This window comes from Micromonospora sp. CV4 (assembly GCF_003667455.1).
Taxonomy (GTDB): domain Bacteria; phylum Actinomycetota; class Actinomycetes; order Mycobacteriales; family Micromonosporaceae; genus Micromonospora.
In genome coordinates this window covers 1-55,715 of record NZ_RCVI01000199.1, presented here as the reverse complement: position 1 = coordinate 55,715, position 55,715 = coordinate 1, and the positions used below count along the sequence as shown (strand labels likewise).

Annotated in this window: 55 protein-coding genes and 2 tRNA genes (1 of these 57 running past the window's edge); 32 read left to right on the top strand and 25 right to left on the bottom strand. The window is 72.9% G+C overall.

All coding sequences use genetic code 11. The features are described 5' to 3' along the window. The 6 genes from EAD98_RS06965 to EAD98_RS06940 form a co-directional block, all read left to right on the top strand. A protein-coding gene (locus EAD98_RS06965) for a UPF0182 family protein (RefSeq protein ID WP_121653233.1) crosses the window boundary here: on the top strand, positions 1-2,729 show its 3' portion. It extends 274 nt beyond the left edge of the window; only the last 2,729 of its 3,003 coding nucleotides appear in the window; its start codon lies off the left edge, out of view; its stop codon occupies positions 2,727-2,729. A gap of 182 nt (positions 2,730-2,911) precedes the next feature. After that, a complete protein-coding gene (locus EAD98_RS06960) occupies positions 2,912-3,421 on the top strand; it encodes a SigE family RNA polymerase sigma factor (protein WP_121653225.1) in 510 nt (169 codons plus the stop codon). Further along, positions 3,411-4,334 carry a hypothetical protein gene (locus EAD98_RS06955; RefSeq protein WP_121653224.1) on the top strand — a complete coding sequence of 308 codons (924 nt, stop codon included), beginning with the start codon at positions 3,411-3,413 and terminating at the stop codon, positions 4,332-4,334. The genes EAD98_RS06960 and EAD98_RS06955 overlap by 11 nt, the downstream gene beginning before the upstream one ends. An 89-nt stretch (positions 4,335-4,423) precedes the next feature. Continuing rightward, positions 4,424-4,497: transfer RNA gene (locus EAD98_RS06950), tRNA-Met, on the top strand. 146 nt (positions 4,498-4,643) lie between these two features. Next, positions 4,644-4,720, top strand: a tRNA-Met gene (locus tag EAD98_RS06945). 162 nt (positions 4,721-4,882) lie between these two features. After that, positions 4,883-5,134, top strand: a complete 252-nt coding sequence (locus tag EAD98_RS06940) for a hypothetical protein (RefSeq protein WP_121653232.1) — start codon at positions 4,883-4,885, stop codon at positions 5,132-5,134. A 75-nt stretch (positions 5,135-5,209) separates the two neighbouring features. Here the strand turns inward: EAD98_RS06940 and EAD98_RS06935 are convergent, their stop codons facing one another. Further along, positions 5,210-6,541 carry an ABC transporter substrate-binding protein gene (locus tag EAD98_RS06935; protein ID WP_121653223.1) on the bottom strand — a complete coding sequence of 444 codons (1,332 nt, stop codon included), beginning with the start codon at positions 6,539-6,541 and terminating at the stop codon, positions 5,210-5,212. A 151-nt stretch (positions 6,542-6,692) separates the two neighbouring features. Here EAD98_RS06935 and EAD98_RS06930 point away from each other — a divergent pair, with 151 nt between their 5' ends. Then, the gene (locus EAD98_RS06930; RefSeq protein ID WP_121653222.1) at positions 6,693-7,526 is read left to right on the top strand and encodes a phosphoribosylaminoimidazolesuccinocarboxamide synthase; all 834 of its coding nucleotides are present in this window, start codon (positions 6,693-6,695) and stop codon (positions 7,524-7,526) included. 61 nt (positions 7,527-7,587) lie between these two features. Here the strand turns inward: EAD98_RS06930 and glpK are convergent, their stop codons facing one another. Further along, a complete protein-coding gene (gene glpK, locus EAD98_RS06925; protein ID WP_121653231.1) occupies positions 7,588-9,072 on the bottom strand; it encodes a glycerol kinase GlpK in 1,485 nt (494 codons plus the stop codon). 102 nt (positions 9,073-9,174) lie between these two features. Here glpK and EAD98_RS06920 point away from each other — a divergent pair, with 102 nt between their 5' ends. Then, complete coding sequence (locus EAD98_RS06920; RefSeq protein WP_121653221.1) at positions 9,175-10,113, top strand: ribose-phosphate pyrophosphokinase; 939 nt, start codon at positions 9,175-9,177, stop codon at positions 10,111-10,113. Between the two features lie 19 nt (positions 10,114-10,132). Here EAD98_RS06920 and EAD98_RS06915 read toward each other — a convergent pair whose 3' ends face one another. Next, positions 10,133-10,588: an ATP-binding protein gene (locus EAD98_RS06915; protein WP_121653220.1), complete on the bottom strand. Its 456-nt coding sequence runs from the start codon at positions 10,586-10,588 to the stop codon at positions 10,133-10,135. 119 nt (positions 10,589-10,707) lie between these two features. Here EAD98_RS06915 and macS point away from each other — a divergent pair, with 119 nt between their 5' ends. Both macS and EAD98_RS06905 read left to right on the top strand, forming a co-directional pair. Then, the gene (gene macS, locus EAD98_RS06910; RefSeq protein ID WP_121653219.1) at positions 10,708-11,841 is read left to right on the top strand and encodes a MacS family sensor histidine kinase; all 1,134 of its coding nucleotides are present in this window, start codon (positions 10,708-10,710) and stop codon (positions 11,839-11,841) included. A gap of 14 nt (positions 11,842-11,855) precedes the next feature. After that, positions 11,856-12,509, top strand: a complete 654-nt coding sequence (locus EAD98_RS06905) for a response regulator transcription factor (protein WP_121653230.1) — start codon at positions 11,856-11,858, stop codon at positions 12,507-12,509. A gap of 6 nt (positions 12,510-12,515) precedes the next feature. Here EAD98_RS06905 and EAD98_RS06900 read toward each other — a convergent pair whose 3' ends face one another. The 3 genes from EAD98_RS06900 to EAD98_RS06890 all read right to left on the bottom strand — a co-directional run bounded on the left by EAD98_RS06900 (position 12,516) and on the right by EAD98_RS06890 (position 14,972). Further along, positions 12,516-13,088 carry a DUF5709 domain-containing protein gene (locus tag EAD98_RS06900; protein WP_121653218.1) on the bottom strand — a complete coding sequence of 191 codons (573 nt, stop codon included), beginning with the start codon at positions 13,086-13,088 and terminating at the stop codon, positions 12,516-12,518. Between the two features lie 88 nt (positions 13,089-13,176). Then, positions 13,177-13,914: an ATP-binding protein gene (locus tag EAD98_RS06895; RefSeq protein ID WP_233583738.1), complete on the bottom strand. Its 738-nt coding sequence runs from the start codon at positions 13,912-13,914 to the stop codon at positions 13,177-13,179. A gap of 59 nt (positions 13,915-13,973) precedes the next feature. Further along, positions 13,974-14,972, bottom strand: a complete 999-nt coding sequence (locus tag EAD98_RS06890) for an SDR family oxidoreductase (RefSeq protein WP_121653216.1) — start codon at positions 14,970-14,972, stop codon at positions 13,974-13,976. Between the two features lie 235 nt (positions 14,973-15,207). Between EAD98_RS06890 and EAD98_RS06885 the strand changes: the two genes are divergently transcribed. Beyond that, on the top strand, positions 15,208-16,407 hold the full coding sequence (locus tag EAD98_RS06885) for a glycosyltransferase (protein ID WP_121653215.1): 1,200 nt from the start codon (positions 15,208-15,210) through the stop codon (positions 16,405-16,407). Positions 16,408-16,434: 27 nt separating this feature from the next. Here EAD98_RS06885 and EAD98_RS06880 read toward each other — a convergent pair whose 3' ends face one another. From EAD98_RS06880 to aroA, 4 genes are all read right to left on the bottom strand, one after another. After that, positions 16,435-17,322 carry a hypothetical protein gene (locus tag EAD98_RS06880; protein ID WP_121653214.1) on the bottom strand — a complete coding sequence of 296 codons (888 nt, stop codon included), beginning with the start codon at positions 17,320-17,322 and terminating at the stop codon, positions 16,435-16,437. 26 nt (positions 17,323-17,348) lie between these two features. Further along, a complete protein-coding gene (gene hisN, locus EAD98_RS06875) occupies positions 17,349-18,167 on the bottom strand; it encodes a histidinol-phosphatase (RefSeq protein WP_121653213.1) in 819 nt (272 codons plus the stop codon). A gap of 28 nt (positions 18,168-18,195) precedes the next feature. Beyond that, the gene (gene rsgA, locus EAD98_RS06870; RefSeq protein ID WP_199723317.1) at positions 18,196-19,206 is read right to left on the bottom strand and encodes a ribosome small subunit-dependent GTPase A; all 1,011 of its coding nucleotides are present in this window, start codon (positions 19,204-19,206) and stop codon (positions 18,196-18,198) included. A 121-nt stretch (positions 19,207-19,327) separates the two neighbouring features. Next, entirely contained in the window at positions 19,328-20,629 is a 1,302-nt protein-coding gene (gene aroA / locus EAD98_RS06865; RefSeq protein ID WP_121653211.1) for a 3-phosphoshikimate 1-carboxyvinyltransferase, read from the bottom strand. A gap of 101 nt (positions 20,630-20,730) precedes the next feature. On the opposite strand from aroA, the gene EAD98_RS06860 reads away from it, so the two are divergent. From EAD98_RS06860 to EAD98_RS06825, 8 genes are all read left to right on the top strand, one after another. Further along, positions 20,731-21,441, top strand: coding sequence for an SOS response-associated peptidase (locus EAD98_RS06860; RefSeq protein ID WP_121653210.1), 711 nt, complete (start codon positions 20,731-20,733; stop codon positions 21,439-21,441). A 197-nt stretch (positions 21,442-21,638) separates the two neighbouring features. Continuing rightward, positions 21,639-22,031, top strand: coding sequence for a WhiB family transcriptional regulator (locus EAD98_RS06855; protein WP_121653209.1), 393 nt, complete (start codon positions 21,639-21,641; stop codon positions 22,029-22,031). Positions 22,032-22,084: 53 nt separating this feature from the next. Then, positions 22,085-22,702 (top strand): alpha/beta family hydrolase, encoded by a 618-nt coding sequence (locus EAD98_RS06850; RefSeq protein WP_121653208.1) that lies wholly within the window; start codon positions 22,085-22,087, stop codon positions 22,700-22,702. A gap of 225 nt (positions 22,703-22,927) precedes the next feature. After that, positions 22,928-23,755, top strand: coding sequence for a sigma-70 family RNA polymerase sigma factor (locus EAD98_RS06845; protein ID WP_121653207.1), 828 nt, complete (start codon positions 22,928-22,930; stop codon positions 23,753-23,755). Position 23,756: 1 nt separating this feature from the next. After that, positions 23,757-24,044 carry a mycothiol system anti-sigma-R factor gene (rsrA, locus tag EAD98_RS06840; protein WP_121653206.1) on the top strand — a complete coding sequence of 96 codons (288 nt, stop codon included), beginning with the start codon at positions 23,757-23,759 and terminating at the stop codon, positions 24,042-24,044. A gap of 75 nt (positions 24,045-24,119) precedes the next feature. Next, entirely contained in the window at positions 24,120-24,251 is a 132-nt protein-coding gene (locus EAD98_RS31750; RefSeq protein ID WP_255421217.1) for a hypothetical protein, read from the top strand. 207 nt (positions 24,252-24,458) lie between these two features. Next, positions 24,459-24,680 (top strand): biotin/lipoyl-binding carrier protein, encoded by a 222-nt coding sequence (locus tag EAD98_RS06830; protein WP_199723320.1) that lies wholly within the window; start codon positions 24,459-24,461, stop codon positions 24,678-24,680. Then, positions 24,677-25,186 (top strand): GNAT family N-acetyltransferase, encoded by a 510-nt coding sequence (locus tag EAD98_RS06825; RefSeq protein ID WP_121653203.1) that lies wholly within the window; start codon positions 24,677-24,679, stop codon positions 25,184-25,186. Before EAD98_RS06830 ends, EAD98_RS06825 begins: the two co-directional genes overlap by 4 nt. 46 nt (positions 25,187-25,232) lie before the next feature. On the opposite strand, the gene EAD98_RS06820 is transcribed toward EAD98_RS06825, so the two are convergent. Then, a complete protein-coding gene (locus EAD98_RS06820) occupies positions 25,233-25,844 on the bottom strand; it encodes a TetR/AcrR family transcriptional regulator (RefSeq protein ID WP_121653202.1) in 612 nt (203 codons plus the stop codon). A 112-nt stretch (positions 25,845-25,956) separates the two neighbouring features. On the opposite strand from EAD98_RS06820, the gene EAD98_RS06815 reads away from it, so the two are divergent. After that, positions 25,957-27,534: an MDR family MFS transporter gene (locus tag EAD98_RS06815; protein WP_121653201.1), complete on the top strand. Its 1,578-nt coding sequence runs from the start codon at positions 25,957-25,959 to the stop codon at positions 27,532-27,534. A gap of 63 nt (positions 27,535-27,597) precedes the next feature. Here EAD98_RS06815 and EAD98_RS06810 read toward each other — a convergent pair whose 3' ends face one another. After that, complete coding sequence (locus EAD98_RS06810; RefSeq protein ID WP_121653200.1) at positions 27,598-29,460, bottom strand: tetratricopeptide repeat protein; 1,863 nt, start codon at positions 29,458-29,460, stop codon at positions 27,598-27,600. Between the two features lie 164 nt (positions 29,461-29,624). On the opposite strand from EAD98_RS06810, the gene EAD98_RS06805 reads away from it, so the two are divergent. Both EAD98_RS06805 and EAD98_RS06800 read left to right on the top strand, forming a co-directional pair. Further along, positions 29,625-30,656: an SIS domain-containing protein gene (locus EAD98_RS06805; protein ID WP_121653199.1), complete on the top strand. Its 1,032-nt coding sequence runs from the start codon at positions 29,625-29,627 to the stop codon at positions 30,654-30,656. 25 nt (positions 30,657-30,681) lie between these two features. Then, positions 30,682-32,259: a PAS domain-containing sensor histidine kinase gene (locus EAD98_RS06800; protein ID WP_121653198.1), complete on the top strand. Its 1,578-nt coding sequence runs from the start codon at positions 30,682-30,684 to the stop codon at positions 32,257-32,259. A gap of 260 nt (positions 32,260-32,519) precedes the next feature. On the opposite strand, the gene EAD98_RS06795 is transcribed toward EAD98_RS06800, so the two are convergent. Both EAD98_RS06795 and EAD98_RS06790 read right to left on the bottom strand, forming a co-directional pair. Next, positions 32,520-34,022 carry a glycosyltransferase family 39 protein gene (locus EAD98_RS06795; protein ID WP_121653197.1) on the bottom strand — a complete coding sequence of 501 codons (1,503 nt, stop codon included), beginning with the start codon at positions 34,020-34,022 and terminating at the stop codon, positions 32,520-32,522. Positions 34,023-34,076: 54 nt separating this feature from the next. Beyond that, on the bottom strand, positions 34,077-35,084 hold the full coding sequence (locus tag EAD98_RS06790; RefSeq protein WP_121653229.1) for an aldo/keto reductase family protein: 1,008 nt from the start codon (positions 35,082-35,084) through the stop codon (positions 34,077-34,079). A gap of 62 nt (positions 35,085-35,146) precedes the next feature. Between EAD98_RS06790 and EAD98_RS06785 the strand changes: the two genes are divergently transcribed. The 5 genes from EAD98_RS06785 (at position 35,147) to EAD98_RS06770 (ending at position 39,781) form a co-directional block, all read left to right on the top strand. Further along, a complete protein-coding gene (locus EAD98_RS06785; RefSeq protein ID WP_121653196.1) occupies positions 35,147-36,058 on the top strand; it encodes an ArsR family transcriptional regulator in 912 nt (303 codons plus the stop codon). 297 nt (positions 36,059-36,355) lie between these two features. Next, positions 36,356-38,071 (top strand): nitrite/sulfite reductase, encoded by a 1,716-nt coding sequence (locus EAD98_RS06780; RefSeq protein ID WP_121653195.1) that lies wholly within the window; start codon positions 36,356-36,358, stop codon positions 38,069-38,071. Continuing rightward, positions 38,068-38,229: a hypothetical protein gene (locus EAD98_RS31210; protein WP_199723315.1), complete on the top strand. Its 162-nt coding sequence runs from the start codon at positions 38,068-38,070 to the stop codon at positions 38,227-38,229. The genes EAD98_RS06780 and EAD98_RS31210 overlap by 4 nt, the downstream gene beginning before the upstream one ends. Further along, positions 38,226-38,987: a phosphoadenylyl-sulfate reductase gene (locus EAD98_RS06775; RefSeq protein ID WP_121653194.1), complete on the top strand. Its 762-nt coding sequence runs from the start codon at positions 38,226-38,228 to the stop codon at positions 38,985-38,987. The genes EAD98_RS31210 and EAD98_RS06775 overlap by 4 nt, the downstream gene beginning before the upstream one ends. Next, entirely contained in the window at positions 38,984-39,781 is a 798-nt protein-coding gene (locus tag EAD98_RS06770; RefSeq protein WP_121653228.1) for a sirohydrochlorin chelatase, read from the top strand. The genes EAD98_RS06775 and EAD98_RS06770 overlap by 4 nt, the downstream gene beginning before the upstream one ends. A 100-nt stretch (positions 39,782-39,881) precedes the next feature. Here EAD98_RS06770 and EAD98_RS06765 read toward each other — a convergent pair whose 3' ends face one another. Together EAD98_RS06765 and EAD98_RS06760 are read right to left on the bottom strand one after the other, a co-directional pair. Continuing rightward, entirely contained in the window at positions 39,882-40,139 is a 258-nt protein-coding gene (locus tag EAD98_RS06765) for a WhiB family transcriptional regulator (RefSeq protein WP_007072794.1), read from the bottom strand. Positions 40,140-40,588: 449 nt separating this feature from the next. Next, positions 40,589-41,539 (bottom strand): diacylglycerol kinase family protein, encoded by a 951-nt coding sequence (locus tag EAD98_RS06760; protein WP_121653193.1) that lies wholly within the window; start codon positions 41,537-41,539, stop codon positions 40,589-40,591. A 43-nt stretch (positions 41,540-41,582) separates the two neighbouring features. Between EAD98_RS06760 and EAD98_RS06755 the strand changes: the two genes are divergently transcribed. Further along, complete coding sequence (locus EAD98_RS06755; RefSeq protein WP_121653192.1) at positions 41,583-41,972, top strand: hypothetical protein; 390 nt, start codon at positions 41,583-41,585, stop codon at positions 41,970-41,972. 33 nt (positions 41,973-42,005) lie between these two features. On the opposite strand, the gene EAD98_RS06750 is transcribed toward EAD98_RS06755, so the two are convergent. From EAD98_RS06750 to sodN, 3 genes are read right to left on the bottom strand one after another with little or no spacing between them, the layout of a single operon-like run. Further along, complete coding sequence (locus EAD98_RS06750; RefSeq protein WP_121653191.1) at positions 42,006-42,413, bottom strand: ATP-binding protein; 408 nt, start codon at positions 42,411-42,413, stop codon at positions 42,006-42,008. 32 nt (positions 42,414-42,445) lie between these two features. Continuing rightward, a complete protein-coding gene (locus tag EAD98_RS06745) occupies positions 42,446-43,021 on the bottom strand; it encodes a GNAT family N-acetyltransferase (RefSeq protein ID WP_121653190.1) in 576 nt (191 codons plus the stop codon). After that, entirely contained in the window at positions 43,018-43,422 is a 405-nt protein-coding gene (gene sodN / locus EAD98_RS06740) for a superoxide dismutase, Ni (RefSeq protein WP_121653189.1), read from the bottom strand. Before sodN ends, EAD98_RS06745 begins: the two co-directional genes overlap by 4 nt. A gap of 83 nt (positions 43,423-43,505) precedes the next feature. Between sodN and EAD98_RS06735 the strand changes: the two genes are divergently transcribed. The 3 genes from EAD98_RS06735 (at position 43,506) to EAD98_RS06725 (ending at position 46,239) form a co-directional block, all read left to right on the top strand. Beyond that, on the top strand, positions 43,506-43,856 hold the full coding sequence (locus EAD98_RS06735) for a S24/S26 family peptidase (protein WP_121653188.1): 351 nt from the start codon (positions 43,506-43,508) through the stop codon (positions 43,854-43,856). A 143-nt stretch (positions 43,857-43,999) separates the two neighbouring features. Continuing rightward, positions 44,000-45,178, top strand: a complete 1,179-nt coding sequence (locus EAD98_RS06730; RefSeq protein ID WP_121653187.1) for an NADP-dependent malic enzyme — start codon at positions 44,000-44,002, stop codon at positions 45,176-45,178. 98 nt (positions 45,179-45,276) lie between these two features. After that, positions 45,277-46,239, top strand: a complete 963-nt coding sequence (locus tag EAD98_RS06725; RefSeq protein WP_121653186.1) for a zinc-binding dehydrogenase — start codon at positions 45,277-45,279, stop codon at positions 46,237-46,239. Positions 46,240-46,314: 75 nt separating this feature from the next. Here the strand turns inward: EAD98_RS06725 and EAD98_RS06720 are convergent, their stop codons facing one another. Beyond that, complete coding sequence (locus EAD98_RS06720; RefSeq protein WP_121653185.1) at positions 46,315-47,280, bottom strand: dienelactone hydrolase family protein; 966 nt, start codon at positions 47,278-47,280, stop codon at positions 46,315-46,317. A gap of 105 nt (positions 47,281-47,385) precedes the next feature. Then, on the bottom strand, positions 47,386-48,294 hold the full coding sequence (locus EAD98_RS06715) for an alpha/beta hydrolase (protein WP_121653184.1): 909 nt from the start codon (positions 48,292-48,294) through the stop codon (positions 47,386-47,388). Positions 48,295-48,452: 158 nt separating this feature from the next. Here EAD98_RS06715 and EAD98_RS31205 point away from each other — a divergent pair, with 158 nt between their 5' ends. Then, complete coding sequence (locus tag EAD98_RS31205) at positions 48,453-48,620, top strand: hypothetical protein (protein ID WP_199723314.1); 168 nt, start codon at positions 48,453-48,455, stop codon at positions 48,618-48,620. 69 nt (positions 48,621-48,689) lie between these two features. On the opposite strand, the gene EAD98_RS06710 is transcribed toward EAD98_RS31205, so the two are convergent. The 4 genes from EAD98_RS06710 to EAD98_RS06695 all read right to left on the bottom strand — a co-directional run. Continuing rightward, complete coding sequence (locus EAD98_RS06710) at positions 48,690-49,805, bottom strand: acetate/propionate family kinase (RefSeq protein WP_121653183.1); 1,116 nt, start codon at positions 49,803-49,805, stop codon at positions 48,690-48,692. Beyond that, positions 49,802-51,871 (bottom strand): phosphate acetyltransferase, encoded by a 2,070-nt coding sequence (gene pta / locus EAD98_RS06705; RefSeq protein ID WP_121653182.1) that lies wholly within the window; start codon positions 51,869-51,871, stop codon positions 49,802-49,804. The genes EAD98_RS06710 and pta overlap by 4 nt, the downstream gene beginning before the upstream one ends. A 134-nt stretch (positions 51,872-52,005) precedes the next feature. Then, positions 52,006-52,191 (bottom strand): DUF6104 family protein, encoded by a 186-nt coding sequence (locus EAD98_RS06700; protein ID WP_121653181.1) that lies wholly within the window; start codon positions 52,189-52,191, stop codon positions 52,006-52,008. 106 nt (positions 52,192-52,297) lie between these two features. Beyond that, on the bottom strand, positions 52,298-55,715 hold a 3,418-nt coding region (locus tag EAD98_RS06695), incomplete at its 5' end, for a multifunctional oxoglutarate decarboxylase/oxoglutarate dehydrogenase thiamine pyrophosphate-binding subunit/dihydrolipoyllysine-residue succinyltransferase subunit (protein WP_121653180.1).

Here is a 55,715-nt window from a genome sequence, read left to right as displayed (position 1 = left end):
ACTCGGTCGAGCAGGCGACCCTGGAGCGCTACCGGATGGCGCTCAGCCCGCGCCTCGGCACCTGGATCGCGCTGACCGCCGCCGTGGTCGGGCTCTTCGCCGGCCTCTCCGCGCAGAGTCGCTGGAACCAGTGGCTGCTCTTCCGCAACGGCGGCGACTTCGGCATCAAGGACCCGGAGTTCGGGGTCGACGTCGGCTTCTACGTCTTCCAGCTGCCGTTCTGGCGCTACCTGCTCGGGGTCGCGTTCACCGCGGTGGTGTTGGCCGTGATCGGCGCGCTGGCGGTGCACTACCTCTTCGGCGGGGTCCGCCTCCAGGGCGTCGGGGACCGGATGAGCAACGCGGCCCGGGCCCACCTGAGCAGCCTCGTCGCGGTCTTCGTGCTGCTCAAGTCTGTCGCGTACGTGCTGGACCGGCGGGCGATGCTGCTGGAGTACAACGAGGGCGCCAAGCTGTACGGTGCCGGCTACGCCGACGTCAACGCGCTGCTGCCGGCGAAGGAGATCCTGGCCTACATCTCGATCGTGGTGGCGATCGCGATCATCGTGTTCTCCAACGCCTGGATGCGGAACCTGGTCTGGCCGGGGATCTCACTCGCCCTGCTGGGTGTGTCCGCGGTGGCCATCGGCGGCATCTACCCCTGGGCGGTGCAGACCTTCGAGGTCAAGCCGAGCGCCAAGGACAAGGAGGCGCCGTACATCCAGCGCAGCATCGACGCGACCCGGGCGGCGTTCGGGCTGGCGGCCACCGAGACGACGCCGTACGCGGCGAACAACCTCACCCCGCCGGCCAACCTGGCCACCGACACCTCGGTGGTGTCGAACGTGCGGCTGCTCGACCCGCAGCTGGTCAGCGAGACGTACACCCAGCTCCAGCAGGTGCGCGGCTTCTACGACTTCGGCCCCAAGCTGGACATCGACCGGTACGGGGTGAACGGCAAGATCTCCGACTACGTGGTCGGCGTCCGGGAGATCAACTACGGCGAGCTGACCGACCAGCAGAACACCTGGATCAACCGGCACACCGTCTACACCCACGGGTACGGGCTGGTGGCCGCCCCGGCGAACCAGGTGGTGTGCGGCGGGCAGCCGTTCTTCGTCTCCGGCTTCCTCGGCGAGCGGACCCAGGAGGCCTGCTCCTCGCAGACCGAGCAGATCCCGGCGAAGCAGCCGCGGATCTACTACGGCGAGCGGATGGCGGCCGACGACTACGCGATCGTCGGCCAGTCCGACCCGAACAAGAAGGCCGAGTTCGACCGGCCGGTCGGTGAGGGTGGCGGCGAGTCCTACACCTACACCGGTGAGGGCGGCGTGGAGATCGGCTCCTTCGCCCGGCGGCTGCTGTACGCCATCAAGGAGCAGGAGTCGAACTTCCTGCTCTCCGAGGCGGTCAACAAGGACTCCAAGCTGCTCTACGTGCGCAACCCGCGGGACCGGGTGGAGAAGGTCGCGCCGTTCCTGACCCTGGACGGCGACCCGTACCCGGCGGTGGTCGACGGTCGGGTGCAGTGGATCGTCGACGGCTACACGACGGCGGCGACCTACCCGTACGCGGAGCGGGTCAACCTCCAGACCGAGACCACCGACGAGCTGACGAACCGGGGCACCTTCCAGCTGGCCCGGGAGAACGTCAACTACATGCGCAACTCGGTGAAGGCCACCGTCGACGCGTACGACGGCACCGTGAAGCTCTACGAGTACGACGACACGGACCCGGTGCTCAAGGCGTGGAACAAGGCGTTCGGCGGTGACCTGGTGCTCCCGAAGGAGGAGATCCCGGTCGAGCTGACCGAGCACCTGCGCTACCCGGCGGACATGTTCAAGGTGCAGCGCAACCTGCTGACGAAGTTCCACGTGACCAACCCGGGTGACTTCTACTCGGCACAGGACTTCTGGCAGGTGCCCAACGTGCCGGACGCTCCGGACAGCGGCCAGAAGCAGCCCCCGTACTACCTGTTCACCCAGTTCCCCGGTCAGGAGAGCCCGCGGTTCCAGCTCACCTCCGCGGTCACCCCGAACGGCCGGCAGAACCTCGCCGCGCTGATCTCCGGGTCGTACGTCGAGGGGCAGCCCCGGCTGGAGGTGCTGGAGCTGCCGGACCAGACACGGGTCTCCGGCCCGGTGCAGGTGCACCAGCAAATGACCAACAACGCCAACATCCGCCAGCAGCTCAACCTGCTCTCCAGCAACCAGGCGCAGGTGCAGTACGGCAACCTGCTCTCGCTGCCGTTCGCCGACGGCATGCTCTACGTCGAGCCGGTCTACGTGAAGAGCAACCAGCAGGACGCGTACCCGCTGCTGCAGAAGGTGCTGCTCTCGTACGGCGACGGCGGCTCCTTCGTGGCGCTCGCCGACAACATCAACGACGGCATCAAGCAGCTGGTCGAGCAGGGCAAGAGGGCCGGGCAGGGCGCGCCGCCGCCTCCGACCACCGGGGGCAACCCACCGCCGCCGCCGCCGACCACCGGCGACGGCACTCCGCCGCTGACCGGTGAGCTGGCCGCCGCGGCGAACCGGGTGCAGACCGCCATCACCGAGGTCCGGGCCGCCCAGACCTCCGGCGACTTCGAGCGGTACGGCCGCGCGCTCAAGGCGCTGGACGAGGCGCTCACCGCTTTCCAGCAGGCGCAGCAGGTGGCCAACCCGCCCACGGCGCCCAGCGGCAGCCCGTCGCCGAGCGGCAGCGCTCCGCCGCCGACCGTCGGCCCGACCGCCAGCGCGGGCGGCTGACCGGCCCCTTCGGGGAGTACGTCTCGGAGCCCTCGTCGTCGGATCGCATCTGGTCCTGACGCCGGGGGCTCCGCCGTGTCCGTCTGTCGCCTCCCCGACACATTGCGGCCGGCTGGTCCGCAACCTGCGGCACCGGTCCGTCGTCCTCTCTGCAACGGGGTGCGGACGAGGGGAATCCACCGATGAGGGACGCACAGAGTTTCGACGAGTTGTACCGCGGCACCGCCCGGCGGTTGTTGCGGTACGGCTACGCGGTCACCGGCGACCACACCGAGGCGCAGGATCTGGTGCAGGAGGCGTTCGCCCGGGCCTGGCGGCAGTGGGGGCGGCTGTCGGCGCACCCGGCGCCCGAGGCGTGGCTGCGGCTGGTGGTGGCCCGGCTCGCGACGGACCGCTGGCGGCGTCTGCACCGGTGGCGGGCGGCGCTGAGCCGAACCGGACCCCCGCCGGACACCCCGGCGCCGAGCGAGGACGGGGTTCTGCTGGTTCGCGCCCTCCGCCAGTTGCCGACCGCCCAGCGGCAGGCGCTGGCCCTGCACTATCTCTTCGACATGTCGGTGGAGGACATCGCCCGGGAGACCGACGTGCCGGTCGGCACCGTGAAGTCCTGGCTGTCTCGCGGCCGGTCCCGGCTGGCCGCGCTGCTGCCCGACCTCTCCACCGTGAAGCTGGGGGTGAACGATGTCAGCTGAACTTCCCGACCTGTACCGGTCGCTCGGCGCCGCTGTCGACGACCAGGAGCTTGCTCCCCCCGCACTGGTTCGCCGGCGCGCCGACCGGCAGGCCCGCGTTCGGGTCGTCGGCACCGCGCTCGCGGTGGCGGTGCTGCTCGGCGGGGTGGCCGTCGGTGGCCGGCTGGTGCTGGCGGCGGACGGCACCACACCGCTGCCGCCTCCCGCCGACACCCCCGGCCCGGTGCCGACCACGTCGACTCCGACTCCCTCAACGTCCCCGTCCGCGTCGCCACCGTCTTCGCCGCGTGGCACGCCGAGCGGCACACCGCCGGCTGCCACGACGGGTGCGGCGACCCCACGCCCGCCAACCTCGATCCCGGACCGTGCCTTCTTCGTCCTGGCGTCCGCGAACCGGACGGGCCTGGAATCGCGGATCGAAGGGCCTCCGCTGCCGGCGCTCTGCGCGGCCCGCTACCCGAGCGAGTCCGCCGTGGTGCAGCGCCGCGGCCGATACCTGGCCTACAAGCAGTCGGGAACCCCGCAGGGGTACGTGCCGGCCGGCAGCTACCGGCACACCATCACCATCTACCGGACCGGTCGTGCCGACGACGCGCTGCGAGAGCTGCGGAAGGCTGTCCGCGCCTGCCCCGAGCAGGAGTTGCCCGACGACGGCGCGAGGACGTGGCGGCAGCGGCTGCTGGACCCGGGCCGGTACGGGGACGAGTCGGTGCTGTTCGAGATGCGGGCGGCGTACCCGGAGGGCAGAGGTGAGCCGGGTACGGACGAGGTCCGGTTGGTCCGGGTGGTGCGGATCGGCGACGTCGTGACGGTGCTCTGGGAGCAGGGCTGGGAGAACACCTCCGCCGAGCGCGCCCAGGTCGATGCCGACAGCCGGCGGGCGGTCGCGGCCATCGAGGACTGGCTCGACTGACCGTGGCCCAGGTCGGCGCTGGCCGACGGCAGCGGTATCAGGGTCGCTTTGCGGTGCCCCGGGTCGGTGCGCTACGGTTATCGAGCCGACGCGGGGTGGAGCAGCTCGGTAGCTCGCTGGGCTCATAACCCAGAGGTCGCAGGTTCAAATCCTGTCCCCGCTACGAGAGAAACACCAGCTCGACAGCCCGTTTCCGGTTCGCCGGAGGCGGGCTGTCGACGTTGTGGGGCTCGTGTCGGCAGCGGGCTGACGGTCGTGGCGACCCCGCTGATCATCGTCGGGGCGCATGGGTTAGGGTTAACCAGTCGACGCGGGGTGGAGCAGCTCGGTAGCTCGCTGGGCTCATAACCCAGAGGTCGCAGGTTCAAATCCTGTCCCCGCTACCACCGCAGGTGCACGTCGAAGCCCGGCCCCGGATCGTGGGGGCCGGGCTTTTCGATTCCCTGCCGGTGCGATCCGCGCGGCCGGCGGAAATCCGCCGGATCTTCGTTCGATGGTTCGGCGTGGACCGACGTGCCGAGGTTGCGCCCTTCGGCGAGGATGGGGACATGTCTTCATTCGGCAAGTGGTGGGGCCGGCTCAGCGCGGTCCTCGGTGTGGTCGTGCTGTCGGTGTTCGTGCCCGTCGCGGCCTGGGCGTCCACCGGCACCGGCGAGCTGGTGGTGGAAGCCGCCCGGCGGCGGGGCCGCGGCGGCGGCTTCGGCTTCCTCGGCCTGCTCTGCTGCCTCGTGGTGGTGGCGATCATCGTGTTCCTGGTGCTGCGGCTGACGCGCAACCGCCGGGGCGGCCCGCCGCGCTGACCCGCTCGCTGCCGTCCTGCCCGGCCGTCGGCGGCTGTCAGCCACCGGCGGCGGGCACTCGGCCGCCGCCGGTGGTCACGCCGCGAGGGCCGCGTTCGCCTGGGCGATAAAACGGGAGGTGGCCGCGCGGGTGCCGGCGCGCCCGGAGCGGATGCTCTCGGCGGCGGCGACGAGCAGGGTACGTACCTTGGCGTGACCCTTCGGCGGCGGCGCCGGCGCCGGCCCGAGCTGTTCGGCGATGCTGGCGTTGAACGCGGCGGCCCGTTGCTGCGCCGGGTCGGTGATGCTGCCCTCGGTGTAGCGGCGGACGGGGACGCTGGCGTTGAGGCCGCGTTCGTGACCGAGGACCGCGCCGGCCTCGCCGTTCGTGGTCAAAAAGTTGATCACGTCGACGACGGTGTCCGGGTGGCGGGTGCCGCGGAAACCCGCCCAGTACATCGACGCCCGCGCCCACTGCGAGCCCGGCGGGCCGGGGAAGCCGATGACGCCCAGCTCGGACTCCGTGAGCCGTTGCAGCTCCGGTAGCTGGTGGGACCAGGCGAAGGACGCGGCGGTCAACCCACTGACCACCAGTTGCCGGGCCGGTTCCCCGCTGTCGGCCTGCTCGACCAGTGCCGCGCCCGGCGTGGCCCGTCGGCTCCGGGCGCGCTGCCACAGCTCGAACCAGCCGATCAGCTCATCCGCGCCGAAGCCGAGCTGGCGCCCCCGGTAGAGCTCGCCGCCCTGCGCCCGCAACCAGAGCCAGAGTGCGCGGTAGTCGCCGGACGGGTCCATGGTGCCGGCCACCCGGCCGTCGCTGGCCTCGGTGACCTGCTCCGCCCAGGCGATGTAGTCCACCCAGGACATCCCGCCGCGTGGCTCCGGCACCCGCAGCTCCCGCAGCAGGTCCCGGTTGAAGACCACCGCCGCGAGGGTCTGCCCACCGGCCACCGCCATCGTCCGCCCGTCGACCGTGCCGTAGCGGATCAGGCTCTCCGGCAGGCCGCGCAGGTCCAACCGGTGATCGGCGACCCGCTCGCTGAGGTCGAGGACGATCTGGCGGTGGGCGTACTCGGTCAGCACGGCGTCGTCGAGCTGGATCAGGTCCGGCACGTTGCCGCCGGCCGCCTGGGTGGCCAGCCGGTCGTAGTAGCCGTCGGCGCCCTGCCAGGTCACCCGGAAGGTGACCCGGGGGTTGCGTTCCGAGTAGAGCCGTAGCGCCTTCTCGGTCAGCTCGGCCCGCTTCGTCCCGCCCCACCAGAAGACCGACAGCTCGACCGGTCCCTCGTCGGTCGATGCGGCGGGGCCGTCGGTGCACCCGGCGAGCCCGCCGACGGCCAGCAGGGGAGCACCGAGCAGCGCGCCCAGGACTCTGCGCCGGCCGGGGTCGGCACCGAGGCGGTCGATCGGGGGTCGAACAGCGGGCACGGGGTCTCCTGGCACCTGCGGGTGGCGGCGGTCGGACCATTCACGCAGGCGGCGCGGGAAGGTGTCAACGTCCGTCCGGGCACCCCTGCCCGCAACGGCGGCGTGGGTGGTCGAAGCGGGCGCCCCGGTGCCGCGTGGTGTACTAGGGCGCGTGGAACTTCTGCACTCGGGCAAGGTCCGGGACCTCTACGCCGACGGCGACGACCTGATCCTGGTCGCCTCGGACCGGATCTCGATCTACGACGTCGCGTTGCCGACGCCGATTCCGGACAAGGGTCGCCTGCTCACCGCGCTCTCGCTGTGGTGGTTCGAGCAACTCGGCGACCTCGTGCCGAATCACGTCATCTCGGCCACCGACGTGCCGGCGGAGTTCGCCGGGCGGGCGATCCGCTGCCAGCGGCTGGACATGGTCCCGGTCGAGTGCGTCGCCCGGGGTTACCTCACCGGCGGCGGCCTGCGGGAGTACGAGCGCACCGGCGCCGTCTCCGGCGTGCCGCTGCCCCGGGGCCTCGGCGAGGCGTCGATCCTGCCTGAGCCGATCTTCACGCCGTCGAGCAAGGCGCCGGTGGGCGAGCACGACGAGCCGATCACGTTCGCCGACGTGGTGGACAAGGTGGGCCAGGCCACGGCCGAGCGGCTGCGGCAGATCACCATCGACATCTACCGGCACGGGGCGGAGCTGGCCGCCGACCGGGGCATCCTGGTCGCCGACACCAAGATCGAGCTGGGTTGGGCGCCGGACGGCACCCTGGTCCTCGCCGACGAGCTGCTCACCTCCGACTCGTCCCGGTTCTGGCCGGCCGAGTCGTACCAGCCCGGGCGGGTGCAGTTCTCCTACGACAAGCAGTACGTGCGGGACTGGGCCACCGGCAGCGGCTGGGACAAGCAGGGCCCGGCGCCGGACATGCCGGCCGAGGTGGTCGAGGCGACCCGGGCCCGCTACGTCGAGGTCTACGAGAAGATCACCGGCAACCGCTGGAGCTGAGCGGGTCACCGTGCGGACGGCGGAACCGGTGTGCTCCGCCCGCCGTCCTCGCTGCCCCGGCTCACTCCACCCAGTCGAGGGTGCGCCGCACGGCCTTGCGCCAGTTGTGCAGCTCCCGGTCCCGCAGCTCGGAGGCCATGGCCGGCTCCCACTGCGCGTCCGAGCGCCACTGCTCGCGCAGGGTGGCCAGGTCCGGCCAGAAACCGACCGCGAGACCGGCCGCGTACGCGGCGCCAAGGCAGGTGGTCTCGGTGATCCGCGAGCGGACCACCGGAACGTCGAGCACGTCGGCGAGGAACTGCATGAGCAGCCGGTTCGCCGTCATGCCGCCATCCACCCGGAGCCGGCGCAGCGCCACGTCGGAGTCGGCGTTCATCGCGTCCACCACCTCGCGGGTCTGCCACGCCGACGCCTCCAGCACCGCCCGCGCCAGGTGCCCCTTGGTGATGTAGCCGGTCAGGCCGGCGATCACGCCGCGTGCGTCGCTGCGCCAGTGCGGGGCGAAGAGCCCGGAGAACGCCGGCACCACGTAGCAGCCGCCGTTGTCGTCGACGGTGCGAGCAAGCTCCTCCACCTCCGGAGCGGTCGAGATCAACCCGAGGTTGTCCCGGAGCCACTGCACCAGCGACCCGGTGACCGCGATGGCGCCCTCCAGCGCGTACGCCGCCGGCTGCCCGTCGATCCGGTAGGCGACCGTGGTGAGCAGGCCGTGCGTCGACGGGACCGGGCTGGCCCCGGTGTTGAGCAGCAGGAAGCTGCCGGTGCCGTAGGTGCACTTCGCCTCACCCGGCTGGAAGCAGGTCTGGCCGAACAGGGCGGCCTGCTGGTCGCCGAGCGCACTGGCCACCGGCACTCCGGCCAGCACTCCGGTGGCGGTGCCGTACACCTCGGCGGAGCTGCGAATCTCCGGCAGCATGGCCGCCGGCACGCCCATCGCGTCCAGCAGCTCCGGGGCCCAGGCCAGGGTGGCGAGGTCCATCAGCATCGTCCGGCTGGCGTTGGTCACGTCGGTGACGTGCTTGCCGGTCAATTTCCAGATCAGCCAGCTGTCCATGGTGCCGAAGAGCACCTCGCCGCGCTCGGCGCGCTCACGCAGGCCGTCCACCTCGTCCAGCAGCCAGCGCAGCTTCGGGCCGGCGAAGTAGGTGGCCAGCGGCAGGCCGGTGCGGGTCCGGAACCACTCCTCGCCGTACAACGAAGCCAGCTCGCGCAGCAGCGGCCCGGTCCGGGTGTCCTGCCAGACCACCGCGTTGGCCACCGGGCGGCCGGTGACCCGGTCCCAGACCAGGGTCGTCTCCCGCTGGTTGGTGATGCCGACCGCGGACAGCCCGGCCGTGTCGGTGCCGGCCGCGCGCAACGCCTCGGAGACCACCTGCTGGACGTTGTCCCAGATCTCCTCGGCGTCATGTTCCACCCAGCCGGGCCGGGGAAAGATCTGCCGGTGCTCGCGCTGGGCCACGGCGACGATCTCCCCGGCCCGGTCGAAGACGATGCACCGCGAGGAGGTGGTGCCCTGATCGATGGCGGCGACGTACTGGGGGGTCACGGCAGCACGGTACCCGGACCCGCCGCGCGGTGCGACCGGCGTCACGGTCGGTTGCGGGCTGCCGCCGTCCAAGCCCGACCGGTTCGCCTACGATGTGCGAACGTGCGTGACATCGCCGTTTTCAGTGGAACCGCCCATCCCGACCTCGCCGCCGAGATCTGCGCTCACCTGGGGGTGCCGCTGCACCCGGTGCGGGTCTCCCGGTTCGCCAACGACTGCCTGGAAGTGCAACTGCAGGCCAACTGCCGGGAGCGGGACGTCTTTCTGATCCAGCCGCTGGTGCCGCCGGTGCAGGAGCACCTCGTCGAGCTGCTGCTGATGATCGACGCCGCCCGGGGCGCGTCCGCCGGCCGGATCACGGTGGTGCTGCCGCACTACGCGTACGCCCGCTCGGACAAGAAGGACGCGCCGCGGATCTCGATCGGCGCCCGGCTCGTCGCCGACCTGCTCACCTCGGCCGGCGCCGACCGGGTGCTCGCGATGACCCTGCACTCGCCCCAGGTGCACGGCTTCTTCAGCGTCCCGGTGGATCACCTGCACGCTCTGCGCGAGCTGGCCACCCACTTCCGGCGCTACGACCTCAGCAACACCGTGGTCGTCTCGCCCGACCTGGGTAACGCCAAGGAGGCGGCGGCCTTCGCCCGGCTGCTCGACACGCCGGTCGCGGCGGGGGCGAAGCAGCGGTTCAGCGACGACCTGGTCAAGATCAGCGCGGTGATCGGTGAGGTGGCCGACCGGGACGTCATCGTCCTGGACGACGAGATCGCCAAGGGCAGCACGGTCGTCGAGCTGATGGAGCACCTGCGTGGCCTGAAGGTCCGCTCCATCCGGCTGGCCTGCACGCACGGCCTCTTCTCAGGCGACGCGCTGCGGCGACTGAGCGACCAGGACGGCGTACTGGAGATCGTCTGCACCAACACGGTGCCCATCCCGACGGCCAAGCGGGTCCCGAAACTTCAGGTCCTCTCGGTGGCCCCGGCTCTGGCCGAGGCGATGCGCCGGATCCACAACGGCGAATCGGTCTCCGCGCTCTTCGCCTGACCCGGCGAGTGGGCGGGGGTCAGTTCGGGGTGTGGTCGCGGACGGTGAGGACCGCGGTGATGCGGACGGTGGTGCCGGCGGTGCCGGTGGCGACCTCCATGGCGTCGGTCAGCTCACGGGCCAGCCAGAGGCCCCAGCCGCCGGCGGTGTCCGGGGCCGGCCGGCGGCGGTCGCCCAGCCGCTGCGCGCTGATCCCGTGCCCGTGGTCGGCGACCTCGCAGACCAGGACCCCCGGCTCCTGCCAGAGCCGCAGCCATCCTCGCCCGCCGCCGTGTCGTACGGCGTTGGTGATCAGCTCGTTGACCGCCAGAACGAAGTCGTCCAGCCGTTGGCCGATCAGCCCGCAGGCGTTCGCGCAGGAGGTGACCGAGTGTCGGATCTCGGTCACCTCGGCCTTGTCGAAGGCCTCGGCGATCAGGAGCGCAGGTTCGATGGGCACAACCGTACGCGGTGCGTGCGGATCTGCGTTCGTCATGGCCCCGTCCCGCGGCGGATCTCGGAGAATTTCGCGGCTTTTCCACCGTACGTCAGGGTTTCCCGAACCGCACTCGCTGCCGGCGGTCCGGCTGGTCCGGCTGTGGCATCCTGACCGCCATGCCGTCGCCGTCGGGTGGATTCGAGGTGCCGCTCTGGCGGGCGCTCGCGGTGTTCCGGTTCGCCTCCCTGGCGTACGTCCTCGGGCTCGCCGTACGCGACGCCGACCGGTACGCCCATCCCCTCGCCGTCGCGGCCCTGGTCCTGGTGATGATCGCCTGGACGGTGGTGACCGCGATCGGCTACGCCCGCCCGGCCTGGCGGCGCTGGCCGCTGCTGCTGGCCGACCTGGCGGTGGTGATGGCCATCGTGCTGGCCACCCCGTGGGTCGTCGGCCGGGCGGCGCTCGCCGCCGGCGTGCCCACCCTGGGGGTGGCCTGGATGGCGGGTCCGGTCCTGGCCTGGGCCGTCTCCGGCGGGCGGCGCCGGGGCACCCTGGCCGCGCTGCTGGTCGCCGCCGCGGACCTGGCCACCCGGGAGCGGATCGGCCAGTCCTCGTTCACCGGGGTGATCCTGATGCTGCTCGCCGGGGTGGTGGTCGGGCACGTGGCCCGGCTCGCGGCGACCGCCGAGGAGCGGCTGCAACGCGCGGTGGAGCTGGAGGCGGCCACCCGGGAGCGGGAGCGGCTGGCCCGGGGCATCCACGACTCGGTTCTCCAGGTGCTGGCACTGGTGCAGCGGCGCGGCGCCGAACTGCCCGGCGAGGCCGGCGAGCTGGCCCGCCTGGCCGGCGAGCAGGAGGCCGCCCTGCGCGCGCTGATCGCGGGCGCCGCCCCGACCGGCGCCACCACCCCGGATGCGGCCGGCACGGTGGATCTCCGGGCGCTGCTCGGCCGGTACGCCTCACCGGCGGTGTCGCTCTCGGCGCCGGCCACCCCGGTGCCGCTGCCCCGGCGCGTGGCGGGGGAACTGGCCGCCGCGACCGGCGCGGCGCTGGACAACGTGGGGCGGCACGCCGACGGGCGGGCCTGGGTGCTGATCGAGGACGAGGGGGCGACCGTGACCGTGTCGATCCGTGACGAGGGGCCGGGCATCCCGGACGGCCGGCTGGCGGAGGCGGCCGCCCAGGGGCGGCTCGGCGTGACCCAGTCGATTCGGGGCCGGATGGCCGACCTGGGCGGAACCGTCCGGATCGTGTCGGCGCCCGAGGCCGGCACCGAGATCGAGCTGACCGTGCCGAGGGCGCGGCCGTGACCCCGGTGCGGGTGATGGTCGTCGACGACCATCCGATGTGGCGCGAGGGCGTGGCCCGTGACCTGACCGAGGCCGGGTTCCTGGTGGTGGCCACCAGCGGCGAGGGGCGGCAGGCGATCCGGGTGGCCCCCGCCGCCCGACCGGACGTGGTCGTCCTCGACCTGCAACTACCGGACATCTCCGGCGTCGAGGTGGTCCGGGGGCTGCGCGCGGCGCTGCCCGACGTGCGGGTGTTGATGCTCAGCGCCAGCGGCGAGCAGCAGAGCGTGCTGGACGCGGTCAAGGCGGGGGCCACCGGGTACCTCGTGAAGTCGACCGCGCCGGCCGAGTTCCTCGACGCGGTGCGCCGCACGGCGGCCGGCGATCCGGTGTTCACTCCCGGCCTGGCCGGGCTGGTCCTCGGCGAGTACCGCCGGCTGGCCGCCGGGCCGGCGTCGGACGCCGGGTCGGCCGGCGGCGCGGAGTCCGGGACGCCGCGCCTCACCGACCGGGAGACGGAGGTGCTGCGCCTGGTGGCCAAGGGGATGTCGTACAAGCAGATCGCCCAGCGGCTCGGGTTGTCGCACCGTACGGTGCAGAACCACGTGCAGAACACCCTGGGCAAGCTGCAACTGCACAACCGGGTCGAGCTGACCCGGTACGCCATCGAGCGGGGCCTGGACGACTGACCCCGGTCAGACCGAGCGCGGCGGTTCCGTCTCGTGGATGGCCAGTTCCTCGGCGGTCGCACCGCCGCCGGCCGAACCGGCGTCGTACGCCACGGAGTCGGTCTCCTGGTCGGTGTGCGCCCCCTCGTCCGGTTCCACCAGTCGGCCCACTGTGGCGTCGGCCACGGTGCCGAGCTGACCGTGGTCGTAGAGGGAGACCGGCGAGTTCGGGTCCGACGTCGGACCGGGGTCCATCACGTCGGCGTCGAGTTGGGCCTCCGCCGCGGCCGCCTCGTTGTCCGCCTCAAATGCGATCTTCGGGTCGACCGGGCCGGCCAGCGGGTCGTCCACCGGGCGTTCGAAGCTCTCCCGCTGGAGCTTGTAGTCCAACGACTCACCGTCGAGCTGCTCCTCGGCGGTGGTCCCGAACCGGTCCACCGCCACCGGGGTCCGGTCGCCGGGCAGCTGCGCCGGCTCGGGGCCATCCGCCTCGCGCCCGGTGAGCACGTCGTCGTTGGCGGTCGAGTCGTCGTCGGCGGTGTCGGGCAGCCCCTCCGCCTCGGTGTCGGATACGGGGGTCGGGTACTCGTTGTCGCGCATGTCTGATCACTACCCGCTGCCCTGCCGCCGTAACCGGCGGCCGCCGGCCGTGTGGTGCTGAGCCGGACACCAGGGCGGGAACGGCCCGTCAGTCGGGGGGGTCGGTTTCGTCCTCGGGATGCAGCACGCACCAGACGACCTTGCCGTCCGGTACCGGGCTGGTGCCCCACCGGCGGGCCACCGTGTCGATCAGCAGCAGGCCGCGCCCACCGGCCCGGGTCGGTGGGGCCAGCCCGACGAACGCGGGGCGGAGGTGGGAGTGGTCGCGAACCGCCACGCGCAGGGTGCCGGCCTGGGGAGCCAGCCGGATGGTCATCGAGGTGTGGGCGTGCGCCACCACGTTGTTGACCATCTCGGTGATCGCGATGCTCGCCGCATCGGCCAGAGTCCGCACGTCCCAGTGCCGGCAGCCGGTGGTGACCAGCTCACGGGCCTGCCGGGCGGCGCCGACGGTCGGAGCCAGCTCGGCCGTGAGGACCGCCGCCAGCGGCGCCGCGGCGAGCGCGTCGTCCAGGGTGGGCCAGGCCGGTACGCCGGCGAGTGCGGCGTCCGGACCGGGTCCGGGGACCGCCGGGTCGCAGAGCAGCAGGTCCGCGGCGGGCCAGTCGGCGACCTCGCGGCGAACCTCGGCGAAGAGGCCTCGCCCCACCTGGTCGGCGACCCGCAACCCGGTCACGTCGGCCACCACCGGGCCGGGCCGGTCGCAGAGTTGGGCCAGCAGCGCGGCCCGGACCGTGTCGGCGCCGGCGGCGTCGAGCACACCGGTCAGCCGGACCACCCCGGTCGGCTCGTCGATCTCCACCAGACAACGCGCGTCGGTCGGCATGATCGCCCCATTGTGCTCCCGGGTGACGGCGGTCGCATCCGGGCGGTCGATGCCCGCCATCAGCGGGCCAACCGGGACCGGCGGGTGATCGCCGCCATCGTGCCGACCGCGGTGCCGGCGGCGGCGAGCCCGAACGCGGCGGTGACTCGCACCAGATGCCGCCGCCGGCCGTGCCAGCCACCGTTCCGGCGACCCTCGGCGTCGGCGTGGAACACGTTGCCGCTGCTGTCCATCCGGGCGCCGGGGCCGAACTGGGTCCGGTGGGCGTACCAGCCGAGGGTGCGCTCCATCAGCGCCGGCGCCAGCCTCCACTGGAGGCCGATCAGCCGGGCGGCGCCGCCGGCGTACGCCTCGCGGCGGGGCCGGCGCAGCAGCCGGACGATGGTCTCGGCGACCAGCTCCGGCGGGTACACCGGCGGTGGTGGCACCAGTTGACGTCCGCTGTGGTTGGCCGCGTGCCGGAAGAACGGGGTGTCCATGGTTGCCGGCAGCACGGTGCAGATGGAGATCTGCCCCCGGCCGGTGACCCGCAGTTCCTGCCGGACCGTGTCGGCGAGCCCCCGGATGCCGTGTTTGGTGGCGTTGTACGCCGACTGGTACGGCATCGCCACCTCGGCCAGCACGGAGGCGTTGTTGACCAGCACACCTCCGCCGGCGGCGCCGAGGTGCGGCAGCGCGGCCTTGATGCCGTGCACCGCCCCGAGCAGGTTCACCTCCACCACCCGGCGGAACTCGGCGACCGGGATCTCGTCGAAAAGGCCCACGGCACCGACCGCGGCGTTGTTCACCCACGCGTCGATCCGCCCGAACTCGGTCGCCGCCCGGTCGGCCAGCCGCTGCACCGACTCCAGGTCGGTCACGTCGGTCGGTACGGCCAGCGCCCGGCCGCCCAGCTCCCGGCAATGTTGTGCGACCTGCCGCAGCGCCGGCTCACTGCGGGCGGCCAGTACGACGGCGGCGCCCCGGCGGGCCAGCGCGTACGCGGTGGCCGTGCCGATCCCGCTGGAGGCGCCGGTGATCACCACGGTCGAATCGTCGAGGCTGCGGGTCAGCGGCATACCTGAGCGGTACCCGCGGTGCGGCCTGGTCATACCACCGGGCGGTGGTCGATCAACGCGGGAATCGCCCCGCCCGGCAGCCGTGCCGGGGCTCTGGTGATTGTCGTGGCGCAAGTGTCGGTGGCACCTGCGCTGACTGTTCCTGATCTGCCAGGTTTCGGCTCCCGGTCACCCGGTTAATGGGACGCTCTGACCGGGAGGACACCGCCGAGGAAAGATCGCAGGGAGGTGACCCATGCGCGTCGGCCTCGTCTGCGCGCACACCAGCTCGTACCGGCATGCCGACGGCCCGCCGGTCGGTACCCAACAGCACATCGCGCGGGTCGCCGCGGAGCTGGCCGGCCGAGGCCACGACGTCCGGCTCTACGAGCGCCGGGACGACCCGGGGCTGCCGGCGACGGTGGACGTCGACGGCTATCAGGTGCATCGGGTGCCCGCCGGGCCGCCCACGCCACTGCCCACCGCCGGGCTGATCCCACACGTGACGGAGTTCGGCCGCTGGCTGACCGACGAGTGGGCCGGCGCCTGGCGGCCCGAGGTGGTGCACGGGCACTACTGGATCGGCGGCCTGGCCGCCGCGCACGCGGTCCGGGAGACCGACATCCCGGTGGTGCAGACCTTCCACTCGCTCGGCGTCGAGCAGTTGCGCCACCTGGGCGGCCGGTACGACGGGCCGGGGGAGCGGATCCCGCTGGAACGCGCGCTGACCCGGGCGGTGGACATCGCGGTCGCCCAGTCGAACGACGAGGTGGACGAGCTGACCCGGATGGGCCTGCAACGCAGCTCGGTGGCGATGGTGCCGGCGGGGGTGGACACCGAGCATTTCCACCCCGACGGTGAGGCGGCGCCGCGCGAGCAGCGGGCGCGGATCCTCTCCGTCGGCGGGCTCTCCCCGGGCCACGGCCAGGAGGACCTGATCCGGGCGATGCGCCTGGTCGGCGACGCCGAGCTGGTGATCGCCGGCGGGCCGCTGGTCGACCAGCTGACCAACCACACGGAGGCGCGCCGGCTGCGCGAGCTGGCCGAACAGGTCGGGGTGGCCGATCAGGTACGACTCGTCGGCGGCGTGCCGCACGACCAGATGGCCACCTGGTACCGGTCGGCGGACGTGGTGGCCTGCACGCCGCACTACTCGTCGGCGGGGCGGGTCTCGCTCGAGGCGATGGCCTGCGGGGTGCCGGTGGTCGGCTACGCGATGGGTGGGCTGGCCGATGCCGTCGTCGACGAGGTCACCGGCCGGCTGGTGCCGCCCGGCGACGTACGGACCCTCGGGGTCTCGCTGCGCCGGCTGCTCGCCGACAACGCCGGGCGGTTCGCGTACGGCCACGCCGCGGTGGATCGGGTCCGGAGCAGCTACACGTGGGAACGGACCGCTGGTGCGCTGGAGCGCCTCTACGAGCGCGTGGTGAGCCGCCGCAAGCCGGTCGAGGCCTGAGCGGGGCGCGGCGCGGGTGGGTGTCGGTCAGCCGGGTTGACCGACGCCCACCATGGCGCGGTCGCGGTGGCGTGCCTTCGCGTGGTGGTGCTGCGGCTCCGCGTACCGCGTCAGCCCGATCACCGAGGCGAGGGTGACCAGGAAGCCGACCGCGGCCAGCCACTCCCGACCCGGCCAGATCTTGTCGTTCAGCAGCAGCAGGCCGACGATCGCCGCCGGCACCGCCCCGGCGGCGTCCATCGCGGCGACCGCGGCGGTGGTGGAGCCGCGCTGCATGGCCAGGCCGAGCAGCAGCTGACCGACGATCGAGTGGACGATGAGCAGGTAGAACAGCGGGTCGGCGAGGAACGCCTCGGCGGACGGCGCGGAGGCGAGCGGCCGGGCGGCCACCGCGGCCGAGGAGAACGCCAGCCCGGCCAGCGAGCCGAGGGCCACCGAACCGGGCGACCCCTGTAACCGGACGGCGAAGAAGCCGAGCACCGCGATCACGCCGAGCGCCACCAGCAGGGCGACCGAACCGGCGGTGCCGAGCTGCTTCGACGGCGCCGGCCGGGCGGCCAGCACCAGCGCGGTGATCCCGGCGAAGAGCAGCGCCAGGAGCGCCACCTCGGCCATCGGCAACCGCCACTTCAACAGCACCACGCCGAGGATGGCGGTGACGCCGAGCCCGGCGGCCACACTGGCCTGGACCAGGAACAGCGGCAGGTCACGCCGGGCCAGAAAGGCGAGCACGAAGCCGCCGATCTGGCAGCTCAGCCCCACCAGGTACGTCCGGTGCCCGGCCAGCCGCAGCAGCAGGCCCGGATCGAAGGTGTGGTGCACCGTGGTGCGCGCCGCGGCCACGGACTGAAGGAGGTTGGCGACGCCGTACGCGACGATCATCGCCGCGAGGAAGCACCAGCCGGAGGAAACCACCTGGCGAGGATAGAGGCTGCCGAGGGTCAGCGCTCGGCTGGTCGATCGAGCCGGGCGAGGATGTCGGCGTGCAGCACACCGTTGGTGGCCACCAGGCTGCTCTCGGTGCCCGGCGCGCCCGCCGGGGCCGGTCGACCGGCCAGATCCGTGACCGTCCCACCCGCCTCGGTGATGATCGGCACCAGCGCTGCCATGTCCCACAGCGACAGTTCGGGCTCGACCATCACGTCCAGTGCGCCCTCGGCCAACAGCATGTAGCCGTAGAAGTCGCCGTACGCCCGGCTGCGCCAACTGGTCCGCATCAGGTCGAGCATCGCGTCGAGCCGCCCGGCGCGCTCCCAGCCGGTCAGCGACGAGTAGCAGAAGCTGGCGTCGGCGAGCCGCCGCACGGCGGAGACCCCGATCCGCTCGCCGGCGGCGGGGCCCGGCCCGGCGTACGCGCCCGCGCCGAGGCTCGCCCACCAGCGTCGGCCCAGCGCCGGGGCGGAGACCACGCCGACGACCGGCCGGTCCCCGTCGAACAGCGCGATCAGGGTGGCCCACACCGGCACCCCGCGGACGAAGTTCTTGGTGCCGTCGATCGGGTCGACGATCCACCGCCGGCCGTCGGGTGCGCTGGCCGGCTGGTCGCCGTACTCCTCGCCGAGCAGCCCGTCGGCCGGCCGGTGCTCGGCCAGCAGCGCCCGGATCTCCCGCTCCACGGCGGTGTCCGCGTCCGAGACCGGGGTCAGATCGGGCTTCGCCTCGACGCGCAGGTCGAGCGCGCGGAACCGGGCCGTGGAGATGGCGTCGGCCCGGTCGGCGAGCAGGTGGGCGAGGTCGAGGTCATCGGCGTACCCGGTCATGCCGGCAACCTAGCCGACGCCCGGCGGCTCACTCGTCCGGGCCGCGCCGGTCGCCCTCGCCGGGCCCGCGCTGGTCGGTCTCGCCGCGCGCGTCGCCCTCGCCGGCCCGGGAGGCGAGCAACCGGCGGTACGAGGCCAGCCGGCGCGGGTCGGCCTTGCCGGCGGCCACCCAGGCGTCCAGCCCGCAGTCGGCCTCGTCGGCCGTGTGCGGACAGTTGGGTGGGCAGTTGACGGTCCCCTCGACCAGGTCGGGGAAGCCGTGCAGCAGGCTGTCGGCGGAGACGTGGGCCAGCCCGAAGCTGCGGATCCCCGGGGTGTCGATGATCCAGCCCGGGTCGGTGTCGACGCCGGGCACCGGCGGCAGTCGCAGCGCCACCGCGCTGGTCGAGGTGTGCCGGCCACGGCCGATCGCGCTGACCACGCCGACCGCCCGGGCGGCGTCCGGAACGAGGCGGTTGACCAGCGTCGACTTGCCCACCCCGGAGTGCCCGACCAGCACCGACACCCGGCCGGCGAGCAGGGCGCGCAGGGCGTCCAGGTCGGAGTCGGGGCGGTTGAGCACGTACGGCAGCTCCAGCTCGGTGTAGTAACCCAGCACCTCCTCCGGGCCGGCCAGATCGGCCTTCGTGAGGCAGAGCAAAGGCTCCACGTCCGCGTCGTACGCGGCCACCAGGCAGCGGTCGATGAACCCGGTGCGGGGCGGCGGGTCGGCCAGCGCGCTGACGATCACCAACTGGTCGGCGTTGGCAACCACCACCCGCTCCAGCCGGCCCTCGGCGGTGGTCTCGTCGTCGTCGGCGGTGCGGCGCAGCACCGAGCGGCGCTCGGCGATCCGGACGATGCGGGCGAGAGCGCCCTCCGCGCCGGAGGTGTCCCCGACGAGACCGACCCGGTCGCCCACCACGACCGACTTCCGACCCAGCTCACGGGCCCGCATGGCGGTGACCGTGGGCAGCTCGGCCTCGGCGACGCCGTGCTCGGCCCCGGCCAGCACACAGGTGTAGCGCCCCCGGTCGACGGCGATGACGAAGCCGTCCACCGCGTCGGCGTGCAGGGGTCGGGTACGCGTACGCGGACGCGAGGACTTCCCGGGCCGGACCCGTACGTCGTCCTCGTCGTACTCCCGCCGTCTGGTCGCCAGGACCCGTCCTCTTCTCGCGTCAGCTCTTGCCGGTCACCATCGCTGACCATAGTGCCGGGAACTCGGGCATGGTCTTGGAGGTACACCCGACGTCGTCGACCTCGATGCCCGGCACGGCCAGCCCGGCCACCGCGGCGGCGTGTGCCATCCGGTGGTCGTGGTAGGTGCGGAACACCCCGCCGCGCAGCGGTCGGGGCCGGATCTCCAGCCCGTCCGGCGCCTCGGTGATGTCGGCGCCGAGCGCGGTGAACTCCCGCGCCAGCGCGGTCAGCCGGTCGGTCTCGTGGCCGCGGATGTGCCCGATGCCGGTGAAGACCGACGGCGAGTCGGCCAGCATGGCCAGCGCGGTCAGCGCCGGGGTCAGCTCGCTCACGTCGGAGAGGTCGGCGGTCAGGCCGTGCACCACGCCGGAGCCCCGGACGGTCAGCCCGGTGGTGGAGAGGGTGACCTCGCCGCCCATCCGGTGCAGCAGCGAGCGCAGCTGTTCGACCGGCTGGGCGCTGCTGCGGGGCCACCCCTGGAGGGTGACCTCGCCGCCGGTGACCAGCGCGGCGGCGAAGAACGGCACCGCGCCGGACAGGTCCGGCTCGATCTCCCAGCCGCGACCGGTGAGCGGACCGGGCTCGACGGTCCACACGTCGGGGGTGGTGTCGTCGACGGCCGCACCGGCGGCGCGCAGCATCTGCACCGTCATCCGCAGGTGCGGCGCGGACGGCACCGGCGGGCCGACGTGCCGCACGACGACACCCCGGTCGAAGCGCGGGGCGGCGAGCAGCAGCCCGGAGACCAGTTGGCTGGACGCGGACGCGTCGATCACCACCTCACCGCCGGTGATCCGGCCGGCGCCGAGCACGGTCAGTGGCAGGCTGCCGGCGCCGGTGACGTCGATCCGGACGCCCAGCGAGCGCAGCGCGCCGATCAGCGGGCCGAGGGGCCGGGTGCGGGCGTGCGGGTCGCCGTCGAAGGTGATCCGGCCGTCGGCCAGCCCCGCGACCGGCGGCACGAACCGCATCACCGTGCCGGCCAGCCCCACGTCCACGTGCGCCGGGCCGACCAGCGGGTGTGGCCGGACCAGCCAACGCTCGTCGTCGCTGATCGACATGTGCGCGCCCATCGCCCGCAGGCCGGCCGCCATGAGTTCGGTGTCCCGGGCGCGCAGCGGCCCGGCCAGCGTCGACGGGCCGGCGGCCAGCGCGCTGAGCACCAGGGCACGCGCGGTCATCGACTTGGACCCGGGCAGGCGCAGCGTGGCCGCCACCGGATCGGAGGCGGTTGGTGCGGTCCACGGCTGAGGCGGCCGGGTCGCGGTCAGATTCCCCACGGTTACATTCTGCCGTGTCGGCCGGCGACCGGCGGCGACCGGCGGTCCAACTCCCGGTTGGCGGGACAGCCGGCGCGTCATCGACGGGTTAGCGTGTGCCCATGTGCGGCAGGTACGCGACGACCCGAAGCTCCGGCGAGCTGAGCGCGCTGTTCGAGTCGTCCGACGACACCGACGGCCGGATCGGGCCGGACCACAACGTCGCGCCGACCGACCCGGTGCCGCTGGTCCGGGTCACCCCGGAGGGGCACCGCAGCCTCTGCGTCGGCCGTTGGGGCCTTCTGCCGCACTGGTCGCGGTCGGCCGCCGGCGCGGCCCGGATGATCAACGCGCGGGTGGAGACGGTCGCCACCAGCCGGGCGTACGCCGGGGCGTTCGCCCGCCGCCGCTGCCTGGTCCCGGCCGACGGCTGGTACGAGTGGGTCCGCGATCCCGAGGGCGGGCGGCAGGCGTACTACATGACCCCCACCGACGGCTCGGTGCTGGCCCTGGCCGGCATCTGGTCGGTCTGGGGGTCCGGGGCCGACACCCGGCTCACCTTCAGCGTGCTGACCACCGCCGCGCTCGGCGAGCTGGCCGAGGTGCACGACCGGATGCCGGTGCTGCTGCCGCCCGAGCGGTGGTCGTCGTGGCTGGGGCCGACCGAGGAGCCGGACCGGTTGCTCGTCCCGCCGGCGGCCGACCAGCTCGCCGGGTTGGAGATCCGTCCGGTCGGGCCGGCGGTGGGTGACGTCCGCAACGACGGCCCGCAGTTGATCGCCCGGGTGCCGCTGGCGCCGACGGTGGCGCCGCAGGAGCTGACCCTCTTCTGAAGGCCCGTGCGCATTGTCGGGCGCCGATTTGCCGGGGTTGCGCGTGATTCGTCGCCTGGCCGTTCAGTCATCTTCCCGGCAGGCCCTTGTCTCGGTGTCCGGAAGTGCGATAGAACACAGCGCCGGTAGTGGGTGTCGATTCGCACGGGGCGGACGACATCCACCGATCTTGCCGGTCCCACGGGGGAGGTGGGTGGATGACACGGGCGCGTATGCCCCGCCCGCACGAGGTGGCCGCGGCGCGGCGAGATCCGCGACTGCTGCGGGCCTTGCACGACCGCCGACAGGATGACGCGTGGCGCACCAGAGGGACATGCCAGAGCGTTGATCCGGAAACGTTCTTTCCGGCGCCGAACGAGCCGGCGGACGCCGCCGTCGCGCTGTGCCGCAGCTGCGACGTCCAAGGGTCCTGCCTGGCCTGGGCGCTGGACGTGGGTGACTGCCACGGCGTGTGGGGCGGCACGACGCCGCGCGAGCGGCGGGCGATGCTGGTGGCCTGGCGCGGCCAGGTCGAGCCGGACCCGGACGCCGTCGACGAGGCGGGCCCGCCGGTACGGGACCGCCTGCTCACCCTGGTCCCGCTGAGCTGACCACCGGCGCGGTCCTGTCCCGGCCGCCGGCCGGGGCAGCGCAGAATGGGTCGGTGCTGCCCAGCGACGAAATCGGGACCCCGCGTGGTCCGGCCCGGATCGACACCGACCTGCCGGTCGGGAAGGCCGCCGCCCTGCTGGTGCTCGGGCACGGTGCGGGCGGCAGCGTGGACGCGCCCGACCTGCTCGCGGTGCGCGACGCGGCCGTCGCGGCCGGTCTGGCGGTGGTGCGGGTGACCCAGCCCTACCGGGTCGCCGGCCGCCGTGCGCCGGCTCCCGCCGGGCACCTCGACGAGGCCTGGACGGCGGTGCTCGACGGGTTGCGCGACCGGCTGCCCGACGTCCCGACGCTGCTGGTCGGCGGTCGATCCAGCGGCGCTCGGGTGGCCTGCCGGACAGCCCGCGCGGTGGGCGCGGCCGGCGTGGTCGCGCTGGCCTTTCCGCTGCACCCGCCCGGGCGCCCGGAGCGCTCCCGGGCCGCCGAACTGGCCACCGGGCTGCCGACGCTGGTGGTCAACGGCGACCGGGACCCGTTCGGAGTGCCGGAGCCGGGGCCGGCCGTGCAGGTGGTGACCCGGCCGGGGGAGACCCACGACATGCGCAGGGATCCGGCCGGCACGGCAGCCGTCGTGCGGGACTGGCTACGCGCCCAGGGCTGGGCGGCCCGCTGACCGGTCGGCCGGACGAACCGTGTCCGGTGCCGGGCGCGGGTCGTTGCATCCGATGGTGCCGCCGGCCCGATTCGGGCGGGCGGGGCCACATCCTCCCAGGCCCTTCCTGGTCCCAGCGCCGGCCGTTGCCGGGGCCGGGACCAGGAACGGGAGGGCGGGCCGGAATGCCCCACCCGCCTTCTCGCGTTACTACCCGCGGACGACTTTTCTGCGAGGGGGTGGCCGGTGCCGACCGAAACACGGAGCCGGGAACGGGACGAGCGGGAGGCCCGGCAGCTGAAGCAGCTGCTGGATGGCCCGGACTGGCCCGCGACGGCGGGACCGGGCGGGGTGGGTGCGGTGAGCACGGGCACACCGGCCGGAAGTGAATCTGTGGGCAGGTCCGTGCGCGTATCCTCGGCGGGAAAGCATCCGACGCGAGGGGATGTGCGGTTGACCACGGAGAAGACGGACGAGCGCAGGGCCCGCTTCGAGCGGGACGCGATGCCATTCGTCGATCAGCTCTACGCTGCTGGGCTGCGCATGACGCGCAACCCGGCGGATGCCGAGGATCTGGTCCAGGAGACGTACCTGAAGGCGTACGCCGCCTTCCACCAGTTCGAGCAGGGCACCAACCTGAAGGCCTGGCTCTACCGGATCCTGACCAACACCTACATCAACTCCTACCGCAAGCGGCAGCGCCAGCCGATCCAGGCGCCGACCGAGGAGATCACCGACTGGCAGCTCGCCGAGGCCGAGTCGCACACCTCCAGCGGTTTGCGCTCGGCGGAGACCGAGGCTCTGGACCGGCTGCCGGACAGCGACGTCAAGGAGGCCCTCCAGCAGTTGCCGGAGGAGTTCCGGCTCGCCGTCTACCTCACCGACGTCGAGGGCTTCTCCTACAAGGAGGTCGCCGACATCATGGGCACGCCGATCGGCACCGTGATGTCGCGTCTGCACCGGGGCCGTCGTAATCTGCGCAAGCTGCTCGAGCAGTACGCCGCGGAACGGGGCTTCAGTGCGGCCCGCTCCTCGAAGGGTTCGACCGCTGCCGCTGCCGGCCGGGAGGTGTGACGTGAGCTGTGGGGAGCCGCACGAGACGGACTGCCGTGAGGTGCTCGCGGAGGTCTACCTCTACCTGGATCTGGAGTGCGCCGACGAGCGGCGCACGCTGATCCGGCACCACCTCGACGAGTGCGGGCCGTGCCTGCGCGAGTACGGGCTGGAGCAGGAGGTGCGGGCGCTGGTGGCGCGTTGCTGCGGCAACGAGACCGCGCCGAGCGAGCTGCGCGAGAGGCTACGCGTCAAGCTCACCGAGCTGGTGGTCTTCGAGACCAGCGATTCCCGCGAACTGGCCGACTGAGCGTCGGCGTAACGGACAAACCGGTGGCCCGGGTCGATCTCGACCCGGGCCACCGGCGTTCCCGGCGTCCGCCGGGTGGGTCTGACCGGTGACGGGCCGTCGGCCCGCCGGCCCGTTCAGGAGTTGGGACGCTTGCCGTGGTTCGCGGCGCTCTTCTTACGGGCCTTCTTCTTCCGGGACTTCTTCGCCATGCTGACCTCCTCGTGATGGGTCGGATCCGCCCTGCGCGCGGCCTCGGCGCCGGTGTACCCACCGGCCGCCCGGCGTCGGGTCCGACCCGCTGATGGTAGTGCGGCCGGCACCCGACGCCTTCCGGCGGGGCGGTCCCGGCCCCTTGGGCCGCACCGCTCCGCGCCCGCCGCAGGCCGCCGCATGATTGGATACGTCGACAGGCACATCGGGAAAAGGGAGGGCCTGGACATGGCCGAGGAGATCCGCGCCGAGATGGTGGCGAACGTCTGGAAGGTCGTCGCTTCGGCCGGCGACACCGTGTCCGAGGGCGACACCCTGGTGATCCTCGAGTCGATGAAGATGGAGATCCCCGTCGTCGCCGAGTCCGACGGTGTGCTCAAGCAGCTCGCCGTCAACGAGGGTGACGTCGTGCAGGACGGCGACCTCATCGCGGTGATCGATTGAGCGGGCTGCTGGTCCGGCTCGCCGACCCGGCCGACTTCCCGGCGGTGGCCCGGCTGACGGTGGCCGCGTACGAGGCGGACGGCCAGCTCAAGGGCGAGCACGGGTACGGCGCGGTGCTGGCCGACGTGTCGACCCGGGCCACCAGTGGTGAGGTGCTGGTCGCGGTGGACGAGGCGACCGGCGCGGTGCTCGGCTCGGTGACCTTCGTGCTGCCGGGCACCCCGTTCGCCGAGCTGTCCGGGCCGGGCGAGGCGGAGTTCCGGATGCTCGCGGTCGACCCGGCCGCGCAGGGCCGGGGCGTGGGCGCGGCGCTGGCCCGGGCGTGCGTCGACCGCGCGGCCGAGCTGGGCTGCGCGGCCGTGGTGATCTGCGTCCGTGCGGGGATGGCCGTCTCGGCGCACCGGCTGTACGAGCGGCTCGGCTTCGTGCGGTGCCCGGAGAAGGACTGGTCGCCGGTGGCGGGCGTGGACCTGCTCGGCCTGCGGCTGGAGCTGCCCCGCGGCTGACCCGCCGGTCGGTCAGCCCTGCGGGCTCGGCTGACCCGCCTGTCGGTCAGCCCTGCGGGCTTGCCGAGGCGACCCCCGCGTCACTCTCGTCGGGCTCCGCGCCGATCGCGGCCAGCAGCTCGTCGGCCACCTCCAGCGCGATCCGGCGGCGCTCGTCGTCGGTGATGTTCGGCGCGCGGACGGCGAACCAGCTGCTGTGCACGGCGAACAGCGACAGCACGGCGCGCAGCTGGGCGGTGGGCGAGTCGTCGCCCCGGCAGAGCGCGCTGGCCAGCTGCATCATCCGGCCGCGCATCTGCTGGCCGGAGGCGAGGCTCTTGAGCACGGTCTGGTTCTGCTCGAAGAAGCGCATCACCGACGGCTGGTCGCCGGCGAACATCGTGTCGGCGTACCGGGAGATCAGCGCGCGCCGGGTGGCCAGGGTCGCCGGCTGCGACTCGGCCCAGGTGGTCAGCGCGTCCATCCGCTCCAGCCGGTCCTCGACGAAGCTGGCGACGATGTCGTCCTTGCTCTTGAAGTGGTAGTAGAGCGCGGCCTTTGTGACGTTGAGCCGCTCGGCGATCTCGCGCAGCGAGGTCTTCTCGTACCCCTGCTCGGTGAAGAGCTCCAGCGCGACGGCCTTGATCCGCTCACGGGTGCCGCCTGTGCTCTCCCTCACCCACGCCCTCCAATTGGCTTGACCGTCACTTGGTGCCCAACTTACCGTGCGGCTAGTAAGGTGACTAGCCGGGCGGCAAGTAAGTGTGGCAATCCTCGGGGGGAGCTTACCCATGACTCAGGCAACCCAGGCCGGCGCGCGACCCAACGTACGGGTCGTGCTGTTCGGCCTCATGATCGCGATGATGCTCGCGATGCTCGACAATATGATCGTCAGCACCGCGCTGCCGCGGATCGTGGGCGAGTTCGGCGGCCTCGACCACTTCACCTGGGTGGTCACCGCGTACGTCCTCGGCACCACCGTCTCCACCCCGATCTGGGGCAAGCTCGGTGACCTCTACGGGCGCAAGTCGGTCTTCCTGACCTCGGTCGGCATCTTCCTGCTCGGCTCCGCGCTCTGCGGCATGGCGGGCTCGGGCATGTTGGGCGGCCCCCAGGACGGCATGGTGCAGCTCATCGCCTTCCGGGCCGTGCAGGGTCTCGGCGCCGGTGGCCTCATGGTCGGCGTGATGGCGATCATCGGCGACCTGGTGCCGCCCCGCGAGCGTGGGCGCTACCAGGGCATGATCGCCGGGATCATGGCCATCGCCATGGTGGCCGGTCCGCTGGTCGGCGGCTTCATCACCGACCACCTCTCCTGGCGCTGGGCGTTCTACGTCAACCTGCCGCTGGGCGGCGTCGCGCTGCTGCTGCTGATCACCACCATGCACCTGCCGAAGTACCGCACCGAGCACCGGATCGACTGGCTCGGCGCCGGGCTCCTCTCGGTCGGCATCACCGCGATCGTGCTGATCACCACCTGGGGCGGCAACGAGTACGACTGGACGTCCCCGCAGATCCTCGGCCTGGCCGTGCTGTCCGTGCTCGCGCTGGTGGCGTTCGGCCTGGTGGAACGCCGGGTTCCGGAGCCGATCCTCCCGCTGGGACTCTTCGCCAACCGCAACTTCGCGCTGATCTCGCTGATCGGCTTCCTGCTCGGGTTCGCGATGTTCGGCGCGATGAACTTCCTGCCGCTCTACCAGCAGACCGTGCAGGGGGCCTCCGCGACCAACAGTGGCCTGCTGCTGCTGCCGCTGATGTTCGGCATGCTGGTCGTCTCGCTGGTCATCGGCCGGGCGATCACGAAGACCGGCCGGTACCGGGCGTACCCGATCATCGGCGGCGTGGTGATGGCCACGGGCATGGGGCTGCTGACCCTGCTCGACACCGACACCAGCAAGCTCCAGTCCTCGCTGTACATGATCGTGCTGGGCGCCGGCATGGGCTTCCTCATGCAGACCTCCATGCTGATCGCGCAGAACAGCGTGGAGCAGAAGGACCTCGGCGCGGCCAGTGGCGCGGCCACCTTCTTCCGGTCGATCGGCGGTTCGTTCGGCATCTCGCTGTTCGGCGCGATCTTCGCCAGCCGGTTGGCCGACTCCGCCGCCGGTGGGGCCTTCGGTGGCGAGGGTGGCGGAATGGACCTGGCGAAGCTCAAGGCGCTGCCCGCGCAGGCGCGCGAACTGGTGCTCGGTGGCCTCGCCGACGCGATCTCGCACGTCTTCCTCTGGGCGGTGCTGTTCACCATCGCGATTCCGGTGCTCGCCTGGTTCATCAAGGAGATCCCGCTGCGCACCGCGAACGAGGCGCCGACGCAGGCCACCCCGGAGGAGGAGGCCGAGATCGCTCTCGGCAAGGCTCCGGTCGCCTGACGCCGACACACCGCCGCGCCGCGCTGTCCCTCCGGGGCGGCGCGGCGCGTCTTTTCTACGAAATCAGGGGCGGTGGCGTGCGGCGGTGAGGCGTCGCCAGAGGCGGCGGAGCGGGTTGCGGGGGCGCGGGAGCCCGGGTGGCTGGTCGCCGAGCAGTTCGGTGGCGAGCGCGGCGGTGGCCGGGTCCAGTGCCGGGGCGGCCAACGCCAGGTGGGCCAGGGAGACGGCGATCGGAACCGGGCGGGCCCGGGCCACCGCCGCCGCGTCGGCCAGCCGCTCGGCCACCACCCGGGCCACGTCCGATCGCACCGCCGGGTCCACCCAGGCGGCGGTGACCAGGGCGAACAACGCCGCCTCGGTGACCCAGTCCTCCACGCCCCAGACCAGGTCCAGCAGCACCCGGCGCCGGGTCGAGTCCTCCCACGGCTCGTCGGTGCGGTGGTGCAGCAGCCCCAGGCAGGCCCACACCTGCACGCCGCGTACCCAGACCGACGGGTCGTGGGCGGCCAGGAGCCGGCCCACCGCGTTCGCCGGCGCCGTCGGTGGGTGCACGAGCAGCCCGAGCAGGTCGGCCACGTCCAGGCCGGCCAGACCGACCGCCGCGTCGTAGGCCGCCGGCGGGTGCGGCCACGCCGGGTGGGCGACCTGCCCGATCCGCTCGACCGCCGCCGCCGAGGGCGCCGGCAGCGCGGGCGTCGGAACGCTGTCCGCGTAGTGCCACAGCCGCCGCGTGGACGCCCGCCGCGGTTCCCGCGGGTCCGGCTGCGGCGTGCCGGTGACCTCGATCCGCAGCCCGGGCGCCGCCGACGTGGCCGTCCGCACGGCGCTCGGCGGGGCTGCCGCCAGAAGGCGTACGGCACTGCCGACACCGTTGTCGTCGTCGGCAACCGCCTGGCGCAGAGCATCGACCAGCGGGCCCCCGGCCGGCGTCAGCTGGCCGAGCCACGGCCGACCGCGACAGCACTGGGCCAGGTCGCCGTGCTCGTGGCTGTCGTCCGGATGGTCGCGGACGAAGTCGGCGAGCGCCACCAGGTGGGCGAGGTCGCCGTCGCGCAGATGCCGCAGGCGGTGGGCGGTGTGCACCGCGCAGTCGAACGACGGGTCCCGGGCGAGCGCCCGCTCGGTCCACTCCAGCGCCTCGTCCAGCCGGCCGGTCTCGGCCAGGGTGCCCGCGATGTCCGCGTAGATGGCCAGGTCGTCGGGGTCCAACGCGACGGCCCGGCCGAGCGCCGCGAGGGCGTCGCGGGTGCGGCCGGCGCTGCGGTACGCGTACCCGAGCCAGACCTCGCCCATCTTCGACGGCTGGGACCGTACCCCCCGGCTGGCCCAGCGGATCGCCAGCGTGACCTCGCCGAGCCGCCTGGCCAGCGCGGACGCCGCGCCCAGCAGCAGACCGTGCTCGGGGCGGACGGTGACCGCGTTGCGGGCCAGCGTGAGGTACGGCGTCAGCGCGGCCCGGCCGACGCGTGGCACCGGGTCGGGCAACGCGGCGCAGACCTGCATGAGGACCCGGGCGACGTGCTCCGGGTCCAGTCGCTCGGCGAGCTCGGGTGCGATCACCCACGGAACGCCGGCCCACTCCGTGCCGGGCGCGTACCCGGTGGCCGCGGCCAACAGTTCCAGCCCCTCGGCCGGACGGCCGGCGGCGGCCAGCAGGTGGGCGCGGGCGACGACCGCGCCGACGAAGGTGTGGTGGTTGATCGGGAAGAGGTCCAGCCCGCCCTTGCCGACCGCGGCCAGCCGGGCCAACGTCTCGTGCACCTCCGGCAGGGTGGGCGCCCGGGCCAGCGCGCCGGCGAGGTGGCCGGCGGCGTGGTGCAGGTCGCCCTCGTCCAGTGCCAGCCGGGCCAGGGCCAGCTCCTCCGTCGCGGAGAGCGCGGGGTCGTCCCTTCCCTCGGGCACGTCGTCCTCTCGTCGCAGCGACATCGGGTGGAGCGGGGCAAGCCTAGTTGATATTGAGATCATTCGGTGATCAACTGCGCACTACTGCTCGTTCGATTGCTCAGATACTTTCAAAGGTGCAAGACTGAGCAGGAAACGCGCGGAAACCGCGCAAGGGGGGAGTGTCCGTGACGCGTGCAGGGGCCGGGATGGCCGCCGACATCGAGGAGCAGCCGGCCGGCTACGCGCGCCTGCTCTCCACCGCCAACGCCGGGGAGGTCGCCCGGGTTGCGGCCGCCGTCGCTGAGCGGCGGCCGCGGCACGTGGTCTTCACCGCCCGGGGCACCTCCGACCACGCGGCCCTCTACGGGGCGTACCTGGCCGAGATCCGGCTCGGGCTCCCCGCCGGGCTCGCCTCGCCCAGCGCGGTCACCCTGTTCGGCGCCCGCCCCGACCTGTCCGACGCGCTGGTCGTCGGGGTCAGCCAGAGCGGGGGCTCGCCCGACCTGGCCGAGGTGCTGCGCGCCGCGCGTGCCTCCGGTGCGCTGACCCTCGCGGTGACCAACGCCCCGGGGTCCCCGCTGGTCGAGGTGGCCGAGCTGAGCATCGACATCGCCGCCGGGCACGAGCGGGCGGTGGCCGCCACCAAGACGTACACCGCCGAGCTGCTCGCCCTGCTGATGCTCGTCGAGGGGATCCGGGCCGGCGACGGCGTGCTCCCGGCCGCGGAGCGGGAGGCGCTCGCCGCGCTGCCCGAACTGGCGGCCCGCACCCTGGCCGACGACACCCCGGCGCAGCTCGCTCCGCGCTACCGCTTCGCCCGTCAGCTGGTCACCACCGGGCGCGGGTACGCCTACCCGACCGCGCGGGAGGCCGCCCTGAAGCTGATGGAGACCTCGTACCTGCCGGCTCTCGCCTTCTCCGGCGCCGACCTGCTGCACGGTCCACTCGCGATGACCGACCCGGAGGTCCCGGTGCTCGCCGTGGTCGGCTCGGGCCCGGGTGGCCGGTCGATGGGCGAGGTGCTGCCCCGCCTCGGTGAACGCCGCGCCGACGTGGTGGTGGTCGGCTCCGCCGACGTGCCGGGCGCGACCCGGCTCGCCGTTCCCGAGGTCGACGAGCGGTACGCCCCGCTGCTGGACATCCTGCCGTTGCAGCGGCTGGCGTTGGCGTTGGCGCTGACCCGGGGCGAAGATCCGGATGCGCCGCGCGGGCTGAAGAAGGTCACCGCGACGATGTGAGACGCGGCGTGGCACGCTGGTCATCGTGTCCACGCTGCGCGACCTCGCCGAGGAGCACACCCGTCTCCGTCCGGCCGACATCGACCACCTGCACCGGATCGCCGGCGACTGGCAGTTGCTCTCCGACCTGTCCTTCGCCGATCTGCTGCTCTGGGTGCCGGTCGACGCGGACGGCACGTTCCTCTGCGTCGCCCAGGTCCGCCCGACGACCGCCCCGACCGCGTACCAGGACGACCAGGTGGGGCGGATCGTCGGCGGGCCGGAGGTGGCCCACCTCGAAGTGGCCTACTCCCAGGGCCGGATCTGGCGGGAGGGCGACCCGGTCTGGTACGGCGACGTCCCGGCGCGGCACGAGGCGATCCCGGTCCGGCTGCGTACCGCCGAGGGGGAGGCCGGCGAGGTGATCGCCGTGGTGGGACGGGACACCAACCTCTCCACCGCGCGTACCCCCAGCCAGCTGGAGCTGAACTACCTGACCACGGCCGACGACCTGGCGCAGATGATCGCGGACGGCACCTTCCCACCGCCCCGGCATCCGGGCGAGACCACCTCCGCGCCCCGGGTCGGCGACGGCCTGGTCCGGCTCGACGCCGGCGGCAAGGTCACCTACGCGAGCCCGAACGCGCAGTCCGCGTACCGCCGGTTGGGCTACGCCTCCCACCTGGTGGGGGAGGATCTGGCCGCGCTGCACCGCCGGCTGGCCGGTGACCCGCTGGACGGCACCGAGGCGGCGAACGGCATCCTGGCCGCGCTGCGTGGCGAGGCGCCGCCCCGGCGGGAGATCGACGCGCGTGGCGCCACGATGCTCACCCGGGCGCTGCCGCTGATGCCCGCCGGGGTGCCGATCGGCGCGCTGGTGCTGGTCCGGGACATCACCGAGGTCCGTCGCCGGGACCGGGCGCTGATCACCAAGGACGCCACCATCCGGGAGATCCACCACCGGGTGAAGAACAACCTCCAGACGGTGGCCGCTCTGCTGCGGTTGCAGGCCCGTCGGGTTTCGATGCCGGAGGCCCGGGTCGCGCTGGAGGAGTCGGTCCGTCGGGTCGCCTCGATCGCCCTGGTCCACGAGACGCTCTCCATGTCCAGCGACGAGGCGGTCGAGTTCGACGGCATCGTCGACCGCGTGGCGAGCGCGGCGACCGAGGTCGCGGCGACCGAGGTGAGCGTCGGCATGCGGCGGCGGGGCAGCTTCGGCGTGCTGCCGGCGGAGATCGCCACCTCCCTGGTGATGGTCCTCAACGAGTTGCTGCTCAACGCCGTCGAGCACGGTTTCCCACCGGCCGACGAGGCGGACATCCCCGACGCGGCGCCCGTCGTCGTCGTCCCCGCGACCGACCCGTCGACCCGGCCGGAGGTGGTGGTCTCGGCGCACCGGTTCCGCAAGATGCTGCACGTATCGGTGGCGGACAACGGGCGCGGGCTCCCGCCGGATTTCGACGCCGAGAGCGGCAGCCGGCTCGGCCTCCAGATCGTCCGGGCGCTGGTCACCGGGGAGTTGCGCGGCACCATCGAGTTGCGGGCCGGCGCCAACGGCGGCACCGAGGCGGTGCTGGTCGTGCCGCTGGCCCGCAGCGCGCCCGACGGCCGGTCGCAACCCTGACCGACCTTGGGTGTCGCGCGCCCGGGCGGGTCGGCTCCAGGCGCGGGCAGGCGGATGAGCGCCATACCTGTGAGTCATATTTATGCCTCCGAGGTATAGCGCTCACCAAGGTGGGCCGGGCCCGAAGGCCCTCCGCCCGGCCTGACCGCGCGCCGCCGGGCGGCCAGGTCCGGCCAGGCCAGGTCAGGTCAGGCCAGGTCCGGTCAGGCCAGGTCCGGTCAGGCCAGGTCCAGGCCAGGTCCAGGCCAGGTCCGGTCAGGTCAGCGCCCGGGGCGGCGGGTCAGCAGGGCGACGGTCAGGCCGGGGCGCTGCCACGCCTGCGTGACGGTGAAGTCCGCGCGCAGCGCGTCGCCCTTGGCGCCCGGCACGGTTGCCAGCGGATCGGCGTGCCGCCCGGCGACGACCAGCCACACCCGTGGCGCGTCGGCCAGGCAACGCGCCGGTCGCGGGCACTCGGCGGCCCACAGGTCGCCCCGGCGGACCTCGTCCTCGGTGACCAGCACGTCCCGGGGCGGCTCCGCCAGGTGGTACTCGACGCCCAGATCGAGGAAGAGCCAGCTTTCCCGGGGCGAGTAGACCACGGCGTCCCCGGGCCGCTGCCCGTCGGCGATCACCCGGGCGGCACCCGCGTAGTCCACCGGGGCGCTGCGAGGCCACTCGTGGGTCCGCCGCAGCGCCGCCTGGTCGGGTAGGCCGAGCAGCCCGGCGAGGAGCACCACGGCCAACGCGGCCGGGGCGGACACGCCGGCCAGCGCCGCGCCGGCCAGCAGGCAGACGAAGGGCACCACGAAGACCAGATACCGGGGTACCCACAGCGGCACGACCGTGCCGGCGGCGAAGAGCAGCAGTACGGGCAGCAGCACCGTGCTCGCCGGCAGCAGGGCGCGTCGGCCGAGGTGGGCCGCGCCGAGGGCGGCGAGGCCGACCAGCAGGCCGCCCACCACGCTGCTCTGGGCCACCCCGCCGGGCAGCGCGGCCAGGTCGTCCAGCCGGGCGGGATCGACCCAGTCCAACTGCCGGGAACGCTGCATGCCGGCCTTCAACAGCAGCGGGCCGACCAGCAGCGCGGTCGGCAGCAGCGCGACCGCCCACCGCCCTGCTCGCCGATCCGGCCCGCCGGTCCCGTCCGACCCGGCAACCCCGGCCGCGACGGAGCCCCGCCACCACGTGACCAGCACGACCAGCGCGTGTGCGGCGAGCAGCGTGAGCGCGATCAGGTGGGTGAGCCCGAGCGCGGCCACGGCGGCGGCGTACCCGGCCCAGCGGGCCCAGCCGGGCCGGCGCAGCGCGATCACCAGCAGCAGGGTGGCGAGGACCGCGAGCGCGGTGGCCAGGGCGTACGGGCGGGCCTCCTGCCCGTACCGGGAGGTGCCGGGGAGCAGGGCGAAGAGCAGCCCGGCGAACAGGCCGGTGCGCCGGTCGACAAGCTGTGCGCCGAGCACGCCGAGCAGCCCGGCCGCGACGGTCATCGCCAGCGCCGCCGGCACGCGCAGGGCCACCGCGGAGTCGCCGACGAGCGTGAGCCAGCCGTGCATCAGCAGGTAGTACGGGCCGGTGGCGGCGTCGATGGTGCCGGCCAACCGGGCCAGGTCGCCGGGGGACCGGGTGGCGGCGCTCCAGGTGGCCAGCTCGTCGCGCCAGAGCTGAGCAGAGCCCAGCCCGGTGCAAGTGACCACCAGGGTCAGCACCGCCGGGGGAACCCAGACCGGAACGCGACGGAGCCGGCTCCGTCGCGTTCCGGTCGATTCGGACAATATGCCCACGATCTGAGCCTGCCACGGCCACCCCCGGTCGCGGGCCGAGCCGGTGGGAGGTGGTCAGCGCCAGGCGGGCATCACGTCGTTGGGACGGGCGGTCTTCGCGGGATCGCGCTCGACGAGGTCGCCGAGCACGGCGTCGATCCGCGCCAGCTGCTCGTCGTCCAGCCGGATCTCGGTGGCCGCAGCCGTCTCGGCGAGCTGCCCAGGCCGGGACGCGCCGACGATCGCGCTGGCCACGGTGGGCCGGTGCAGCACCCAGGCGACCGCCAGCTGGGCCATCGTGCAGCCCGCGGTCTCGGCGACCGACCGCAGCTCGCGCACCCGGGAGAGCAGCAGATCCGAGGAGTACCGGGCGATGAACGACCCTCCGAAGCCGTCCGTGGCCCGGGAGCCGGCCGGCGGAGGGCGCCCCGGCTCGTACTTCCCGGTCAACACGCCCATGGCGAGCGGTGCCCAGGCGAGCTGACCCAGGCCGAGTTCCTCGCTCGCCGGCACCACCTCGGCCTCCACCACCCGCCACAGCATCGAGTACTGCGGCTGGTTGGCGATGAACGGGACGTGCAGGTCGGCGGCGAGCCGGTGGCCGGCGCGCAGCTGCGGGGCGGTCCACTCGGAGGCGCCGACGTAGAGCACCTTTCCCTGTCGTACCAGGTCGGCGAAGGCGGTCATCGTCTCCTCGAGCGGCACGCTGTCGTCGTACCGGTGGGCCTGGTAGAGGTCGACGTAGTCGGTTCCCAGCCGGCGCAGCGAGGCGTGGCAGCCCTCGACGATGTGCTTGCGGGACAGCCCGGCGTCGTTCGCGCCCGGCCCGACCGGCAGGCACACCTTGGTGCACAGCTCGATCGAGCTGCGCCGCACGCCGCTCAGCGCCTTGCCCAGCGCCTCCTCGGCCCGCCCCTGGGCGTACCGGTCGGCGGTGTCGAACGTCGTGATGCCCGCGTCCAGGGCGGCGGCCACGCAGGCGGCGGCCGCGTCGTCGTCGAGCTGGTTGCCGTGGGTGACCCAGTTGCCGTACGCGACCCCGCTCACGCGCAGCCCCGACCGGCCCAGTTGCCTGTGTTCCATGTGCGGATCCTCCGGCGGTCCCGTGGTGTCGCCGAACCGTTCGAACGTGGTCGAATCCATTGGTGATCGAGGTTCAGTTCACGCCCGACGACCTGAGCCGGGTCCGGTTCGTGCACTCGCCGCTGGCGGAGCTGGTGGCCAGCACGTGGGCGCTGCGCAAGCCGGCCAAGTACTGGATGCACCGTCCGTGGCGGGAGCGTGCCGAGCGGCTGCTGCCGGGCGCCGGCCTGGAGCCGCTGTTGGCGGTGCTCAGGTCGTCCAACGGATACGTGCCGGACTTTCTCACCCCGATCGGGGTGGCACCGAACCTGGCGGCGGAGCTGCGGGCCGTCGCCGCCACCGACCCGACCCGGGTGCGGCGGCAACTGGACCGGGCCGGCGCACCCCGGCTGGGTCCGGACGAGCTGGTCGCGCAGCTACGCCGGTACTTCACGCTGCTGATCGCGCCGGACTGGCCCCGGCTGCGGGCACTCGCGCTGGCCGATATCCGGCGGCGGACTCTCCTCGCCGCCGAGCAGGGCGGGCACACCCTGCTCCGCGAGCTGCACCCGTCGATCCGCTGGGACGGTGCGGCGCTGCGAGTCGCCGTCGGCACGACCCGGCCGGCCGGGCTGGACGGGCGTCCCTGGACGCTGCTGCCCACCTCGTTCTCCGGACCGACGGTGCACGCGATCATGGAAGGTGACGCCGGACCGGCACTCTGCTATCCGCCCGGGGGGCTGGGCGGGCTGTGGGTGTCGCCGCCGCCCAGCGCCGCGCTGGGCGCCCTGCTCGGCGGTACGCGGGCGGCAGCGCTGTCACTGCTCGACACGCCGCTGAGCACCGGCGAGCTGGCCGCGATGTTGGGCCTGGCCCCGGCAACCGCGTCTCATCACCTCACCACGCTGCGGGACAACGGCCTGATCGCGGGCGTGCGGCAGGGGCGAGTGGTCCGCTATGCCCGGACTGTCCTTGGCGACCAGCTGGTGGGCTGAAGCCCTCGGCCCGTGATGTGGGATCCGGCACGCGCGCATTGGCCGAGCCCCATGCGGTGTGGCAGCATGAGCCCATGACCGCCGCTGTCGTCCGCCGCTTCGTGGCTCGTCGCCACGTCGATTACGGCCGCGTGCGCAGCGCGATCTGTCCGGCCGACTGACGACGCCCGACCCATCTGTCTCGGGCGCGCTCCGCGCCGGCTGTCTTCAGACACCGTTGTCCCGCCCGCTCTCGACGGGCCGGCCGCCGCGCCCCGCGCCCGCCCCGAGGCACCGCAGACAACGGAGGACGCCCCGATGGCGGTCAGCAGCATCCCGGCCCGTTCCGAGGACCCGACGGCCCGTCCTGCCCGGACGGCGACGCGCCGGCCACGGGGTGAGGGTCAGTGGGCGCTCGGCCACCGCGAGCCCCTCAACCCGAACGAGCGGATCAAGAAGGACGACGACCCGCTCAACGTCCGGGCCCGGATCGAGAACATCTACGCGCACCGCGGCTTCGCCTCCATCGATCCGCAGGACCTGCGCGGCCGGTTCCGCTGGTGGGGCCTCTACACCCAGCGCAAGGCCGGCATCGACGGTGGGCGCACCGCCGTGCTGGAGCCGCACGAGCTGGAGGACGAGTTCTTCATGCTCCGCGTCCGCATCGACGGCGGCCAGCTCAGCCTGGCCCAGCTGCGGGTCATCGCGGACATCTCCCGGGAGTTCGCCCGGGACACCGCCGACATCACCGACCGGCAGAACATCCAGTACCACTGGATCCGGGTCGAGGACATGCCGGAGATCTGGCGCCGGCTGGAGTCGGTCGGCCTGCAGACGACGGAGGCGTGCGGCGACTGCCCCCGGATCGTGCTGGGCAGCCCGGTCGCCGGGGTGGCCCGCGACGAGCTGCTCGACCCGACGCCGGCGATCGACGAGATCGTCGCCCGGTACGTCGGTGACAAGCAGTTCTCCAACCTGCCCCGCAAGTTCAAGACGTCGATCTCCTGGCTGGTCGACACCCCGTACGAGTCGAACGACATCGCCCTGCTCGGCGTCGACCACCCCGAGCACGGCCCCGGCTTCGACGTGTGGGTGGGCGGGGGTCTCTCCACCAACCCGATGCTGGCCCAGCGCCTCGGCGCCTGGGTGCCGCTGGCGGAGGTGCCCGACGTGTGGGCCGGTGTGGTCGGGATCTTCCGTGACTACGGCTACCGGCGCCTGCGCAACCGGGCCCGGCTGAAGTTCCTGGTGGCCGACTGGGGCATCGAGCGCTTCCGCGAGGTCCTGGAGAAGGAGTACCTGGGCCGGACGTTGCTCGACGGCCCGGCTCCCGAGCTGCCGGCGAAGCCGATCGACCACGTGGGCGTGCACGAGCAGGCCGACGGGCGGCACTACGTGGGCGCCGCCCCGGTGGTCGGGCGGGTCTCCGGCGGGCAGCTCGCCCAGCTGGCCGACGTGGTCGAGGCGCACGGCAGCGACCGGGTACGGCTCACCCCGTACCAGAAGCTGCTGGTGCTCGACGTGCCGTCGGAGCGGACTGAGTCGCTGGTGGACGCGCTGCGGGGGATCGGGCTGGAGGCTCGTCCGTCGGCCTGGCGGCGCGGCACCATGGCGTGCACCGGCATCGAGTACTGCAAGCTCGCCATCGTCGAGACGAAGGCCCGCGGCGAGGAGCTGGTGGCCCGGCTGGAGCAGCGGCTGCGCGACTTCGACGCCGACATCTCGATCCACATCAACGGCTGCCCGAACGCCTGCGCGCGCACCCAGGTGGCCGACATCGGGCTGAAGGGCCAGCTGGTGGTCGGCCCGGACGGTCGGCAGGTCGAGGGCTTCCAGGTGCACCTGGGCGGCGGCCTGGGCATGGCGCAGGGGCAGACCGCCGGGTTCGGGCGCAAGCTCCGCGGCCTGAAGACCACCGCCGAGGAGCTTCCGGAGTACGTGGAACGACTGGCCCTGCGCTACCTGGCCGGTCGGAGCGAAGGCGAGACGTTCGCCAACTGGGTGATCAGAGTCGACGAGGAGGAACTGCGATGAGCAGCGAGAACCGAGCGGCACCTCTGTACTGCCCGTACTGCGGCGAGGAGGACCTGCGGCCGCACGAGGCGGGGCACGGCGCCTGGGAGTGCCACGCCTGCGCCCGGGTCTTCTCGGTGAAGTTCACCGGGCTGCTCCCGCGGGCGGTGACCCGATGAGCCTCGTCTCCGCCGCCGGCCTGGGCCTGGTCGGTCCGGGCGGTCCGACGCCGACCGATCCGGCCCGACGCGGCCCCGACGAGCTTCGGGCGCTGGCCGAGCAGGCGGGTAGGGAGCTGGAGGCCGCCCCGGCGCTGGAGATCGCCCGCTGGGCGGCGCAGACCTTCGGCGACCGGTTCTGCGTCACCAGCTCGATGGCCGACGCCGTGCTGGCCCACCTGGTGTCCCGGGTCGCCCCGGGAGTGGACGTGGTCTTCCTCGACACCGGCCTGCACTTCCCGGAGACCCTCCGGGTGCGGGACGAGGTGGCGCGGACGCTCCCGGTGAACGTCCGGTCGATCCGGCCCCGGCTCACCGTCGGTCAGCAGGACGGCCAGTACGGTCCCCGGTTGTTCAACAAGTCGCCCGACGACTGCTGCCAGCTGCGCAAGGTGGAGCCGCTGGAGCGGGCGCTGACCGGGTACGACGCCTGGGCCGCGGGCCTGCGCCGGGACGAGTCGCCGACCAGGGCCAACACTCCGGTGGTGACCTTCGACCCGCGGCGGGGCAAGGTCAAGGTCAACCCGATCGCGGCCTGGTCGCAGGGGGACGTGGACGCCTACATCGCCCGCTGGAACGTGCCGGTCAACGAGCTGTTCAAGCAGGGCTACGGCTCGATCGGCTGCTGGCCGTGCACCCGTCGGACGAAGGCCGGCGAGGACGCGCGGGCCGGTCGGTGGGCCATGTTCGAGAAGACCGAGTGCGGACTGCACGTCTGACCTCCCCGTCGACGACCCCGACCGGCCTCCGTGCGGCCGGCGGGGCGGATCCGGTGGTGCTGGTCGCGCACGGCAGCCGTGATCCCCGAGCGGCCGAGGCCACCCGGGCACTGGGCCGGGCGGTGTCGGCCGCCCGTCCGGGAACCCCGGTGTGGACGAGCTGGCTGGACCACACCGAGCCGGGGCCGACCGAGGTGCTGCGCGGGTTGGCGGCGGCCGGCCACCGCCGCGCGGTGCTGGTGCCGCTGCTGCTGACCGCCGCGTACCACCATCGGGTCGACATCCCGGCGGCCGTCGCCGCCGCGGCGCAGGCCGGGCCCGCGCTGGCGGTACGGGTGACCGACGTGCTCGGCCCGGCGGACGGGGCGGTGGACCCGGCTCTGCTGGCCGGGCTGCGACGCCGGCTCGGCGAGTCGTGTGCGGGTCCCTTCGACGCGCTGGTGCTGGCCGCGGCCGGCACCCGGGACGCGCGGGCGCGTGGCTCGATGGGCCTGGTGGCGGAAGCGCTCGGCGCGGAGTTCGGGGTGCCCTGCCGGGTGTCGTACGCCTCGGCGGCTCCGCCGGCCACCGGTGTCGCGGTGGCCCGGCTACGGGCGGCCGGCGCTCGTCGGGTGGCGGTCGCCGGGTACTTCCTGGCGCCGGGCCTCTTTCACGACGCGGTGGCCGAGGCGGCCCGGGCGGCCGGCGCGGTGGCGGTGGCGGACCCGTTGACCGACGCCCCGGAGCTGGTCGAGCTGGTGTTGCGCCGGGTCGACGAGTGGTCGGGTCGGCGCGTCCTGGCGCCGGCGGTGTGAGCGAGGTCGCCGGCCGGGAGTGATGTCAGCAGGGCGGGGGCTGGACAAGCAGAACGCCCCGGCGGGCGGACCCGCCGGGGCGTACAGCTGTGTCGTGGGTTCAGGCGGAGTGAGCGCGCAGCACCCGGAGGCCGCCGCGACGCTTGACAGCGCGCCGCTCCTCCTCGCTCATTCCGCCCCAGACGCCGGCGTCCTGACCCGACTCGAGCGCCCACTGGAGGCACTGGTCGGTCACGGAGCAGCGCCTGCAGACGGCCTTGGCCTGCTCGACCTGCAGGAGAGCCGGTCCGGACGTCCCGATAGGGAAGAACAGCTCCGGGTCCTCGTCGCGGCAGACAGCATGGTGACGCCAGTCCATGGCGGCAACACTCCTCATTCTGGATGGGGTGGCAATTATTGCTTGTAGTGCTTTTCCTATATGCATCCGCAGTGCCGATGGTGACAGTTAGCGTCGGTCCATTCGGCAGTGCGTGAGCAGGCGGTTAGCCCCGGGGACCTGCTGGAACAGCTCAACCTGACGAGCATATCCAGGCAATGTCCCGGTAACTCAAGTTCGCTTGTGAATACTTTCACGAACGCTCGCGATGTCAAGGGTGACGCTCGGAAAAACTCCGGGCGGTGAGCAAGCCCACAACCCATTTGTCCGGGTTCCAGTGCCTTCCTGGTTACCCGCCGTGCCACAGCCGAGGATCAATATAGTACAGTCCGCGTGACATTGCTGACATTTCCGGCACCTGCCCCTCGGTGTGGCGGCGACCGTTCGATGCAGTTGTGGCGGCCGCGTCGACCTAGGGCAGTACCCGAGACCTAGCAGATTACTCTCAGTGCGGCGGGAACGGATGTGAATCTGACTTTCTCCCGCTCGCCAAGGTAGTCGCCGTCGAGCTGGAACGCCTGCGGGCGGCTGGAGACCAGGGTGAACTCCGCCGTGTCATGGAGTCGTAACACCTGCCGGCCGCGTGGATCCGGCCGCCGGGACAGGAATTGCGTCACTGTCCGTGTCGTACTGGCCACCCGCAGCTGACGCAACGCCAGCACGTCCAGCCCGAGATCGAACGACGCCTCCGGGTTCGGGTTGATCTCCCGATCGCCCAGGTACGTCCACGGCGCGGTGTTCTGGATGATGATGGTGGCCAGCTCGTCCTCCGCCGGTTCACCGGGACGCTCCAGTCTGATCGCCGGGTGCCGTCGGTCCGAGGCGAGGAAGTACTGGTTCATGATCGCGCGGAAATAGAGGCTCGGGGTGGAGACGCGCCCCCGACGGCGGGCCTGCTCCACCCGGTGGATCACGGCGGCATCCAGGCCGAACCCGGCGCAGAAGGTGAAGTAGCGGTCGTCCGCGCGACCCAGCCCGATCGTGCGGTGCCGACCCAGCCGCAGCCCTTCGAGGATCATGCTGGTCCCCTCCGGCCACTCCCGGGGCAGGCCCAGCGCTCGGGCGAAGACGTTGGTCGAGCCACCCGGAACGGTCGCGAGCGCGGGCAGCCGCTCCGCGAGCGTGGCGCCGTCGGCACCGGCGGGTGGCTCGGCCGTCATCAGGCCGTTCACCACCTCGTTGACGGTGCCGTCGCCACCCAGGGTGACGACCATGTCGACCCCCTCCGCAGCGGCCTCCCGGGCCAGCGCCATGGCGTGCCCACGACGGCGGGTGTACCGCACGCTGAGGTCGACTTCGCTGCGCAGCGCCCGGACAAGCACGTCCCGGCTGCGTTCGCTGGTGGTGGTGGCCTTCGGATTGACCACCAGGACGGCCCGCATGGGCGGCACTGTACCTCCCGGTAGCCCGGGTATCGTGGCGCGCGTGACCATCGACTCGGCCCCGATTCCCGTCACGCTCCGCTGGGCGGTCCGGCTGCTGTGGGCGGAGGCGGTCGCCGTCGGGCTGATCGCCGCCTGGCTGGTCTGGGCCGACCTCACCGCCAGCACCAGCGACCTGCTGTCGGCGCTGCTGGTGACCGCGTTCGCCGTCGGGGCGGCGGCCGCGCTCTGGGCGCTGGGCCGCGCGCTGCTGCGTCGTCAGGCCGGTGCGCGTGCCCCCGCGATCGTGCTTCAGCTGATGCTGCTGCCGATCGGGTGGTTCATGATCCAGGCCGGGCTGGGCTGGCTCGGCGTGCCGGTGATGGCACTGGGCCTGGGCGTCAGCTGGCTGCTGGTCAGCCCCCCGACGACCCGGGCACTCGGCTTCGAGTGACCGCGCTCGGCGCGTGACGGGACGACGGGCCGCTCAGTAGCCGCTGGAGCGGCGGGTGAGCAGCGAGATCGTCGCCCGACCGTTGGCGGCCGTGGCGGACGCGGACGTGGTCAGCGCGGTGAGCACTTTCCAGGCGAAGGACGACTCGGCGGGCAGCGTGGCGCCACGCACGGTCGGCACGGTCACCTCGACGGTCAGCGCGTCCTCCGTGACCGAGAACCGGCACTCCAGTTCGGCGTCGCGGGTGGCGATGGCGAGCAGCATGGCGCACGCCTCGTCGACCGCGATCCGCAGATCCTCGATCTCGTCGAGCGCGAACTGCAACCGGGCCGCGAGACCGGCGGTGGCGGTGCGGAGCACGCCGAGGTAACCGCCGTCGGCGGGCACCGTGAGGTGCACCACGTCGTCGTCGGTCGCTGGCTGGCCGGTCAGTTGAGTCACGCCTCATCCCCCCGGTCGGGGACTCTACCCGGTCAGTCGCCCGGACGCGTGCCGGCGGCGGTGGCCTGGCTGGCGAGGTCGCGCAGCGCGTCGCCGCTGAGCCGGTAGGGAACCCACTCGCTCATCTGCTCGGCGCCGATCGAGGCGTAGAAGCCGGCGGCCGGGTTCCAGTCGATCATCCACCACTCCAGCCGCCGGTAGCCGCGTCGTACGCAGATGTCAGCCAGGGTGGCGAGCAGCAGCCGGCCCGCGCCGGTGCCCCGGGCGGCCGGTCGGACGTAGAGGTCCTCCAGGTAGATGCCGTGCACTCCCGCCCACGTGGAGAAGTTGAGGAACCACAGCGCGAAGCCGATCGGCTGGTCGTGCTCGTCGACCGCGACGTGGCCGAAGAGCGCCGGCGCGGAACTACGACTGCTCCAGTTCGGCGTGTCTGACGCCACGCCGCGACCTGGAGCAGTCGCGAACAGGGCCGAGGTCAACTGCTCGGTGGTGAGGTGGCACTGGTCGGGAGCGCGTTCGTACTCCGCCAGCTCGTGGACCATGGCGACGACGGCCGGCACATCCTCGGGACGTGCCGGCCGGATCGTCGGGGTGACGGGAGAGGTCACGCCTTCTTGGTCTCCCAGAAGATCTTCGAGATGTCGTCGATCTTCGCGAGCAGCTTGTCGGCGGTGGCCGGGTCGAGGCTGCCCTTGACGCCACCGGCGCCGGCGAGCTTGGTGGCCTCGTTGAACAGCTGGTGCAGCTGCGGGTACTTCTCGAAGTGCGTGGCCTTGAAGTAGTCGGTCCAGAGCACCCACAGGTGGTGCTTGACCAGCTCGGCGCGCTGCTCCTTGATGATGATCGCCCGGGTGCGGAACTCCGGGTCGGTGTTCGCCTGGTACTTCTCGCAGATCATTTTGACCGACTCGGCCTCGATCCGGGCCTGGGCCGGGTCGTAGACGCCGCACGGCAGGTCGCAGTGAGCGCTCGCGGTGACGCGGGGCGCAAGGATGCGTGGAAGTCGCATCGGGATCCTCCATGGGAAGTTTGCGATGATCAAAGGCGACATTACTCCTGGGATGCTCCCCGGAGCGGGTGGAGGTGAAACCAGTGCGGGCCGATCACCCGGCGGAGGCGCCCCGGTTGCGGGGGCCGCTGACCGCTGTCCTGGTGACCGGCCCGTCCATGGCGCCGACACTGCGGCACGGCGACGCGGTGCTGGTCCGCCCGCACGCTCGCCCGATCCGCCCCGGTGACGTGGTGGTCGCGGTCTTCCGGACCCGTCCCGAGCTGCTGGTGGTCAAGCGGGCGGTCCGGCCGCAGGACGGCGGCTGGTGGCTACGCGGGGACAACGACCTGGTCACCGACGACTCCCGTGCGTACGGGGTGGCCGACGTGCGGGGACGGGTGGTGGCCCGCTACTGGCCGCGCCCGGGGCGCGTCCCGCGTCGACAGTTATGACCCTGCTCACATCACAGTGGCAGTGTCGACACTATGCTCGGAAAGTGCCCGGGTGACCCCCCGCACCGCGTGCCACCGCTCGCCGCCCACCTCGCGGCCGGGCCGGCCGCCCCGTCTGCTCGACAGATCCTGGAGTCACCACAATGCCTTCGTCCACCGTGGACCCCGCTGATCCGGTCTTCCAGCTGCACCGGGGCGGCAAGATGGCCGTCACCTCGACGGTGCCGCTCACCAGCCGGGAAGACCTTTCCCTCGCGTACACCCCGGGGGTGGCCCGGGTGTGTGAGGCGATCGCCGCCGACCCCGACCTGGTCGACGACTACACGTGGGTGTCGCACACCGTCGCGGTGGTCACCGACGGCTCGGCGGTGCTGGGTCTGGGCAACATCGGCCCGCGTGCCGCGATGCCGGTGATGGAGGGCAAGGCGGTGCTGTTCAAGCAGTTCGCCGGGGTCGACGCGGTGCCGGTCTGTCTGGACACGCAGGACGTGGACGAGATCGTCGCCGTGGTGCGGGCGTTGGCCCCCTCGTTCGGCGGGATCAACCTGGAGGACATCAGCGCGCCGCGCTGCTTCGAGGTGGAGCGCCGGCTCGACGAGGCGCTGGACATCCCGGTCTTCCACGACGACCAGCACGGCACCGCGATCGTGGTGCTCGCCGCGCTGCGCAACGCGGCCACCCTGCTCAACCGGAAGCTCGGCGACCTGCGGGTCGCGGTGAGCGGCGCCGGTGCGGCCGGCGTGGCCGTGACGAAGATGCTGGTCGCCGGGGGCATCAACCCCGACCAGGTGGTGGTCTGCGACTCCAAGGGGATCATCGGCCGGCACCGCACCGAGCTGACCGGCACCAAGGCCGAACTGGCCGCGAGCACCAACGCCGACGGCCGCCACGGCGACATCACCGAGGCGCTGCGCGGCGCGGACGTGCTGATCGGCGTCTCCGGCGGTCAGATCCCGGAGGCCGCGGTCGCCGGCATGGCGCCCGGCGGGATCGTGTTCGCGCTGGCGAACCCCACCCCCGAGGTGCACCCGGAGGTGGCCGCCCGGCACGTCGCGGTGGTCGCCACCGGCCGCAGCGACTACCCCAACCAGATCAACAACGTGCTGGCCTTTCCCGGGGTGTTCCGGGGTGCGCTGGACGCCGGGGCCACCCGGATCACCGAGGGAATGAAGGTCGCCGCCGCGGACGCCATCGCCGGAGTGGTGGCCGAGTCGCTGACCGCCGACGCGATCGTTCCGTCTCCGCTGGACCCGCGCGTCGCGCCGGCCGTCGCCGAGGCGGTCGCCGAAGCCGCCCGCCGCGACGGCGTCGCCCGCCGGTGAGGTAGGGCACCCTCCCGACGCCCGGTGCACAGGAAGGGACCTTCCCTGACGCTGGGTGTGTGGAGGGGCCCTTCTTAACCGGCGCTCAGCTTGTTACCGTGCCGATCATGCGTGCTGCCTTCGTCTCCCGCTTCGACGACGCCGATCCGCTCGCCGCGCTCACCGTCGGTGAGCGGCCCGAGCCCACCCACCCGGCCGACGACTGGGTGACCGTGCAGCTGCGGGCCACCTCGCTCAACCACCACGACCTGTGGTCACTGCGCGGTGTGGGGCTCACCGAGGCGCAGCTGCCGATGATCCTCGGCTGCGACGCGGTCGGCCTCGACCCGGAGGGCAACGAGGTGGTCGTTTACCCGGTGGTGGTCACCCAGGGTGACCCGCGCGGGGTGTCCATCCTCTCCGAGCACTTCCCCGGCACCCTCGCCGAGCGGGTCGCCGTACCCCGGTCGAACCTGGTCCCGCTGCCCGACGGGATGGCGGCGACCGACGCGGCCTGCCTGCCCACGGCCTGGCTGACCGCGTGGCGGATGCTGACCACCAAGGGCCGCGTCGAGGACGCCGACAGCGTGCTGGTGCAGGGCGCGGGCGGCGGCGTGGCCACCGCGGCCGTCGCGCTCGCCGTCGCGATGGGCAAGCGGGTGTACGCGACCAGCCGCGACGCCAGCAAGCGGGACCGGATCACCGCGCTCGGCGCCACCGCCGTGGAACCCGGTGCCCGGCTGCCGGAACGGGTCGACGTGGTGATCGAGACGGTCGGTGCGGCCACCTTCGACCACTCGATGAAGTCGGCCGCGCCGATGGCCCGGATCGTGGTCTCCGGCGCCACCGCTGGTCACGAGCCGTCGATCAACCTCCGCCGGGTGTTCGCCATGCAGCTGGAGATCCTGGGCACCTCGATGGGCACGCCCGGCGAGCTGTACGAGCTGCTGGCGTTCTGCGCGGACAGCGACGTGCGGCCGGTGGTGGACAGCGTGGTCCCGTTCAGCCGGGTCGAGGACGCCTTCGCCCGCCTTCACTCGGGTGACACCTTCGGCAAGGTCGTCATCGACCACACCGCCTGACCGTCCCACCGCGCCGGGCCCGGTCGCGCGCGGAGCATGCGGGGCCCGCGGCGCGTGCGGGGCGGCGCGTGTCGGTCAGAGGTGGTCGTCGAAGGTGGCGATGTCGCCACGCTTCGCGTCGGTGGGCATGCGCTTCCTGGCCGCCGGATCGCCGTAGAGGGTCCAGCGGAGGAACTCGACGGAGGTGTCCGAGACCACCCGCAGCGCCGCGCCGTCGCTGAGCAGCGCCCGTCCGTGGTCGCCCTTCGTCAGGCTCAGCATGGCCTTGGGCCAGGGCACCTTGTCGTACGCGGCTCTGCCCGCCGCGTAGTCGACCACCTCGTCCAGCTCACCGTGCACGAACAGCTGCGGGGCGGCGGCGCCGGCGAACGCCGTGCCCACGCCGAGCGCCGTACCGGCGAACACGACCCCCGCGTCCAGCCGTTCGTCCCGGCCGGCGGTGAAGAGACCGATGGTGGTCACTCCGCCCGCCGAGTGCCCGGCCGCGGCCACCCGGTCGGCGTCGAGCCGGCCGCGCAGCGCGTCGCCGGCGCGGTCGTTCAGCGCCAGCACCTGGGTCAGCGCGTACGACACGTCGGCCGGCTGGTTGAGCACGTCGAGGACGTTGTTGTCGCCGCCCCGGGACGTGTGCGGGAACGTCGGCGCGGCCACCACGAAACCGGCCGCCGCCCAGCGGGTCAGCAGCGTGGCGTAGTCGTCCGGCCGTCCGCCCAGGCCGTGGCTGAACATCACCACCGGAAACCGGCCCTCCGCGGCCGTCGCCGACCGCTTGGCCGCGCCGCCGGACTCCCCGGTCGCCGGGTACCACAGCGTCACCGGCAGCGCCCGGCCGTCCCGGTTCAGCTTGAGTTGGCGTACGCCGACGGCGAAGGCTCGCTGTGGTGCGGTCCCGGCGGGTACCCGCGGCGTCGCCGAGGCGGCGGAGGAGGGCTCGACCGGCGCCGGCGCGCTCCCGGCCTCGGGGGTGTCCGTGGAGCAGCCGGCCAGGCCGGCCGTGAGCAGGGCGCTGGCCAGCAGCGCGGGGGTGACGCGACGGGACATGAATCCAATTGTGCCCTGCCGCGCCGGCCCGCCCGGCGGGGTTCGGCGCGGCGTGGCAGCGCGGTCACCCGGCGCTCAGGTGTCCGCGGGGCGGCCTCGGGGTCGTCAGCGGGCCGGTCGGGACTCGTAGTGGGTCAGGGCGGGGGTGCGGGCGTCGGCGGGGAGGCGGGCGCCGGCCGCGCTGTCGCCGTAGAGGGTCCAGCGGAGGAAGTCGATGGTCGTGGCGAGGACCGGCGCGAACCCCGGGTGCCCCGGTGTGAGGTACGCGCCGTGGTCCTGGTCGAGCAGGCTGAGAAAGGCGGCCGGTCCGGGGGTACGCCCGTACGCGGCCCGACCGACCGTCACCGGCACCACCTGGTCGGCCGTGCCGTGCACGAAGAGCAGAGGCGCGACCGGTCCGGCGAAGCTGCCGGGCAGCCCGCCCCCGGCGATGATGATCCCGGCGCGCAGCCGGGCGGGGTGCCCCTCGGTGAACATGCCGGCCGTGGTGAAACCTCCGGCCGAGTGGCCGGCGGCGGCGATCGATGCCAGGTCCAGGTGGCCGGCGAGCGGATCAGCGGGGTCGGCGTCGAGGCGGCTCAGCTGCCGGATGAGCCGCCAGCAGTCGGCCGGCTGGTTGCGGACGTCGGCCCGGATGAAGCGCGGGGCGCCGCGCCGGGTGTGCGGGAACGCGGGAGCGGCCACCACGAAGCCGGCCGCCGCCCAGCGTGTGGTGAGTTCGGCGTGCAGCTCGGGCCGGCTGTCCAGGCCGTGGCTGTAGACGATCACGGGGAACCGCCCGGCGGCCACCCCGTCGGGGACTGCCGGATACCAGATGGTCACCGGCAGGGGGCGCGCCGAGCGGGGATCGAGGGTGAGCGTACGCACGCCGACGACGTACGACCCCTCGGGCGCTCGGCGCGCCGACGGCGGCCCGCCCGGGGCGGCGGTGGGCCCGTCCGCCACGGCGGTGGCCGGCGCGCAACCGGCCAGCAGCGCTGTCACCAGTACGGCGATCAGCCGCCCCGCCCCCATCGTTCCACGGTAGGTGCCCGGGTGCGGGCAGCGACCCCGCCGTCCGGCCCGGCTGCACCCGCCGGCCGGGTCGGGTCGGCTCCGCCGGCCGGGTCGACCCCGCCGGGCGGCGTGGGCGGGGGCGGTGCGTCGCGACCGGCTTCGCTAGGGTCACCCGCATGCCTGAGAACTACAGCGACCCCAGCGGCAACACCGAGGCGTTCCGCGCGTTCACCCAGACACCGGAGGCCAACGCGCCGGCGGAGTCCCCGTCCCGCCTGCCGCTGATCATCGGTGCGGTGGTGGTCGTCGTGCTGCTGGTTGCTCTCGTCGCCTGGCTGGCGTAGGGCTGAGGCTGCGGACCGGCCGACGCGACCCACGCCGAGGCGCCCGGATGATGGGCCGCCGGAGTGGCGTCAGCCGGTCTCGGCCACGGCACGGGTCTGTCGGGCGATCTCCCGCTCCTCGTCGGTGCGGATGACGCAGACGGTCACCTCGGCGCCCTCGGGCGAGATCACCCGGTCACCGTCCCCGGCGTTGCGGGACGGGTCCACGGCGATGCCGAGCCGGTCCAGCCCGGCCAGCGCGGCGGTCCGCACCGGCGCCGCGTGTTCGCCCACCCCGGCGGTGAAGGTGATCGCGTCGACCCGGCCGAGCAGCGCGTAGTACGCGCCCACATAGCCGGTGATCCGCCGGCAGTACACGTCGAAGGCCAGCTCGGCGGCCGGGTCCCCGGCGGCCCGGCGCTGGAGCACCTCGCGCATGTCGTTGGCGCCGGTCAGCCCGAGCAGACCGCTGCGGTGGTTGAGCAAGTCGTCGATCTCGTCGACCGACAGCCCGCCCTCCCGGCGCAGGTGGAAGATCACGGCCGGGTCCAGGTCGCCGCTGCGGGTCCCCATCACCAGCCCCTCCAACGGGGTCATGCCCATCGAGGTGGCCACGCTGTGGCCGGCCTGCACCGCGCAGGCGCTGGCCCCGTTGCCGAGGTGCAGGGTGATCGTGTTGAGCTGCTCGTACGGGCGGTCCAGCAGTTCGGCCGTGCGCCGCGAGACGTACGCGTGTGAGGTGCCGTGGAAGCCGTACCGGCGGATGGCGTACCGCTCGGCGGTGTCCCGGTCGATCGCGTAGGTCGCGGCGGCCTCCGGCAGGGTGTGGTGGAACGCGGTGTCGAAGACGGCGACCTGCGGAACGCCCGGCAGCGCTTCGCGGGCCACCTCGATGCCGGCCAGGTTGGCCGGATTGTGCAGCGGGGCGAGCGGGACCAGGTCCCGGATTGCGGCCAGCACCGCGTCGTCGACCAGGACCGGTGCGGTGAACGTCCGGCCGCCGTGCACCACCCGGTGCCCGACCGCCGCCAGCTCGCTCAGGTTCAGCCCGGCCAGGATCCGCCGGACGGCGGTGGTGTGGTCCGCCGGGCCGCCACCCGGTTCACCGATGCGCTCGACGGTGCCCTGGTCGAGCACCCGGTCACCGTCGTAGTGGCGCCACTTGACGGATGACGACCCGCAGTTGAGCACCAGCACCCGACTCACGAGGCCTCCTCGGTGGCCGCCTGGATGGCGGTGATCGCCACCGTGTTGACGATGTCCGGCACGGTCGCGCCCCGGGACAGGTCGTTCACCGGCCGGCGCAGGCCCTGCATCACCGGGCCGACAGCGACCGCCCCGGCGGAGCGCTGCACCGCCTTGTACGTGTTGTTGCCCGTGTTGAGGTCCGGGAAGATGAAGACCGTGGCCCGGCCGGCGACCGGGCTGCCCGGCAGCTTGGTCGCCGCCACCGCCGGGTCGATCGCCGCGTCGTACTGGATCGGCCCTTCGACCAACAGGTCGGGCCGGCGCTTCCGGACCAGCGCGGTGGCCGCGGCGACCTTCTCCACGTCCGCGCCGGCCCCGGAGCTGCCGGTGGAGTACGACAACATCGCCACCCGGGGCTCGATGCCGAACCGGGCGGCGGTGTCGGCGGACGAGATCGCGATGTCGGCGAGCTGGGCGGCATCCGGGTCGCGGTTGACCGCGCAGTCGCCGTAGACCAGCACCCGGTCGGCGAGCAGCATGAAGAAGACGCTGGAGGCCACCGAGACGTCCGGCACGGTTCGGATGATCTCGAACGCCGGTCGGATGGTGGCGGCGGTGGTGTGCGTCGCGCCGGAGACCATGCCGTCGGCCCGCCCGGTGGCCACCATCAGGGTGCCGAAGTAGTTGGGTTGGGCGACGATGTCGTGCGCCACCTCGGCGGTGATGCCCCGGTGGGCGCGCAGCTGGGCGTACTCGACCGCGAAGTCGTCCCGCCACTCGCTGGTGACCGGGTCGACCACGTGCGCGTCGCCGAGGTCGATGCCCAGCTCCCGGGTACGCCGGGCGACGTCGTCCGGCCGGCCGAGCAGGGTCAGCTCGACCACCCCCCGGCGGAGCAGGATCTCCGCCGCGCGCAGGATCCGCTCGTCGGCGGCCTCCGGCAGCACCAGGTGCCGGCGCTGTGTCCGGGCCCGGTCGATCAGCTCGTTCTCGAACATCAGGGGGGTGACCCGGGCCGACCGGCTGACGCGCAGCCGGCGGGCCAGGTCGTCGGTGTCCACGGAACGCTCGAACGCGCCGAGCGCGGCCTCCACCTTGCGCGGGTTGGCCGCGCTGGGTCGGCCCTCGATCCGGCTGGACGCGGCCACCGTGTCGTAGCTGTCACTGCGCACGGAGAGCACCGCCAAGCCGGTGTTCAGCCCCTCGACCAGTCGCATCGCCCGGGGGTCGGGCTGCTCGCCGAGGGTCAGCACCAGCCCGGCCACCGACACCTGCCCGGCCACGTGGGCGGCGCTGGCGGCGACCAGCAGGTCGGCACGGTCCCCGGGGGTGATCACCAGGGCGCCGTCGGTGAGATGGTCCAGCAGCGTGGGCACGTGTGCGGCGCCGACGACGAAGTCCAGCACGTCCCGCCCGAGCGCCGCGTCGTCCCCGGCGAGCAGGGTGGCGCCGAGCGCCGCCGCCACCTCGGCCACCGTCGGCGCCGACACGATCGGCACCTCCGGGATGGCGTACGCCGGCACCGGCAGCTCGGGCAGGGTCATCGGCCCCGGCACCCGGTTGGCGATCACCGCGAGGACGGTCGCGCCCAGGTCGGCCAGATCGTGGTACGCCCCGCGCACGGCGGCCGCGACGGCCGCCGGCTCCTGCTCGAAGCCGTCCACGACGGGCACCACCACGCTGCCGAACTCGGTGGCCAGGCGGGCGTTGAAGGCCAGCTCCCGGGGACGGGCCGGGTCGCCCGGGTCGTCGAAGTCGCTGCCCACCACGACCACTGCCGGGCACTGCCGTTCCACCGCCCGGTAGCGCTCGACGACGGCGGAGATCAGCTCCTCCCGCCGGCCGTCGGCGACCAGTGCGGTGGCCTGGGCGTAGCTCATCCCGGCCAGCTCGGCCAGCGGCTGCTCGATCCGGTAACGCTCGCTGAGCAGGGCGAGGATCGGGTCCGGGACGGCGTCGGCGACCAGCGGCCGGAACACGCCGATCCGTCCGACCTGACGGGACAGCAACTCGGCCAGCCCGAGGGCGATGGTCGACTTGCCCCCGCCCGATCCCACACTCGTCAGATACACACTCCGGGCCACGCCCCAACCCTAGAAGATCGCAAGACCCCCCGCCCGGGTCCTCGGACCCCTCCAAGCTCCGGTGATCAAGAGCTTTGCGTCACTTCCGGCCCCGGTCGTGACCGAAACTTCTTGATCACCGGCAGCACCGGGGTCTAGGCGTCGTCGTCGTCGGGGTCGTCGAGGCGGGCCAGGTAGGTGGCCAGGCGTTCGATGGGGGTCTCGAATTCGGGGTTGAGGTCGACGAAGTCGCGCAGGCGTTCGCCGAGCCACTCCAGGGTGACCTGCTCGTCGCCCCGGCGTTCGACCAGTTCCTCGATGCCGCGGTCGGTGAAGTACATCGGTACGTCCTCGTGCTCGGCCCGGCGCGGGCCGGGCGGGTGGACCGACGGAGCCGGGACAGGGCCGTTGTGAACGGTCCTGCCCCGGCTCTCGCGGTGCGTCAGGTCACGGGCGGGGGAGGGCCGCCTCGATCAACGCGGTCTGCTCGACCTCGTGCGTCTTGGCCGAGCCGACCGCCGGGGCGGCCGCGGCCGGGCGGGAGATCCGCCGCAGCCGGACGTCCGTGAGGTGCTCCAGCAGGTTGAGCGCGACGAACGACCAGGCGCCCTGGTTGGCCGGCTCCTCCTGCACCCAGGCGAAGTCCTCCGCGTTGGGGAACTGCGCCAGGGCGGCCCGGATCTCCTCCACCGGCAGCGGGTACAGCTGCTCGATGCGGAGGATCGCGGTGTCGGTGACGCCGCGGTCCTGCCGGGCCTGGAACAGGTCGTAGTAGATCTTGCCGGAGCAGAGCAGCACCCGCTTCACCGCCTCCGGCGCCGGCGCGGCCGTGTCGCGCAGCACCGGCTGGAAGGTGCCGGTGGTGAAGTCCTCCACCGACGAGACGCAGAGCTTGTGCCGCAGCAGCGACTTCGGCGTGAAGACCACCAGCGGCTTGCGCTTCGGCGACAGTGCCTGGCGGCGCAGCAGGTGGAAGTAGTTCGCCGGGGTGGTCGGGATGGAGACCCGCATGTTGTCCTCGGCGCACATCTGCAGGAACCGCTCGGGGCGGCCGGAGGTGTGGTCCGGGCCCTGGCCCTCGTGGCCGTGCGGCAGCAGCAGGGTGACCGCCGAGCGCTGACCCCACTTCACCTCACCGGAGGAGATGAACTCGTCGATCACCGACTGTGCGCCGTTGACGAAGTCGCCGAACTGGGCCTCCCAGGCGACCAGCGCGTTGATGTTCTCCACCGAGTAGCCGTACTCGAAGCCCATCGCGGCGTACTCGCTGAGCAGCGAGTCGTGCACGAAGAACCGGGAGCGCTCGCCGTCGCCGGTGAGCGACTTCAGCGGCAGGTAGTCGTCGCCGGTGCGGGCGTCCACCACGGAGGCGTGCCGCTGGACGAACGTGCCGCGGCGGGAGTCCTGACCGGCGAGCCGGACGGTGATCCCGTCGTGCAGCAGCGCCCCGAGCGCGATGATCTCGCCGAAGCCCCAGTCGATGTTGCCCTCGACGGACATCTTCGCCCGCCGGTCGAGCAGCTGCTGGATCCGCTTGTGCGGGGTGAAGCCCTCCGGCAGGTTGATGTGCGCCTCGCCGATCGCCTTCACCACGGCGGCGTCGGTGGCGGTGTCGACCTGCGGCTCCGGCTCCTCCTCGCGGCGCGGCCGGTTGAGCTGGCGCGGCGCCGAGGCGGCGTCCCGGGTGGCCTTGAAGACCCGCTCCAGCTGCGACTGGTAGTCGCGCAGCAGCTCCTCCGCGTCCTCCACGGTGATGTCGCCGCGACCGATCAGCTCCTCGGTGTAGAGCTTGCGGACCGAGCGCTTGGAATCAATGATCTTGTACATCTGGGGGTTGGACATCGACGGGTCGTCGCCCTCGTTGTGCCCGCGCCGGCGGTAGCAGACCATGTCGATCACGACGTCCTTGTTGAACGCCTGCCGGTACTCGAAGGCCAGCCGGGCCACCCGGACCACGGCCTCCGGGTCGTCGCCGTTGACGTGGAAGATCGGCGCCTGGATCATCCGGGCCACGTCGGTGCTGTAGAGGCTGGACCGGCTGTACTCCGGGGCGGTGGTGAAGCCGACCTGGTTGTTGACCACCACGTGCACGGTGCCACCGGTGCGGTAGCCCCGTAGCTGCGACAGGTTGAGCGTCTCGGCGACCACGCCCTGCCCGGCGAACGCGGCGTCACCGTGCACCGCCAGCGGCAGCACGGTGTAGCCCTCCAGCTTGAGGTCTATCCGGTCCTGCTTGGCCCGGACGATGCCCTCCAGCACCGGGTCGACGGCCTCCAGGTGCGACGGGTTGGCCACCACCGACACCTTGACCGCGTGCTCGCCGTCGGGGGTGGTGAACTTGCCGTTCTGGCCCAGGTGGTACTTCACGTCGCCCGAGCCCTGCGTCGAGCGCGGGTCCAGGTGCCCCTCGAACTCGGAGAAGATCTTCTCGTACGGCTTGCCGACGATGTTGGCCAGCACGTTGAGCCGGCCCCGGTGCGCCATGCCGATGACGACCTCGTCCAGCCCGTTCTCGGCCGACGACTCCAGCACCTCGCCGAGCAGCGGGATCAGCGACTCGCCACCCTCCAGCGAGAAGCGCTTCTGCCCGACGTACTTGGTCTGCAGGAAGGTCTCGAACGCCTCGGCGGCGTTGAGCCGGTTGAGCACGTGCTTCTGCTCGTCCGGGGAGGGCTTCTCGTACTTGCGCTCGATCCGCTCCTGGATCCAGCGCCGCTCCTCCGGGTCCTGGATGTGCATGTACTCGATGCCGACGCGGCGGCAGTACGAGTCGCGCAGCACGCCGAGGATCTCGCGCAGCTTCATCCGCTGCCGGCCGGCGAAGCCGTTCACCGGGAACTCGCGGTCCAGGTCCCACAGGGTCAGCCCGTGCTGGAGCACGTCGAGATCGGGGTGCTTGCGGATCTTGAACTCGAGCGGGTCGGTGTCGGCCATCAGGTGCCCGCGCACCCGGTAGGCGTGGATCAGCTCGTGCACCCGGGCGGTCTTGTTGATCTGGCCCTCGGAGTTGACCGCGACGTCGCGTACCCAGCGGACCGGCTCGTACGGGATCCGCAGCGAGGTGAAGATCTGGTCGTAGAAGCCGTGCTCGCCCAGGATCAGCTCGTGCATCACCTTGAGGAACTCGCCGGACTGCGCGCCCTGGATGATCCGGTGGTCGTACGTGCTGGTCAGTGTGATGATCTTGCTGACCGCCAGCTCGGCCAGGGTGGCCTCGGACATGCCCTGGTAGGGGGCCGGGTACTCCATCGCGCCGACGCCGATGATCGCGCTCTGCCCCTGCATCAGCCGTGGCATCGAGTGCACGGTGCCGATGCCGCCCGGGTTGGTCAGCGAGATCGTGGTGCCGGAGTAGTCCTCCATGGTCAGCTCGTTGCGCCGCGCCCGCCGGACCACGTCCTCGTACGCCTGCCAGAACTGACGGAAGTCCATCTGCTCGCAGCCCTTGATGGAGGGGACCACCAGGTTGCGGGTGCCGTCCGGCTTGGCCAGGTCGATCGCGATGCCGAGGTTGACGTGCGCCGGGCGGACCACGGCGGGCTTGCCGTTGGCCTCGGCGAAGGAGTTGTTCATCTCCGGGTGCTGGACCAGCGCCCGGACCATCGCGTAGCCGACCAGGTGGGTGAAGCTGACCTTGCCACCGCGCCCGCGGGCGAGGTGGTTGTTGATCACGATGCGGTTGTCCACCAGCAGCTTGGCCGGGACCGCGCGCACGCTGGTCGCCGTGGGCACGCTCAGCGAGGCGTCCATGTTCTGGACGATCTTCGCGGCGACCCCGCGCAGCGGCGTGGTCTGGGGGCCCTCGGCGCTCGGCGCGGCGGCCTTCGCGGCCGGCTTGGCCGGGGCGGCCTTCGCCGGGGCGGCC

Bases quoted from the DNA above. Each gene is read 5' to 3' on its own strand.
- EAD98_RS06960 (WP_121653225.1), top strand. From the start codon at position 2,912: ATGAGGGACGCACAGAGTTTCGACGAGTTGTACCGCGGCACCGCCCGG.
- EAD98_RS06955 (WP_121653224.1), top strand. From the start codon at position 3,411: ATGTCAGCTGAACTTCCCGACCTGTACCGGTCGCTCGGCGCCGCTGTC.
- EAD98_RS06940 (WP_121653232.1), top strand. From the start codon at position 4,883: ATGTCTTCATTCGGCAAGTGGTGGGGCCGGCTCAGCGCGGTCCTCGGT.
- EAD98_RS06915 (WP_121653220.1), bottom strand. From the start codon at position 10,588: ATGACGAACGCAGATCCGCACGCACCGCGTACGGTTGTGCCCATCGAA.
- macS (WP_121653219.1), top strand. From the start codon at position 10,708: ATGCCGTCGCCGTCGGGTGGATTCGAGGTGCCGCTCTGGCGGGCGCTC.
- EAD98_RS06905 (WP_121653230.1), top strand. From the start codon at position 11,856: ATGGTCGTCGACGACCATCCGATGTGGCGCGAGGGCGTGGCCCGTGAC.
- EAD98_RS06900 (WP_121653218.1), bottom strand. From the start codon at position 13,088: ATGCGCGACAACGAGTACCCGACCCCCGTATCCGACACCGAGGCGGAG.
- EAD98_RS06895 (WP_233583738.1), bottom strand. From the start codon at position 13,914: ATGCCGACCGACGCGCGTTGTCTGGTGGAGATCGACGAGCCGACCGGG.
- EAD98_RS06890 (WP_121653216.1), bottom strand. From the start codon at position 14,972: ATGCCGCTGACCCGCAGCCTCGACGATTCGACCGTGGTGATCACCGGC.
- EAD98_RS06885 (WP_121653215.1), top strand. From the start codon at position 15,208: ATGCGCGTCGGCCTCGTCTGCGCGCACACCAGCTCGTACCGGCATGCC.
- hisN (WP_121653213.1), bottom strand. From the start codon at position 18,167: ATGACCGGGTACGCCGATGACCTCGACCTCGCCCACCTGCTCGCCGAC.
- EAD98_RS06860 (WP_121653210.1), top strand. From the start codon at position 20,731: ATGTGCGGCAGGTACGCGACGACCCGAAGCTCCGGCGAGCTGAGCGCG.
- EAD98_RS06855 (WP_121653209.1), top strand. From the start codon at position 21,639: ATGACACGGGCGCGTATGCCCCGCCCGCACGAGGTGGCCGCGGCGCGG.
- EAD98_RS06815 (WP_121653201.1), top strand. From the start codon at position 25,957: ATGACTCAGGCAACCCAGGCCGGCGCGCGACCCAACGTACGGGTCGTG.
- EAD98_RS06810 (WP_121653200.1), bottom strand. From the start codon at position 29,460: ATGTCGCTGCGACGAGAGGACGACGTGCCCGAGGGAAGGGACGACCCC.
- EAD98_RS06805 (WP_121653199.1), top strand. From the start codon at position 29,625: ATGGCCGCCGACATCGAGGAGCAGCCGGCCGGCTACGCGCGCCTGCTC.
- EAD98_RS06790 (WP_121653229.1), bottom strand. From the start codon at position 35,084: ATGGAACACAGGCAACTGGGCCGGTCGGGGCTGCGCGTGAGCGGGGTC.
- EAD98_RS06780 (WP_121653195.1), top strand. From the start codon at position 36,356: ATGGCGGTCAGCAGCATCCCGGCCCGTTCCGAGGACCCGACGGCCCGT.
- EAD98_RS31210 (WP_199723315.1), top strand. From the start codon at position 38,068: ATGAGCAGCGAGAACCGAGCGGCACCTCTGTACTGCCCGTACTGCGGC.
- EAD98_RS06775 (WP_121653194.1), top strand. From the start codon at position 38,226: ATGAGCCTCGTCTCCGCCGCCGGCCTGGGCCTGGTCGGTCCGGGCGGT.
- EAD98_RS06765 (WP_007072794.1), bottom strand. From the start codon at position 40,139: ATGGACTGGCGTCACCATGCTGTCTGCCGCGACGAGGACCCGGAGCTG.
- EAD98_RS06760 (WP_121653193.1), bottom strand. From the start codon at position 41,539: ATGCGGGCCGTCCTGGTGGTCAATCCGAAGGCCACCACCACCAGCGAA.
- sodN (WP_121653189.1), bottom strand. From the start codon at position 43,422: ATGCGACTTCCACGCATCCTTGCGCCCCGCGTCACCGCGAGCGCTCAC.
- EAD98_RS06730 (WP_121653187.1), top strand. From the start codon at position 44,000: ATGCCTTCGTCCACCGTGGACCCCGCTGATCCGGTCTTCCAGCTGCAC.
- EAD98_RS06720 (WP_121653185.1), bottom strand. From the start codon at position 47,280: ATGTCCCGTCGCGTCACCCCCGCGCTGCTGGCCAGCGCCCTGCTCACG.
- EAD98_RS06715 (WP_121653184.1), bottom strand. From the start codon at position 48,294: ATGGGGGCGGGGCGGCTGATCGCCGTACTGGTGACAGCGCTGCTGGCC.
- EAD98_RS31205 (WP_199723314.1), top strand. From the start codon at position 48,453: ATGCCTGAGAACTACAGCGACCCCAGCGGCAACACCGAGGCGTTCCGC.
- EAD98_RS06700 (WP_121653181.1), bottom strand. From the start codon at position 52,191: ATGTACTTCACCGACCGCGGCATCGAGGAACTGGTCGAACGCCGGGGC.